The following is a 53,569-nucleotide window of genomic DNA, read 5'->3' as shown; positions in this document are numbered from 1 at the left end:
GGCGAAACCGAAGACGCCACCATCGCCGACCTGGCCGTGGCGACCAACTGTGGTCAGATCAAGACCGGCTCGCTGTCGCGTTCCGACCGTCTGGCGAAATACAACCAGCTGATCCGTATTGAGGAAATGCTGGGTGAAACCGCTGAATATGCGGGGCGAGGAATTCTGAAATGAAGAAAACAGTCGTTGGAAACTGGAAAATGAATGGGTCCGGTTCATTGCTAAGCGAACTGGCGAAGCTATCTGGAGAGAGGCGCACACAAGACGTGGATGTCGTTGTATGCCCGCCTAGCGTGTACCTGAAGGACGCGGCGGCCCAGGTGGGGGAAATCTTGGTCGGCGGCCAGGATTGCTCAGAAGAAGTATCTGGAGCGTTTACGGGCGACATTTCAGCAAAGATGATCAGGGACTGCGGCGCGATGTATGTTCTCGCAGGGCATTCAGAACGCCGTATGAACCATAGTGAAACCAACGAGACCGTTGCCCGCAAGGTTGCAGCGGCTCAGGCTGAGGGTCTCACGCCGATTTTGTGTATCGGTGAAACCAAAGAGGAAAGATTGGTCGGTGCTACACTGGCCGTCCTTCACGACCAGTTGGCACCGTGTCTTGATGCCGACGTAGATTTGGAAGATCTGATCATAGCTTATGAACCCATCTGGTCTATTGGGACAGGTAATGCAGCAAGTGTTCAAGACATTTTCGAGATTATGTCTTGGATAAAGGACTGGCTGTGCAAGCAAGGTCAGATGGATCAAACAACCTGCCTGTACGGGGGGTCCGTTAAGGCATCTAATGCCTTTGAAGTGCTCTCTCTGTCGGTGGTTGACGGTGTTCTAGTCGGTGGAGCGTCACTAAATCCAATCGAGTTTGCGGTAATTGTCGACGAAGCCGGGCGGGCGTCTGGTGCGTTCGAGAGAAAGCAAGAAAGACAACATTGATATCTCTGGAATTCTGATCTTTCTTACTGTTTCGTCGCTAGACTTCATCGGGTTGGTATCTTAAATCGCCGTGGTAAGGCCCTCGATCGGATCTGCACCAGCCGCCTTAGATGCTGCTCGCCCAGCCACGTAAGGTTTCTCCGTAGACCTACTAGGTGACGCTAATGGCCAGTCTTCGCCGCAATTCTGGCTCGTACCGACAGCCTGTCTACCAGGTTCTTAGATTTATGATGGCCCGGCCTCTCAGAACTTCCCTTAGCTTGCAATAGTTGTGCTCTCGATCCAGGCGCGCCGTATCAGATCAGTCTGTTGCATTTCTTGTAATCTTTTTTTAACTCAAGCCATTCGTAGGAGTCGCCGTATCGCACTTGGGACACGCGACACATGATCTGGCGTCAAACTCGCCTACGCGATCGAACTAAAGCGAGCTTCGCTGGACCTGACCTGCTCCCAATTGAGTCCGCTAATTTAGGTTAGCTCTGTTCAGGCTTTGGTCTTCCTTTGACCGATTAGCATATTCCACTGGTATCAGACTAGCGAGACTTGTGTGCCGGCGATGATGGTTAAAGTCGTTGCGCCACACTTTGATCAGACTGCGGGCATGCCGCAGGTTGTCGAACAGGTTTTCGTTCAGACACTCATCCCGCATCCTGCCGTTGAAGCTTTCCACAAAACCGTTTTTCATGGGCTTCCCCGGTGCGATGTAATGCCAGTCAACCTTGCGGTCGTCCTGCCACTACAGATTCCCATTCGAGGTCAGTTTTGTGCCTTTGTCGCTGACCACCATGCAGGAATAGTCACGTATCTCAGCGACACCATCCAGCTCAGGTGCCACACGTTCACCCGACACGGAAGTGTCGACCACAGCAGCAAAACATTCATGGCTGAAGTCGTCGATCACGTTCAAGATGCGGAACCTGCTGACGCCGGACAGACTGTCAGACGCGAAGTCGAACGACCACCGCTGGTTTGGCCCTTGCGGGATCGCCATAGGGGCACTCGTGCCCACTGCGCGCTTGCTTCCGCCGCGTTTGCGGACGGTTAACCTTTCTTCGCGGTAGATCCGGTACGGCCTCTTCCAATTCACATGCCAGCCCTCCCGCTCGAGCAGGGTATGCAGTCAGCGATATCCATAGCGACTCCGTTCTGACGACATCTCCTTCAAACGATCTCTCAAATCAGTATCTGCAAGCCACTTCGACACACGCCGCTAGACACGCGGATCAATGCCCGCTAACGCACGAGCCCGCCTCTGATTTATCGTTTCTCAGTCATGGCCCAGTCCACAGCACATCGCCTTGAACCGGGCCTCAAAAGTTTTTTCCCAGCATCTCCTTAAGTGTCCACGCGTCCATCATATGCTCGGCAAGGAATTTCTTCCGCTTGGCGTTCTTAGCCTCAAGCGCTTTCAGCTTCCTGGCATCGGACACTTCCATGCCACCGTACTTCGATCACCATTTGTAAAACGTCGCATCGCTTACGCCATACTTGCGGCACAGACCTTTCGCACCAAGCCCAGCCTGATACTCCTTCAGTATCCCGATAACCTGTTCTTCGCTGAAACGGCTTCTCTTCATCGTCTGTCTCCTCTGTTGGAGAGCAGGCTAACTCAAAACACCGTACTTTTCTGGGGAGCAGGCCATGGTCTGGAGACTTTAGAGAGCGACACTGCTCGCAGATGTTGATCAGGAGTGTCGCTTAGATTTGATTGTGCCGCCTTTTTTCCTGAAGTAGGCCGCAATTAAGCTTCCTCGAACAGCTTCGAGATTGATGTGCCCCGATGCATTCTCAAGCTCTTGTGAAAGGTACCTCGAACTATACCATAGAATCTGAATATATCGGCTGTCTTCACGTCAGCCTCCCATCCTCGATTTTTTGGATATCTGAGGGTCAGTCAATCTCGCCTTAATCGGTCGGTCTTCGGTGGTGCAGACCAATCACAAAGTTGATGGAGCTTCGGAGAGTTAGGTCAAACTCAGATTCGAATGCTAAGAATGCGTGGTTAACTGAGCTTGTTAAGAGCAGAGCGGGCTTGCATCTAGGAGCAGCGAATCACACTCTAGCATCAGTGCGTGCTAGCAGAGGTGGTTTAAAAGGTGGCTTGAAGCGAGTCCATCCAATCAACTCGTTGAAAAGCTACAATAATTAAAGTTGATTGGTGCCCAGGAGAGGACTCGAACCTCCACGTCCATACGGACACTAGCACCTGAAGCTAGCGCGTCTACCAATTCCGCCACCTGGGCAGGTGTCGTGGAGGCGGGATTTAAAGCTGGCGGGGGGTGGGGTCAAGGGCCATTCGCAAGAAAAGTGAAGAAATGCAATTTGCTTGTCCCGGCGCGCGCTGAGAGGTATCTGAGAGGGGCTAAGATCGGTATGGAGGCCTTTCTCATGTCCCAGCTTGTAACCATCTACGGTGGATCCGGATTTGTCGGGCGTTATATCGCGCAGCGCATGGCGCATCAGGGCTGGCGTGTTCGCGTGGCCGTGCGACGCCCGAATGAGGCTCTTCATGTAAAACCTTATGGTGCTGTGGGTCAGGTCGAACCTGTGCTGTGCAACGTGCGCGACGATGCATCTGTACGGGCCGCGGCAGAGGGCGCTGATGCGGTGGTCAACTGCGTTGGCATTCTGCTGGAGCAAGGCAAAAACAAGTTTGACGCCGTGCAGCACGAAGGCGCCGAACGTATCGCCCGGATCGCTGCCGAAGAAGGTGTTCGCCAGCTGGTACATATTTCGGCCATCGGCGCGGATGCCGACAGCGAAAGCGACTATCAGCAATCCAAGGCTGAGGGCGAAGCCGGTGTGCTTCAGCATTTCCCGAGCGCGATGATCCTGCGCCCCTCGGTGATTTTCGGGGTCGAGGATCAGTTCTTTAACCGCTTCGCCTCGATGACACGGTTTGGGCCGGTGATGGCGCTGGTGGGCGGCGATACCAAGTTTCAACCAGTGTACGTAGACGATGTGGCCCGCGCTGCGGTGGCGGGGATCACCGGCTCTGCGGCTCCGGGCGTTTATGAGCTGGGCGGGCCAGATATCATGTCGCTACGCGAGGCTGTGCAGCTGATCCTGAAAGTCGTGTTGCGCCGTCGGTTGATCGTGAACCTGCCATTTTCGATTGGTGGCGTGATGGCGTTTGGATTTGACGCGCTGCAGTGGCTCAGCGGCGGTTTGATCTCGAACGGTGTGCTGACGCGCGATCAGTTGAAAAACCTGCGCCATGACAATGTGGTGGGCGACGGCGCCAAAGGCTTTGAAGCGCTGGGCATCACCCCCGTCGCGGCCGAGGCGATTTTGCCGGAATATCTGTATCGCTATCGTCCGCAGGGGCAGTATGACGCGATCACCGGTTCCGCCAAAAACCTGAAAACCTAAGCTTGCGCTTAGCGCGCGCCCAGCATCGCAAGGCGGATCAGGGTGCGCTCCATCACGGCCATGGTTGGGGCTTGACTGCTGGAACGCAGGGTAAGGTCAGTGTCCAACAGAATATCCAGCGCGGTTTCCAGTCGGCGCATCCCCCATTTTTGCGCCTGACGCGACATCCGATCGCGACGCGGGCCAAAGATAGGCGGACGCATTTTGGCGATGCCTGAACTGACCCCGCCGGGGTCAGATGCGGCCATGTGAAGGCTGCGGAAATGGCGTGTCGCGCCGATGCACAGGGTAACCGGCAATACGCCTTGGCTTTCCAGTTTGCGCATCACCGGGCCGATGTCACCACTGCGACTCTCGGCAACAGCATTCAGCACATCATCCAGATCGGCCTCGGTTGAAACCGGGGCGCAGGCCTCAAGATCGGTGCTGGTTGCCGGGGTGTCATGGCCAAGCATGTACAGTGACAGCTTTTCGATGGTCTGGCGGAAATCCCCTGGGTCAATCTCGCGCGACAGGGCGGTCAGATCCGTCATCGCGTCGCGGTCCAGTTGCAGATTGGCCTTTTTCAGTTCGGTTTCGATTTCTTCGCGCGACGGCGGATCATCATAAATACCAGCGGCATAGGAATTACTGTGGCCTTCAAAAACCTTGCGCAGGGCTGAACGAGCGTTCAGCTGCTTGGCGGTCACGACAATCTGCGCGTCGCCCTCTTGCCAGTCATCCAGCGCTGTTTTGATGGCCGGGGCATTGCCGTCCGTCGCATCTTCGACAAACGCCACGCGTGGGCCGGGAAAGAACCCTTGTTCTTTGATTGCGTCCAGCAGCAGTGATTTGTCAGACCTCAGGTCAGCACCTGACATCCGCGTCAGCCGCATTTCTTCTTCGCCTTGCGGGCCGATCAGCGCTTTGATGACCTCTTGCCGCTTAAGGGCCACGCGCATCGCATCCGCACCAAAGATCAATAGACCGCTGCGCCCCGGTTCAGGCTTAGAGAAATACCGGTTCGCGGCCGCCCCTGCGAGCTTCACAGATCAAGCGTCCCGGCGCTGCCGATCAGCTTGGTGGCCAATTGGTCGGCCAGAATCACCATCAAACGCGCCTGTGCGTCTTGTTGCGCCGTGCGTGTCGAGACAGTGGTCCCGGTGGCCGAATAACCGGTGAAGCTGTTGACCTCGCCGGTCATAAGCGCCGCCCCGGTCCTGCGATCAGTCAGGGTAAAGGTGACGCTGCCAACAATATTGAAACGCGTAGTTTCCTGCGTGTTGGTGATTGCCAGCCCTTGCTCGGACGTCTTGATCATATAGGCCAGATCGAAAGAGGGCGCTTCAGCTTGCCCTAACCGTTGTTCAAACCGGTTCACAAACCGATATCCGTTCTCATCCGTCGGATCGGTGACGTAGATGCGCCCATAAAGCGGGCCTGCGACGCCACCGGGCGCCAACGCCGGAGCATAGCCACAGCCTGCCAGCGTCAAAGCCGACAGGCCAAAGGTCAAAAATGCACGGCGGTCAGATGACGACATTGATAATACGGCCCGGCACAACGATCAGTTTCTTGGGCTGACCACCGGCCAGCGCCTTGACCACAGCATCATTTGCCAGCGCCAGCTTTTCAACCTCTTCCTTGGGCAGGTCCTTGGCCACGCTGATTTCCGCCTTGCGTTTGCCGTTGATCTGGATCGGCAGGGTCACGGTGTCTTCAACCAACATCTTCGGATCGGCCTTGGGCCATGGCGCGTCGATCACCAGACCTTCGCCCCCCAGCATCGACCAGATCTCTTCCGACAGATGCGGGGTCATCGGCGACATCAGCTGCGCCAAAACCTTCATCGCGTCGCGGCGCGCATCAGCGCCCGCTTTGGATTTCTGGATCGCATTGGCCAGACCATAGAGCTTGGCCACAGCAGCATTAAAGCCAAAGCTTTCAATGCCCATGGTCACGTCATGGATGGCCTTATGCACGGTGCGGGTCAGCTCTTCGTCGCCTTTGCCGGCACCTTCTTGCGTGGCGATATCGCCCGCGACACGCCAAACGCGACCAAGGTGCTTATAGGCCGCTTCCGCGCCCGAGGCGGTCCATTCCACATCACGTTCCGGCGGGCTGTCGGACAGTACGAACCAGCGCGCGGTGTCAGCGCCAAAGGCCTGAATGATGTTGACCGGGTCCACCACGTTCTTTTTAGACTTTGACATCTTGGCCGAAGGGATTGTCTCGACTTCGTATCCATCAAACAGTCCTTGGCGGCTAGCTTCAGTCAATACATCCGCTGAGACTGTCTTTGGGTCCATATTTGCGCGTGTTACGCCAAGTTTTAGTACTGCCTTTTTCTTACCGTCTACATTTGAAGTATATTCCAAGATTGTCTCGGGCAGGTGATAGACCGGACGGCCGTTTTCATCACGGGTCAGGTAAATCTCGTGCGTCACCATGCCTTGGGTGAACAAGGCGTCGAACGGTTCCACCGCCTTCTTCGGTAGATGGCCGGTGATCTGCATCGCGCGGGCGAAAAAGCGCGAGTACAGCAGGTGCAGAATCGCGTGTTCAATACCGCCGATATACTGGTCGACATTCATCCAGTATTCCGCATCCTCGGCATTGGTGGGCGTCTCGGCCCGCGGTGCGGTGAAGCGCGCGTAATACCACGAGCTGTCGACAAACGTATCCATCGTGTCGGTCTCACGCTTCGCCGGTTTGCCGCAAGACGGGCAGGCGCAATCGCGCCAGGTCGGATGACGGTCCAGCGGGTTGCCGGGCACCGCGAAGTCGATGGGTTCGTTGCCATTATCATAAGGCAGCTCAACCGGCAGGTTCTCTTTCTTTTCGGGCACCACGCCGCAATCTTCGCAATGCACCACCGGGATCGGGCAACCCCAATAGCGCTGGCGACTCAGCCCCCAGTCGCGCAGGCGGAATTTGGTCACGCCGTGGCCGACGCCGTTCTCTTCGCAGAAATCAATCGCGGAGTTCACGCCCGCTTCGCCGGTTTGCACCTGCTCACCGGCAAAGCCGCGCACATAGCGGACGGTTTCCGATTTCAGCGGTACAAAGGCCTCGGTCAGGCCCGAGGCGCCATCGGTGGGTTCAAACACCGGGGTGATCGGCAGATCGTATTTGGTGGCGAATTCAAAATCGCGCTGGTCGTGGGCGGGGCAGCCAAAGATCGCGCCGGTGCCGTAGTCCATCAGGATAAAGTTGGCGATGTAAACCGGCAGCTCCCAGCTGGTATCAAAAGGGTGGCGAACTTTGATACCGGTGTCATAGCCCAGCTTTTCAGCGGTTTCGATTGCCTCCTCGGTCGTGCCGCCCTTGCGGCACTCGGCGCAGAACGCGGCAACCTTATCGTCGTGCGATTCCAGTTGCTTGGCCAGCGGGTGATCGGGCGAGATGCCAACGAAAGACGCCCCCATCAGCGTGTCGGGGCGGGTGGTATAGACCTCGATCCGGTCGAAACCTTCGGGTGCATCGACGGTGCCAAAGGCAAATTCCAGACCGCGCGACTTGCCGATCCAGTTGCGCTGCATCAGCTTGACCTTCTCGGGCCAGTTATCCAGCCCGTCCAGCGCGCTCAGCAGCTCTTCGGAGAAGTCCGAGATTTTAAAGAACCATTGCGTCAGTTCACGCCGTTCGACCAAAGCACCCGAGCGCCAGCCGCGGCCGTCCTCGACCTGTTCGTTGGCAAGAACGGTCATATCGACCGGGTCCCAGTTGACGATGGCGTTTTTGCGATAAACCAGCCCGGCGTGCAGCATGTCGATGAACATCGCCTGCTGCTGGCCATAATATTCGGGGTCGCAGGTGGCAAATTCACGCGACCAGTCAATCGACAGGCCCAGCGGTTTCATCTGATCGCGCATGTCGGCGATGTTGCCATAGGTCCAGTCTTTTGGATGGCCGCCCCGCTCCATTGCGGCGTTTTCCGCGGGCATACCAAAAGCGTCCCAGCCCATCGGGTGCAGCACAGAAAACCCGCAAGACATCTTATAGCGCGCGATCACATCCCCCATGGTGTAGTTGCGCACGTGGCCCATATGGATTCGGCCCGACGGATAGGGGAACATCTCGAGGACATAGTATTTGTCCTTGGCCGGGTCGCGCGTGGCGGTAAAGGTCCCCGCCTGTTCCCAGGCGGTCTGCCATTTGGATTCTATGGTCGAGGGCTCAAAACGGGACATGTGTATCTGGGTCCTTGTCAGTCAAACGCCGGGCGCGATGGCCCGGCGTCGTGATAATCTTGTGCTGCGCGCGCGTCCAGCCTTGCAGGTTACAGATTGCCGTCGCGGATGCGCAATTGGCGGGCGCGGGTCAATATAGCGTCTTCAACGGCGCGGACGGTCGATGTTGAAACCGGGCCCGAGCGCGTGGCCAGCGCCACTTTCAATGAACGCGCGTCCAGAGCGGGATCCTGCACCAGAATCGTCGCGCGATAAGCGCGTCCGCCGCCCGGTGGGGTGCCATAACCGGTGACAATCACGCCTGAAAACGGGTCAACCGATTGAATAGGCAGGAAATTCAGAACCTCTAGCGAGGCGTTCCAAAGGTACTTATTGACCTCAACCGTCACATTGGGGTCATCGACATTGCCGAAAAGGTCCCAGATCGTGGATTGAGTTTTCTGCTCTTCTTGCAAGGTGGCTTCGCGCGCGTCCCGCTGACGTTGGATGTTTTCGTCCGAGCTTTGCCCGGTGCGTTCAAACAGTCCGCTATCCCCACTGCCGATACCACCGCATCCAGCTAAGCCCAAAAGTGCAGCAGCCGCAGCGGCACGCAAACAGTTCGAGAAGGTCATCGTGGTCCTGCCCCAATTAATCCTTTGTGATCTCTAGCCGAGCTATCAAAGAGGGACAAGGTTTTTCCAGAACAGCACCATTCCGGGCAAATCCCTGCAGGAGCGGTATTTCACAGCGTCAAATGTGGGTGTGGCAAAGCTGCATCATTTGCGACCCCAGTGTTTTGGTGGGCGGCGGTTTTGTTGCAATTGAACCGGCAAAGAGCGACACAGCGGCATACCCAGTCTACAAATGGGCTGGGGTCACCTTTTAATGAATGAGGGAAAACCATGAAAAAGGTTCTCTTCGCGACCACCGCACTGGTTGCATCGGCTGGCTTCGCCGCCGCAGAAGTAACTCTGTCGGGTTCGGCAGAAATGGGTGTTGCTGATAACGGCACCTTCACCGGCTTCCACCACGATCTGGACGTTGTGTTCACGCTGGAAGGCGAAACTGACAACGGCCTGTCGTTTGGTGCAACCATCGATCTGGACGAAGTTGGCGACGACATTTGCGCTACAACTGGTGGTTTGACCGGCGGCATCGTTTCGCAGCCTACCAACAGTGGCGCTGCCCTGGTTGGCAGCTGCACAGCTGAACACTCGGTTTACATCTCGGGCGGCTTCGGCACCCTGACCATGGGCGACACCGACGGTGCGTTCGACTGGGCATACGGCGAAGTTAACGTTGTAGGCGGCTCGATCGCTGACGACGAAACCGGCCACGCTGGCTTCTTTGATGGCACTGGCCTGGACGGTGGCCACGACGGTCAAGTTCTGCGTTACGACTATTCGTTCGGCGACTTCGCTGTTGCTGCTTCGGTTGAGTTGGCTGACCTCGGCACCGCAGATGATATCTACGGCTTGGGTCTGACTTATGGTGCAGACTTCGGCGGCATTGCTGTTGACTTTGGCCTGGGCTACCAGTCCAACGGCACCAACGACGTTGTTGGTCTGACTGCTGCTGCTGACTTCGGCAACGGCTTCCAAGCCGCTCTGGGTTACGTTGACTTCGACGGCTTCTCGTCGCTGGACAGCCACTGGGGCATCGGCCTGGGCTACACCATGGACGCCCTGTCGATCGGCATCAACTACGGTGAGTACGAAGCAACCGGTGGCACCACCACCGACGGTTTCGGTCTGGCCATCGGCTACGACCTGGGCGGTGCTGAAGTACTGTTCGGTTACGGCGACTCCGGCGCAGCTGGCGACACCTGGTCGCTGGGTGTTGCAATGTCGTTCTAATTCAGAACAACATTCTGTTTAGGGAAGAGCGGGCTTTTTGCCCGCTCTTTTCTTTTGTGGACCACTGTTAGACAAAGACTTTGCACCGTGATAGCCAGACGAAAATCATCGTTTGAGGAATGTGCAGATGCTTCCGCTGAATAACTCTCAGATTCAGGCCAACTTTAATCAAGCCGTTCAGCTTATTGGCCAGCGAAAGCTAGATGAAGCTGAAAACCGATTGAGAATTGTTCTGTCGAACATGCCAAAATCCGCCGGCGCTCATTTTCACATGGCCCGCATTCAAATGATGCGCGCCGATGCCGAGAAAGCAATTCAGCATCTGGAAATTGCGCGCGCTACGAAACCGGATGGCGAAAACATTTGGCGTGCCTATGCCGAGGTATTGGCCAACCTTGATGACGCGGATCGAACCGAAGCATTTTTGAATGAAGCGAAGGCCGCACGCCTGCCTGCGCCATTGATGATTGCGCTGCAAGATCGTTTGAAAAAACAACCAGCGCCGCGCAAAGGCCCGTCCATCGGGGATGCGAGCCCAGCAGATATTCAGCGCGGCATCGACTTGGTTTCGCAAGGCAAAGCCCAAGAGGCGGAAAGCCTGGCGCGTGGTTTGCGCCGCCAGCATCCCGACGTTGGGATCATCGCGTTGATTTTGGCAAATGCTTTAGGAATGCAGAACAAATATGCCGAAGCGCGCAAAGAATACGAAGCTGCCGTCAGGCTGGCACCCGACTATCCCGAGGCCCGCAATACTTTCGGTAACTTCCTAGTAGAAACGGGAGATTACGAGCAGGCCGAAAAGGAATTTCAGGCGGCTCTGAAGCTTCGCAAGGATATGCCGCAGGCATTGCTGAACTCGGCATCGTTGTTGGGCCGTATGGGGCGCTATCCGCTGGCAATCGAGTATGCCAAGCGCGCATTGAAAGTGCAGCCGGATCTTTTGGATGCCTACATGTTGTTGAACCGGCTCTATTCTATCGTTGCCAAGGAAGATGAGGCGATCAATGTGCTGAATGAGGCGCTGGAGAAGGGTATGAAGAATGCCCTGATCCATGCGCGACTGGGCAACTCCTACGGCAAGCAGGGGCGTGAAAAAGACGCGATGGCTGCGTTCGATAAGGCCATCGAACTGGATGAAAACCTATCTATCGCCTATAGCTTCCGGGCGCTTTATCTACAGTCGCTGGCCCGTTTCGAGGAAGCAGAAGCAGATTTCCGTAAGGCATTGGCGCTTCAGCCCGAAGGCGGTGAAATCTATCGTAGCTTCTTTACCAGTCACAAGCTGAAGCTGGATGATCCGGTGATTTTGCAGCTTGAAGATCAGATCGAAAACACGCGCACCACCGATGGCAACAAGATGCAAATGTATTTTGCTATGGCCAAAGCGGTGGAGCAAAACAAAGCCTATGATCGCGTGTTCGACTATCTGAACCCGGCAAATGACCTTGTTCGCAAGTTGTTTCCCTATGATATCTCGACGCGCCGGAAAGAGATCGACAAAGTCAAAGCCGCTTTTGCGGATGTCGACTTTTCGCAGGTCAAACCGATCGAAGGCGCCAGCGACTTTGCACCGATCTTTGTCACAGGCATGCCGCGTTCGGGAACAACCTTGGTTGAACAAATCCTGTCCAGCCACAGTCGCGTGGATGGCGCAGGTGAGAACGGGGCTTTCATCGGAAACCTGACAGCGATGATGAATCAGGGAACCCCGAACTATCGTCCGCTGGACATTATTGGCGTCGACGAATTGCGCGGCGTTGGTGAGATCGCCGAAAAGAGCCTGCAAGATGCCTGCCCGGGGGCCGAACGTGTGGTCGACAAGGCGATTCAGACTTACATGGCGATGGGTGTGGTCAAGATGATCTTTCCGAAGGCGCATATCGTGTTGGTACGTCGCGATCCGCGCGATTGCCTGCTGTCGATCTATAAGAACGTCTTCCCCGAGGGCACGCATCGCTACGCGTACAACCAGACTGATTTGGGCAAATACTACCGAATGTTTGTCGAAATGGTGGAGTTCTGGCGTGAAAAACTGCCCGGCGGCTTCCATGAGATTCAGTATGAAGATCTGATCGACTCCCCCGAGGAAGAAACCCGCAAGTTGCTGGAGGCGTGCGATCTGGAGTGGGAAGACGCCTGCCTGAGCTTCCACGAAAACAAACGTCGCGTCGCCACGTTGAGCGTCGCACAGGTGCGTCAGCCGATCTATAAAAGCTCGCAAGCGGCCTGGAAGCGTCACGAAGATGATCTGGCCGAGATGATCGAAGCGTTGGGTGATGTGATTTAAGCCATGCCGTTGCAAGAAATTGCACAAAAGGTCGAGAAGGCCGAAGCAACTGCCGGGCGCCCTAAGGGGGCAACGCAGTTGATTGCAGTATCCAAGGTTCAGCCCGATGAGCGGGTTGAGGCGGTTTTAGAGCAGGGGCATCGTGTCTTTGGTGAAAACCGCGTGCAGGAAGCACAGGGACGTTGGCCTCAGTTTCTGGAGCGGTTCGACGGGATCGAGCTGCATTTGATCGGCCCCTTGCAAAGCAACAAGGTGCGCGCTGCGATAGAACTGTTTGATGCGATTCACACGGTCGACAGCGAGAAACTGGCGCGTCGGATTGCGATGATCGGCGCGGATCTGGGCAAAATGCCGGATGTGTTCATTCAGGTAAACACCGGGGACGAGCCGCAAAAAGCGGGTGTCGCTTTGGATGATGTCGACGGTCTGGTTGCTCTGTGTCGTGAACTGAATCTGCCGCTGAAGGGGCTGATGTGTATCCCGCCGGCGGATGAAGAGCCCAGCCTGCATTTTGCTTTGCTGGCCAAGATCGCCAAACGTAACGGGCTTGAAGGTTTAAGCATGGGCATGAGCAGCGATTTTGAACGCGCCATTGCACAGGGTGCGACCCATGTGCGGGTCGGCTCGGCGATTTTTGGGGATCGCGCCTACGCCTAGGGCCGCACGATCAGCCGCGATTGGGCCGTCAGGTTCTGGGTAATCCACAGCAGGTGCGCGGGCGCGAAGGCCACGCATCCTTCGGTGGGATAGCCAGGGCGGCGCCAACGGTGGATAAAAATGGCCGAACCGCGCCCGGGCTGTGCATCGGGCCAGTTCCAATCTGTCATCAGAAACAGATCATACAGCCGGTCACAGCGGAACAGCCGTTCATGGCTATAGGGGTGACTGGACGCGTTCAGGGCGCGGTTATAGGCGGGGTCGGCAACATCGTCAGACCAGATGTCGTCCAGTCGCACCGCCCGCATCAAAAAGGGGCCGCGCTTGCCGCCAAACGGGTGGGCCAACCGATCCCGTCGATACCCCGCGCCGATGATTCGGTGGGTGCCGGCGGGTGTCGCGCCATCGCCCTCGCGCTTGTCAGTGGTGATGCCCCCGCGCCCGATCGTACAGGGAAAGACCTGCCCCATGAACCGGCAGCCGGTTGGGGTGACAACCAGATCTTGCGGAGTCACAACAGGTGCCCTGATTTTCGGGCCTTGGTGGCCAGATAGCCTTCGTTATGGCGGGTCAGGCCGACCTTAAGCGGTACACGTTCGGTCACGGTGATGCCGCTGTGTTCCAGCATCTTGATCTTGTTGGGGTTGTTGGTCAGCAACCGGGCCTGATCAAACCCCATCTCGCGCAGGATCGCAGCGCCGATTTCGAAATCACGTTCGTCATCCTCAAACCCCAGTCGATGGTTGGCCTCGACGGTATCAAAGCCCTGATCCTGCAACGAGTAGGCACGCATCTTGTTGGCCAGACCGATGCCGCGTCCCTCTTGGTTGAGGTACAGCAAGACGCCAGAGCCTTCCTCGGCCATCTGGGCCAAAGCGGCGTTCAGCTGTGGTCCACAATCGCACTTCAGGCTGCCCAGTATATCGCCGGTAAAACAGGCCGAGTGCAGCCGCGCCAGCACCGGTTTGTCGCGCGCGGGCTGGCCGATCTCAACGGCGTAATGTTCGACGCTGCCGTCTTCGGGGCGGAAGATGTGCAGGCGCCCGGCCTCGGACACGGTCATGGGCAGCCGTGCATGTACGACCTCGGCCATGGCAGGCGAGGCATGAAGCAGGTCTGCCGCCTGATCGACATCAATTGCCGTCAGATCATGGTCGGAAGCGAATTTGGCGGCGCCTACGATCCGCACAACCAGAATGGCAGGCAAAACCTGCGCTTGCTTGGCCAGAGTCAGGGCGGCGCGGTGCAGATCAGCATTGCCCCCCCGGGCGCAATGCAGCGGGCCCTTCATCGGGTGCATCAGATCATCGGCAGGATCGGCCAGCGCGCGCACCCATCTGCGATCCACATCCGAGGGCACCCGCACCCGCGCTAAATCCCCGTCATAGGCGCGCGCCTTAAGAGTTTGCGCCCGTCGTGCCGTCAGTGCCAGTTCAAGCGTGCCCAGCGCGCGCAGGTCATTCAGGCGGGTGTTATCCACGACCTCGGCCGCGATTGCCACGACAGCATCGCCCCCGCCTGACAAAACCACCCCCAGCCCAAGACGAAGGTCCGCGCGGGCGCGGGCAAGTTTTTCGGTCAGTGTGGGCAGAAGGCTCATGGATTTTTCCGACAATCTTGTTTCAACGGTTTACCCTGCATTGTGCAAATATGAAACAAACAGAGTGATTGCCACACGGTTGCGTGAGAATTTGCAGCAATACTTGCACGGGTGGCCACAGTGACCCAAGTCTGTCGAAAGTCACGTGGAGGTAACGATGGGTAACCTGAAAAAGATACTGCTGGTCGACGATGATGACGACCTGCGCGAAGCGCTTAGTGAACAGCTGGTAATGACCGAAGACTTTGATGTTTTCGAAGCTGACAGTGGCGCGACCGCGATGGAGAAGGCCAAAGAGGCGATTTATGATCTGGTGATTCTGGATGTAGGTTTGCCCGATACGGATGGACGAGAGCTATGTCGTTTGCTGCGTAAGCAGGGTGTGAAGTGCCCGATCCTGATGCTGACCGGCCACGACAGCGATGCTGATACGATCCTTGGCCTTGATGCCGGCGCCAATGACTATGTGACCAAGCCCTTCAAGTTTCCGGTGCTTCTGGCGCGTATTCGCGCTCAGCTGCGCCAGCATGAACAGTCAGAAGACGCGGTATTCCAGCTTGGGCCGTATACGTTTAAGCCCGCCACCAAGATGCTCGTGACCGAGGATGATCGTAAAATCCGCCTGACCGAGAAAGAGACAAATATCCTCAAGTTCCTCTATCGTGCCTCGGAAGGTGTGGTCGCCCGTGATGTGCTGCTGCACGAGGTTTGGGGTTACAACGCCGGTGTCACCACACACACGCTGGAGACCCATATCTATCGTCTGCGCCAGAAGATTGAGCCTGATCCCTCGAACGCGCGGTTGCTGGTGACGGAAAGCGGCGGCTACCGGCTGGTGGCGTAAACAGCCTTATTGTTGCCCACATATTATGTAATAGTGGGCGTTAACGCAGATTGTTGCACAAACAGTTTCCTGCCGCCTTGGGTTAAAGACGGACCTCCCTGTTGGACTGGCCCGGGCTTCGCGCCCGGGCTTTTTTTTGCCCAATCAGTTAAAAAACTGGTTAACAACTGGGCGTGATATAACTCCTTAAGGGTTGGCCACGGATTTACCGAGGTTACAGCAAGGGCGCGTGCAATGGTTTCGGACCAACCTAGGACCGGACCAAAGGCAGCCCTTGATGGAGCTACGATTTTTCGAAATCTATCGTAACCCGGACTACCTTTTGCTGTTGCTGGAAGGGGTCGGGGTCAGTGCCTTTGTGACCTTGGCAGGGGCTGCGTTAGGATTTGTTATGGGTGTGGGCCTATCGGCCGCGCGGCACGAGAAAATCCCGGTTCTACGGTACCTGGCGGCTGGTTATGTTGATTTCATCCGTAACACGCCGTTGATTGTTCAACTGTTCTTTGTGGCTTTCGGCCTGCCGTTGTTGTTGGGCTATGTGTGGCCGTTCTGGGCCCATGCGGTGCTGGCTCTGACGCTGAATTTCTCGGCCTATTTCGCCGAGATTTTGCGGGCTGGCTACAGTTCGGCGGATGATGGTCAACTAGACGCCGCAAAGGCGCTGGGCCTGCCGCGATATGTGCGGTTCCTGAAAATCGTTTTGCCGCAGTCCATCGCGCAGATGTTTGCCTCGCTGAATTCGCAGTTCATTTTCCTCTTTCTGACCACCGGTGTGATTTCCGAAATCGGGGTGCGCGATCTGACCTTTGCCGGGCTGTTCATCGACAGCCGCACCTTTCGCTCGTTCGAGGTCTTCCTGACCCTTACGGTGCTCTACATCCTGATTTCTCTGGCGTTCAAAGGCTTGATGCAACTGATCGAACGCCGGGCCTTTGCATGGAAATATACGCGATGAAGGACCTGTTCATCACGGTGCTGGGCAAGCCCGACGGGATCATCCTGTTTCAGCTGATCGAGGCGACGCAGTACACGATTTACCTGTCGTTGATCGCATTTGCGGGTGGGGGCATTCTTGGTGCACTGATCACGCTGATGCGGATCGTGCCGCGCAAAACGCCGCGACGGGTGGCCGTCAGCTATATCTGGTTGTTTCAATCCACGCCGCTTCTGATGCTGTTGTTCCTGACCGGGCTGGGCGTGCCGCGCCTGATCGGGGCAGACATAAACCCATGGGTTGCGGCGATCGTGTCATTGACGGTCTATGCGTCGGCGTACCTGTCAGACGTCTGGCGCGGGGCGATTGAATCGGTCCCGCAGGGCCAATGGGAAGGGTCGCGCGCGCTGGGTCTTGGCTTTGTGCCGACGCTGCGCACCGTGATCCTGCCACAGGCGTTTCGCATCGCCCTGGCCCCAACCGTGGGCTTCATGGTGCAGATCATCAAGGGTACGTCGCTGGCCTATATCATCGGCTTCAGCGACCTGATGACCATCGGCAAGCGCTGGGCCAACGCCCCGGTGCCCGGGTCCGAACCCTTCATCATCTTCCCGCTCATGGCGGTCATTTATTTCGCCCTTTGCTACCCGCTGACGCTTTGGTCGCGCCGGTTGGAGCGCAAGTTGGGAAATGTATCGAAAGAGGCCGCGCAGGCGGCATGAACTAACCAAAGGAGACGCAACATGTTCACTAAAACCCTGAAAGTGGCCGCTGCCGCGCTGGCGCTTGCCCTGCCATTTTCGGCTCCGGCGCAGGCCGACTTGGCCGATATTCTTGAATCCGGTGTGGTCAAAATCGCCGTGCCCGAAAACTTTCCACCCTTTGGCGCGCTGGGCCCCGAAGGCGAACACGTGGGCTATGATGTATCCGTTGCCAAGCTGATCGCCGAAGATCTGGGAGTCGAGCTAGAACTGGTGCCGGTGGTGTCCAAACAGCGTATCCCGTTTCTGGAAACCGACCGGGTTGATCTGGTGATCTCGACCATGGGCGCGAACCCGTCGCGCGCCAAGTCAATCTGGTTCTCGGCCGCATATGCACCGTTCTATTCGGGTGCCTTTGCCGCGGCGGACAAGCCGATTTCCAGTGCCGCTGATCTGGGTGGGATGAAAGTTGGCCTGACCGGCGGGACGCTGGAAGATCTGGAGCTTACCAAAGTCGCCCCCGAAGGAACCGAGATCATCCGCTTCGGGGACAATGCCGCCACGCAAGCCGCGTTTGTGTCGGGTCAGGTGGATGTGCTGGTTGCAGGCAACACGCTGGCCGCCGCCATTGCCGAATCCAACCCGGACATGAGCGTCGCACGTAAGTTCATCATCAAAGACAGCCCTGCATTTATCGGCGTGAAAAAGGGCAACTATGACCTGCTGCAGTGGGTCAATGTCTTTATCCTTCACAAAAAACTGGGCGGTGATCTGAACGAGATTTCTCTGGAATGGCTGGGCCAGCCCCTACCGCCGCTTCCGACCTTCTGATCGACCGATCATGATCCGACAAAAGCCCGGTGCATCTCGCCGGGCTTTTGCGCTTGTTTCGGGTGGCCAACTGCGGGCTGCGTGGCTAGGGTCGGCGCCAGTTTAAGCCGGAGAAACGCGATGCCTTTTACCCTTGCGACTTGGAACATCAACTCTGTCCGGTTGCGCGAGCCGATCGTGCTGAAGCTGTTGCAAGAGGAAGCGCCGGACATTCTGTGCTTGCAGGAGTGCAAATCACCGGTCGAGAAAATCCCGACCGAGGGCTTTGCCGCACTGGGCTACCGCCACATGGTGGCGCGTGGGCAGAAGGGCTATAACGGCGTCGCGATCCTGTCGAAACTGCCGCTGACCGATGTGGGCGACAAGGATTTCGCCAGCCTGGGGCATGCCCGCCACGTGGCTGCGCGTCTGGAAGATGGCACAACCATTCACAATTTCTATGTGCCGGCTGGGGGTGACAAACCGGACCGCGAGGTGAACGAGAAGTTTGGTCAGAAACTGGATTACCTGACCGAGATGCGGGATTGGTTCCACGCTGACAAACCGCAAAAGTCGATCCTTGTGGGCGATCTGAACATCGCCCCGCGTGAAGATGACGTCTGGAACCACAAGCAACTGACCAAGATCGTCAGCCACACGCCGATTGAGATCGAACATCTGGCCCAAACACAGGATGCAGGTGGCTTTGTGGACGTTACCCGGAAAGATATCCCAGACGGACAGTTGTACAGTTGGTGGAGCTACCGCGCCCGTGACTGGGATACGGCCGACAAAGGCCGCCGCTTGGATCACATCTGGGCCACGCCCGATATTTCAAACGCGACGCATTCCAGCCGCGTCCTGCGCGAGGCACGGGGCTGGGAAAAGCCCAGCGATCACGCCCCGGTATTCGCGACGTTTGATTTGTAACGCATCCACCCGGCATAGGTTGGATCGGCGTCTTTCATCCGGTCGTATAGCTGCGCCATGCGGTCCACGAACCACGTCTTGGCGCCCATGGACATCACCAATCCGGTGATCGTCCAAGCGATGTCTAACTGCCACAGCCCCCAGACAAGGGGCAGCAACCCCAGACCTGATGCAATCGACAGACCATAGCCCCACCGAACATATTCAGCTGGAATAGAGACTGTTTTGCGGTTCAGAAAGACCCGTTCCCCAAAGGTGCCGCGCGCGGCCCAGCTTTCGGTGTGTGCCGGCGGCGAGAACAGGCGCGGGTTCAGCCAGATCCAAAGAACGGTCAATAACAGCGGCACAAGCGCCCACCAGCCCAGCCAGACGCGGCTCCAGACCGCCAAACACAGCAAGGGCAGTGCGGTAAACCGGGTATAGACACTCCACGGGTTGGCGTGGCGCGCCCATGTGCGCTTGTCCATACCCATCAGGCGTTCGGATCGTTCAAACAGGTCCATTGTTAAGAGTTGGCGCCAATTGGGCGCATCTGCAAGGGTTGGCACCGCGCCTTTGCCACGCCATATAAGGCACAACACGATATTTGGGATGGATAGACAGATGCTGGAACTTGGCGGAAATACGGGCGCGGCAGCGGAGAACCTGATCAAGGACACGACCGACGCCACCTTTATGGTAGATGTGGTTGAGGCCTCGAAAGAGGTGCCGGTAATTGTCGACTTCTGGGCGCCGTGGTGTGGCCCGTGCAAAACGCTGGGACCGGCGCTTGAAGCCGCCGTGACCGAGGCCGGTGGCAAGGTCCGTATGGTCAAGATCAATGTCGATGAGAACCAGCAGGCTGCCGGGCAGATGCGGGTGCAGTCGATCCCGACGGTCTATGCCTTTGTCGATGGCCAGCCGGTGGACGGCTTTCAGGGCGCTTTGCCGGGGTCCGAGATCAAAGCCTTTATCGACCGTGTGGCCGAAGCCGGTGGTTCGGATGGGGGTCTGGCCGAGGCTGTTGAGGTTGCCGAGACCATGCTGGCCGAAGGCGAAGCCGTGGATGCCGCGCAAACCTTTGCGGCAATTCTGGGCGAAGACCCGGCCAATGCCGCCGCCTATGGCGGTTTGATCCGCGCCCATCTGGCGATGGACGAGGTCGATCAGGCCGAAGAGCTGCTGAATACTGCCGAAGATGATCTGAAAGTCTCGCCCGAGGTTGAAGCCGCCGCCGCGCAGCTAGAGTTGGCCCGTCAGGCAGAAAACGCCGGCCCCGTGGCCGAGCTGCGCGCCGCGGTAACAGCGGATCCCGACAACCATCAGGCCCGTTTGGATCTGGCGCAGGCCTTGCATGCCAATGGTGACGTGCAAGAAGCTGTTGATGAGCTGCTGGAGCTGTTCCGGCGTGACCGCGAATGGAACGATGGCGCTGCCAAGGCGCAGCTGTTTACGATTTTCGATGCGCTCAAGCCCGAAGATCCGGTTGTTTTGAACGGCCGTCGCAAGCTGTCGTCGATGATCTTTGCCTAAGGCCCGCTTTGATCTAGGTTGAAGTCTATGTTCTCAGCCTCTGATCTTGCCCAGACGATCCCGCTGTTCCCGCTGCCTGGCGCGCTGTTGCTGCCACGCGGGCGCTTGCCTTTGCATATTTTCGAGCCGCGGTATCTGGCGATGCTGGATGACGCGCTGAAGGATTCGGGGCGTCTGATCGGGATGGTGCAACCGCAGCCCGGCGACGAAAACACGCTGCATCAGATCGGATGCGCAGGAAGGGTTACCGCGTTTTCCGAAACCGAGGATCGCCGCTATATGATCACCCTTACGGGCGTGTCTCGGTTCCGTATTCAGCGCCAGATCGAGGGGTTCACACCCTATATCCGCGCTGAAGTCGACTGGAACGGGTTCGAGCCTGACCTGGGCGCGGTGGAAAAGGACGCCGATTTTAAACGCGCGGCGTTCTTTGATCTGTTGGGGAGGTACTTTGAGCACAAAGAACTCTCGACCGATTGGGACAGCCTGAAAGAGGCCGAGGGCGAGATGTTGATCAATGCGCTGGCCATGTTGTGCCCGTTTGATCCCGAAGACAAACAGGCGCTGCTTGAGGCCCCAACCCTGCAAGACCGGCGAGAAGTGCTGGTTACGCTAATGGAATTCGCCCTGTTGGGCGGCAATAATGAAGAGACGATGCAATGAGTGATAACACCAAAGTCGACCGCAAGATGCTCGAAGCGCTGGTGTGCCCGGTCACCCACGCGGTGCTGAGCTATGATGCCGAAAAGCAGGAATTGGTGTCAAAAGCCGCGCATCTGGCTTTTCCGATCCGTAACGGGATTCCGATCATGCTGGTCGATGAGGCCCGCAAGCTGGATTAAAGCGGCTGGCCCTTCATGAGCTTCGGCAGCTCGCCGTTCAGGCCTGCGGCCTCGCGGATGAACCGTCGGCGTGCGCCCGGCAAGGCATTGACCAAACCAAGCCCCAGATCGCGCACCCCGCGCAGCAGCGGATTGTCGTTTGAAAAAATCTTGTTCACGCCATCCATGCCCAGCGCCAGCGTCGTTGCATCCCAACGCCGCCAGGTTTGATAGCGTTCCAGCACGTCAATTGCGCCGATCTCTTCGCCACGACGGGTGGCATTGATCAGCACTTCGGCCAAAGCCCCCACATCGCGCATTCCAAGGTTCAGGCCTTGCCCGGCAATCGGGTGCACGCCGTGCGCCGCATCACCCACCAGCGCGATACGCGGCGCGACGAACTCATTCGCCAGCGTCAGGTTCAGCGGATAGGTAAAGCGCGCACCAGTAAGGTGGATGTCGCCCAGAAAATCGCCGAAAACGGGGCGCAGGGCCTCCATGTAGGCGTCGTCGTCAAGCGCAGCGATCTGTTCGGCGCGGGCGCGCTCTTCGCTCCAGACAATAGAACACTTGTTGTCGGGCAAGGGCAGGATCGCCAACGGACCGCCGGGCATAAAGAACTGATGCGCAATGCCGTTGTGGGGCTTTTCGTGGCCCACTGCGCAGACCAACGCGGTTTGGCCATAGTCCCAGCCGCTGCGCTTGATCTTGGCGCGTTCGGCGACGCCGGATTTACGGCCATCGCACCCGGCGATCAGCTTGGCGGTCAGGGTTTTGCCCGACCCAAGCGTGACCGTGACGCCAGCCGAAGTCACCTCCTGCGCGACGACAGTCTCGCCGTGCAACTGTGTAATGGCGCTTTCCGCATCCAGCGCGTCGGCCAGAGCGCGGCTCAGAAACCGGTCCTCGACCATGAACCCCATTGGGCCTTCTTCAATCTCGGCATGATCGAATTCAAGCACAAACGGCGACGGGCCGCGCTCGGCGTCGCCATCTGTGACTTTGATCTCCAGGATCGGCTGGGCATTGTCAGCCACACGCGGCCAGACGTTCAGCGCCGCCAGCAGTTTTTGCGACGCCAACGCCAGCGCATAGCCGCGCCCATCGAAGCCTTCGTTGCCGCGCGCGCCTTTGGGCTGCGCGTCGACCACCGTCACTGAAAGGCCGCCTTGGGCCAGTGCCAGTGCCAATGCCGGGCCATTCAGCCCACCGCCTACAATCACAACATCGGAATCATGTTTCATACTGCTCAATATGCGTGCCGATGCGGGATTGTCCATGCGCCTTGCTGCCGCTACCGTGCTGGCAATTTACAGGAGGGCGCGATGGGCGACGCATGGCTGACACAGAGTGCCGCCGATCTCGGGCGCGGGATCGGGGCAGGCAAGATCGACCCGGTTGCCCTGACTGAGGCGTTTTTAGGTGCAATAGAGACACATTCCAGCGCAAACCGCATTTATGCCCGCACCACACCGACCCGCGCAATCAACGAGGCCCTTGCCGCCCGTGCCCGTGCTGCAACGGGCAATCGGTTGGGCCCTTTGGATGGGGTGCCTGTATCGTGGAAAGACCTGTTTGATACGGCAGGTACAGCGACCGAGGCGGGGTCGGCGCTGTTGCAGGGGCGTGTGCCGCGCCGGGATGCACGTGTTTTGCGCCATGCAAGTGCGGCAGGTTTGGTCTGTCTGGGTAAAACCCACATGTCGGAACTGGCCTTTTCCGGGCTTGGCCTTAACCCGATCACCGCTTCGCCGCCCTGCGTCAACGATCCGGCCGCGGTTTCGGGCGGGTCTTCCTCGGGGGCGGCTGCATCGGTGGCGTTCAACCTTGCGCCGGTTGCAGTGGGCTCGGATACCGGCGGATCGGTGCGTATCCCGTCAGCCTGGAACGATCTGGTGGGGCTTAAGACGACCTCAGGAAGGCTGTCTTTGGCCGGAACAGTGCCACTTTGCGAGAGTTTTGACACGGTTGGGCCGATGGCGCGCACGGTCGAGGATGCCGCGCTGATGCTGGGAGCGCTCGAAGGCACAAAGGCGCCTGATCTGCGCGGTGCGTCGCTTCGCGGGGCGCGGTTCCTGGTGTGCCGCTCCGTTGCGATGCAGGATTTGCGCGCCGCGCCACGTGATGGGTTCGAAAGCGCGGTGGTGCGCCTGCAGAACGCAGGGGCTTTGGTGGATCGTCGGGAAATCCCGGTGGTGGCCGATGCAATGGACCTGTCAGCGATATTGTTCACGACCGAGGCCTACGCGACATGGCGGGACACGATCGAGGCCGCGCCAGACAAAATGTACCCCGAGATTCTGGCGCGGTTCCGCTCGGGCGCGGATCACAAAGGCGCGGACTTTGTTGCGGCTTGGCAAAAGCTACGCCGCCTGCGCCGCGAATTTGGACGGGCGACCGCGGGGTATGATGCGGTGATCTTGCCCACGGCGCCGATTCTACCCCCCAATCATGATCGTCTGCTGTCGGATCATGACTATTACATCACCGAGAACCTGCTGGCGTTGCGCAACACCCGGATTGGCAACCTGATGGGCGGGGCCGCGCTGACGCTCCCAACGGGGGTGCCCTCCACCGGCATCATGTTCCTGACCCCGCCACATAGTGAAGAACGTCTGTTGCGCCTGGGGGCTGCCGCCGAACGAGCACTGGCCTAAATCCCACGCAAAGGTCGAAAATTTCAGGCTTATTCTGGACCAAACCCTGTGTTGCGGGTATTCTAGCTTTCAAACGGGGCGCAATGACCCCGACCCTGAGGCAGAAAAGTTTGGTCCCATGACCTATCCGGAGCGGTTTTCGAACCTTCCAGAATATGCATTTCCGCGTTTGCGGACGCTTCTCGACGCACATGCGCCGGGCGGTGACGTGATTCATATGACCATCGGCGAGCCAAAACATGCGTTCCCGGACTGGATCACGGATATCATCGTCGAAAACGCGGAGGGTTTCGCGAATTACCCTCCGAATGAAGGTGCGCCCGAGCTGCGCATGGCGATCAGCGATTGGATCAAGCGCCGGTACGGTGCCTCGATGGACCCGGAAACGCAGATCATGGCGCTGAACGGGACGCGAGAAGGGCTGTACAATGCCGTGATGGCACTTTGCCCTGAAAAGGTGCGCGGCCAGACACCTATCGTGCTGACACCCAACCCGTTTTATCAGGTCTATGCCGTGGCAGCGCTGTCCATTGGTGCGGAGCCCTATTTTGTAGCCGCGACGCCTGAAAACGGGTTCTTGCCCAACTATGATGAGCTCCCGCCCGAGGTTTTGAACCGCGTGGCAGCAGCCTATATTTGCTCACCGTCGAACCCGCAGGGGTCGGTCGCGACGGCAGAGTATTGGCGCCGGTTGATCACCTTGGCCGAAAAGTACGATTTCGTGATCTTCGCGGACGAGTGTTATTCCGAGATTTATCGCCACGCCCCGCCTGTTGGCGCGATTGAGGTCGCGCAGGAAATGGGTGCAGACCCCGAACGTCTGGTGATTTTCCATTCGCTGTCAAAACGGTCGAACATGCCGGGGCTGCGCTCGGGTTTTGTGGCCACTGGCCCTGAAAACATGCGTCGGATGCGCCAGCTGCGCTCCTATGCCGGATCGCCATTGCCGCTGCCTTTGCAACGTGTGGCGCAAAAGGTCTGGGCGGATGAAGAGCACGTGATCGAAAACCGCGCCCTCTATGCTGAAAAATTCGAAATCGCCGATGAGATTCTGGCTGATGTACCGGGCTACACTTCGCCTGAGGCCGGTTTCTTTCTGTGGCTGCCTATAAACGACGGCGAAGAAGCCACTTTGAAACTGTGGACACAGACCGGCGTGCGGGTACTGCCCGGTGCCTATCTGGCGCGGGACGTGGATGGGTTGAACCCTGGAAAAGGGTTTATTCGGGTCGCTTTGGTGGCCCCAAAAGAAGAAATGCAGCGCGGGCTGATCACGCTTCGCGACTGTCTTTACAGGTAAGGGTTCAGGCATGGCATCGTATCAGATGAAACAACGCGATCCGCTTTTTGACACCAACATGCAGGCAGCGATTACCCGACGTGGGCATGAATTGTTGGGCATCGGTTTGCTGGTGCTCGGGGTGTTGGTGGCGATGATGCTTGGCTCTTATGTGCCGGATGATCCCAGCTGGCTCGTGGCCACGGATGAACCCGCTCAGAACTGGTTAGGTCGACCCGGGGCACTGATTGCTTCGCCCCTGATTGTGATCATGGGTCTGGGCGCTTGGGGTCTGGCCGTGGTTTTGGCGGCATGGGGTTTGCGTTTTGTATTGCATCGGGGTGAAGAGCGGTGCGTGGGGCGTATCGTCTTTGCCCCGATCGCGATTGCGATGATCGCGATTTATGCCGCCACCCTGACGCCGGGCAGTGACTGGCTGGCGGATTATGGGCTTGGCGGACGGTTTGGGGATACCGTGCTGGGGGCTGTGCTGAACATCGTGCCCGTTTCAACCGTGTTCGGGCTGAAACTGATTGCCTTTGCGACGTTCTTTGTGGCCATTGCGCTGACTTTCTTTGTGACCGGGTTTGATCGTCGGGAAATGGGCCAGTTGGGCCGTTTCCTGCTGGTTGGGCTGATCATGGCATATGCGCAGCTTATGGTTCTGATGGGCCGCGGGGCGAGCGGCGCGGTGCAGGGCGTGCGCCAAATGCAGGCGCGCCAACAGACCCGCAAGGAAGAGGCCAATGTGGCGCAGGCCGCCCACGTGCGCGAACCTTTGGTGCATCGGGCCGAAGCCCCTGTGGCAGAAGAGCCGATTATCGAAGAACCCCGCCCCTCAATTTTGTCGCGCATGCCATCCTTGCTGAACCGCACGCCTGAGCCCGAGCTGATCGAGCCGACTTTGCCAGAAAACGCGCTTGAGGCCGATGCCCCGACAGACGAACGGATCAAAGCCCGCATCGCGGATGTCGTGCGCAACCGGGCCCGCACACCTGCGCCGGGATTTTCCGGCCGGGCCGAACCGCCTTTGCAGGCCAATGTGGGGCCGGAACCCGAAGCTTCAGCGATTGCCGCTGCCATCGCCAAGCGTCGCGGACCAGATCCCCTGATCGCAGCTAAGCAAGAGCCGCGTATGGCGCCGCCGCCCCAACCGTTGGATGCGGAACCCGAAGTGTTGGAACTGTCCCCCGATCAGGAAATTGCTCCGTTGATCGACGAAGAACCGCCGCAGGCCCCAAAGCCGATGTTCCAACATCGCTCGGTGGTGCAGCATTCAAAAGCAAAGAAAATTCTGCAGCCCTCGCGGCGTGCACAGCAAGAGGCCCAGCCCGCGCTGCAGTTCGAAGAAACTCCGCAGGTTTATGAAAACCCGCCGCTTTCCCTGCTGACCAACCACGTCAGCATCGAGCGCCACCATCTGTCGGATGAGGCGTTGGAGGAAAACGCGCGGATGCTTGAAACCGTTCTGGATGACTATGGCATCAAGGGCGAGATCGTCAGCGTCCGCCCCGGCCCCGTGGTCACGATGTATGAATTGGAACCGGCCCCCGGCCTGAAAGCCAGCCGTGTCATCGGCTTGGCTGATGATATCGCACGCTCCATGTCGGCGCTGTCGGCGCGTGTTTCGACCGTGCCGGGCCGCAGTGTGATCGGGATCGAACTGCCCAATGCCAACCGTGAAAAGGTTGTTCTGCGCGAGATCCTTGCATCCAGCGCTTTCGGTGACAACAACATGCGCCTGCCGCTGGCTTTGGGCAAAGACATTGGCGGTGATCCGATTGTCGCGAACCTTGCCAAGATGCCTCACTTGTTGATTGCGGGTACGACCGGTTCGGGTAAGTCGGTGGCGATCAACACGATGATCCTGTCGTTGTTGTATCGTCTGACACCCGAGGAATGCCGGGTGATCATGATCGACCCGAAAATGCTGGAATTGTCAGTGTATGACGGCATTCCCCATCTGCTGTCCCCGGTTGTGACTGACCCGAAAAAGGCGGTTGTTGCCCTGAAGTGGGTCGTCGGCGAGATGGAAGAGCGCTATCGCAAGATGTCCAAGATGGGCGTGCGCAACATCGAGGGTTATAACGGCCGTGTGCGCGATGCCATCGCAAAGGGGGAAATGTTCAGCCGCACCGTTCAGACCGGCTTTGACGAGGATACCGGCGAGCCGATTTTCGAAACCGAAGAGTTCGCCCCCGAAGCGATCCCCTATATCGTGGTGATCGTCGATGAAATGGCCGACCTGATGATGGTGGCGGGCAAGGAAATCGAGGCCTGTATCCAGCGTTTGGCGCAGATGGCACGGGCCTCGGGTATCCACTTGATTATGGCGACACAGCGCCCCTCGGTCGACGTCATCACCGGTACGATCAAGGCCAACTTCCCCACCCGGATTTCGTTCCAGGTCACCAGCAAAATCGACAGCCGCACCATTCTGGGCGAACAGGGTGCTGAGCAGCTGTTGGGCATGGGCGACATGCTGTACATGGCTGGCGGCGCTAAGATCACCCGCGTCCACGGCCCGTTCGTCAGTGACGAAGAGGTCGAAGAAATCGTGAACTATCTCAAGGCTTTTGGCCCGCCGGAATACATGAGCGGTGTGGTCGACGGCCCCGACAGCGAGAAAGAGAGCGACATCGACGCCGTGCTGGGCCTTGGCGGCAACACCGATGCCGAAGATGCGCTTTATGACACCGCCGTCGCGATTGTTCTGAAGGACCGCAAGTGTTCCACCAGCTACATTCAACGCAAGCTGGCGATTGGCTATAACAAGGCCGCGCGTCTGGTCGAGCAGATGGAAGAAAACCACGTTGTCAGCCCGGCTAACCATGTCGGTAAACGTGAAATTCTTGTGCCCGAGCAGTAATCCGCCGCTCACACCCTCGTGATGCAGGGGCGGGTTTTATCGGCCCTGCAAAGCCATAGGTTAAAAGTATGAAACAGATTCGTACCGCAGTTCTGGCGCTTGCCGCCAGTGTTCTGACCGCCGTGCCGGCCTTGGCTGACAAAATCCCTTTGTCGCAGATTTCGAGCTATTTCAACGGGTTTAAAACGGCGCAGGCCGATTTCACCCAGATCAACGCGGATGGCACAATCTCGACGGGGACGCTTTTCATCAAGCGACCTGGCCGCGTGCGGTTTGAGTATAATCCGCCTGAAAACGCGTTGGTTTTGGCCAGTGGTGGGCAGCTTGCAATCTATGATCCCAAGTCGAACCAGCCACCAGAGCAATACCCGCTGCGCCGCACACCGCTGAACCTTATCCTGGCCAAGAATGTTGATCTGAACCGCGCCAAGATGGTTGTGGGTCACACATCGGATGACACGTCGACCACCGTCGTCGCGCAAGACCCCGAACATCCTGAATATGGCGCGATCAGCTTGGTCTTTACCGACAGTCCCGTGCAGTTGCGCCAGTGGATCATCACCGATGACGCCGGGGGCGCTACGACCGTTGTGCTGGGCGATCTCGAGATGGGGAACGACTATGGGCCCAGTCTCTTCAGCATTGTCCGAGAGACTGAGCGCCGCGTAGGTCGTGATGATTAACGGCAGCGTCTAAGCTGCTGTTCATAGGTGTTGGCGCGGGCCGCCACCGAATTGGCCACATCAATCAGCCACCCCTTGGATTTATACGAACCACGCGCATAGCCGGTCTGGCCTTCGTGATAGGCCAGATACTGATTGCGCGCATCCCGCTTGGAAATGCCAAGGCGGTCGGTGGTGTTGTTCATGTACCAACCCATGAAATCTGTGGCGTCCGCGATGTCGTCGCGATCAGCACCGCGGTTGCCGGTGGAACTGCGATACTCATCCCAGGTGCCGTCCAGCGCCTGCGCATACCCAAACGCCGAACTTTGCCGCCCCATGGGGATCACGCCCAGCAAGAACCTGTACGGCGTACGGGCGTCGCCATCGAACTTACTTTCCTGATAGATCGTCGCCATTTGCACATGCACCGGAACACCCCACTTGCGCTCCGTCTTTTTCATGGCGCGCAAATATTTAGGGCGCTGATCCACAATGGAACACGCGTTGTCCAAGTTGCGCGGTGGCGAAGAACTACTTCCACCACAGCCGGTCAGTGCGACCAGGCCCACAAATGTTGCGACGCGAAGAAACCTGCTCATCTGCCTCACTCGCTATGTTTTGGTTTTTTTCAAGGATACGCCAAAGCCGGGCGCGGAGCAAACCTCAGCGAAGGCAGATCAGATCAAAAATGCGAGTGTAAGAGGAATCGTGCCGACGGATATCAGGGTAGAGATCACCACCAGACCCGCGACGGCATCTGAATCCGCACCGTACTTCTCGGCCAAAAGATAGGATGTGACGGGAACCGGGGTGGCAATCTGTACCACCAGCACGGCAAAGGCTTCGGCCGGAAGGTTCATGGCACGCCCTACGCCCCAGGCTGCTCCGGTACAGACAGCCAGCTTGACGATGGATATCCAAACAGCTTTGCCCACATGGTTGGGTTTTAGCCTGGCAACGGCGACGCCAAGTGTAATCAGCATCATCGGGATCGCCATTTGACCGATCAATTCCAGTGAATTGGTTAACGCGCTCGGCGTGCTCCAGCCCTGTGACAAGAACAGCCCGCCCAAAATGGTGGCACCGACCAAGGGCTCTTTGATGACCTTCAGCAAAGAACCGCCGCCCGATACCAACCAAACACCAACAGAAAACGACAGCACTGCCATCACGGCAAACACGACAACCGCATATGACAAACCGGCCTGACCAAATGCGAACAAGGCCAAGGGCAGACCCATATTCCCGGTGTTGCCAAAGATCAGCGGGTTCAAATAGGTGCGCACGTTCAGTTTTGCCAATCGGCACAGCCCGAAAAATATAACCGCAACAATGGCATAGGCGGAGAATGCCGCCAGTGTAAGAGCCGTCAGCGCGTTCGGGTCAATCTGCGCTTTCATCAAGGCGACGAACACCAGACACGGCACCGCCAGTGTCATGGCAAAGCGTGTGATGAACTCTATGCGATACTCAAAACCCAGCTTGACCCAGGCAAACCCAACAGCGGCCAATGCGAAAACCGGCGTGACGATTTCAAGCACTGTAAGGACAAGGTTCACAGACTGTTTCCTGAATTCTGGGCCGCCGCGCATGGACAAATCCCCTGCGCAGGCATTACTAACGATAGCGTAGGGGTTGCAACAATATGCTTAAGACGAACGCGAAATACCATCTTGGCCAAGTGCTGCAGCATCGCAAACATCCGTTTCGCGGCGTGGTGTTTGATGTGGATGCGATGTTTTCGAACACCGATGAATGGTATGATGCCATCCCCGAAGATAGCCGCCCAGCCAAGGACCAGCCTTTTTACCATCTGCTGGCCGAGAATGATCAGAGCTATTACGTCGCCTATGTCTCGGAACAGAATCTGATGCCGGATGAAACTGGCAAACCGGTTGAACATCCCGATCTGGAAGACCTGTTTGGCGAGTTTGAAGATGGCCATTATCCGCTTCAGTTTCAGCTGAATTAATAGCCCAACGCGCAGCCATCCTTGCGTGGGTCTGAGGCTCCAATCAAAACTCCATTATCATCGTCGATCCAGATGGCCTGCGCGCCGCCAATCGGGGTGCGCGGGGTCGTAACATCGTGCCCCATAGCGGCCAATTCGGCGCGCACGCTGTCGGCATAGCCACGTTCCAGCTGTAGGGCGCCATCGTTGGCAAAACTGCGCGGGGCATCAAGGGCAGCTTGAAGCTCCATGTCATAGTCCACCAGATTCGTCAGAACGCGCGCGTGACCGTTGGGTTGGTAAGGCCCCCCCATGACCCCGAACGGCATCACCACGCGACCTTCGCGTTTCAACATGGCGGGAATGATGGTGTGCATCGGGCGCTTGCCGCCGCCGGCTTCGTTCGGGTGGCCTTCTTGTAATGAGAACCCGGCGCCACGGTTCTGGAAGTTAATCCCAAACTTCGAGGAGGCCAGCCCCGACCCGAACCCGTGAAAGACCGAATAGATCATTGAAACCGCCATACGGTCGCGATCGACGACTGTCAGGTATATGGTCTCCCGGTGAACCTCTTCGCTGATTTTCGTCGCGTTTGGCATGGCGCGGGCCGGGTCGATTAGCGCCGCCAGTCTTGCGGCGGTATCCGGGCTAAGCATGTGATCCAGCCGCGACATGTGGTCTGCGTCGCTCAAGAATCTGTTGCGGGTGTCATAGGCCAGCTTTGCGGCCTCGGCTTCCAAATGGACGCGCTGGGCGCCCAGCGGGTTCAGCGCCGCCAAGTCGAAATTGGCCAGAATGTTCGCCATCAAAATCGCCGTCGCACCCTGACCGTTTGGCGGGTGTTCGACAAGCTCTACGCCTTTGTACGTGCCGCTGATTGGGGTGACGTAGTCGCATTTGGTAGCGGCGAAATCTTCCAGCGTGTGCACACCATCCATAGCGCGCAAAGAGGTGACCATGTCTTCGGCCACCTCGCCCTCGTAAAATCCGGCCCGCCCATGTTCACAGATCTGACGCAGCACCTGTGCCTGTTGCGGGGCGCGGAAGATTTGGCCGGGTTTGGGCGCTTGCCCATTCAGCAAATAGAAATCCCGCGCTGACCCTTGCAGGGTTTGGGCGTCTTCGGCCCAGTCAAAGGCGGTACGCGGCGCCACTGGGACACCCTGTTCGGCGTAATGGATGGCGGGGGCAAGTGCAGCTTTCAGTCCGATCCGGCCCCAGTCTTTGGACAGCTGGCAAAAGGCATCAACTGCGCCGGGAATGGTGACAGCTTCGGGCGCGTGGATGGGGACGGTCGCATGCCCTTGTGCCCGCATCTTGGCAGCCGACAGCCCAGCAGGCGCACGACCCGATCCATTCAGCGCCACGACATCTTCTTTGCCTGCGGGTTTGATGAGCACAAAACAGTCACCGCCAAGCCCGGTCATTTGAGGCTCGCAAATTCCAAGCAGAACGGCGGCGGCGATGGCCGCGTCGGCGGCATTTCCGCCAGCCTCAAGCATCTGAACAGCAACCTTCGCCGCAAGAGGATGTGACGTTGCACAGAGGCCGTTTTGAGCAAATACCGTGGACCGCCCGGGCAGGTGAAAATCGCGCATGAGATGTCCTTTCTGTTGCCAGATAGGTTAGGCGCGTTCCTGCGGGACTTGCAATCTGAAAGAAGGGAAGATGCCTCGGCGCCGCGTTCTGGGTGGGGGCAAGTTACACGGCGCCGAGGGAAGCTATATGCAGCTACCCGAACGTTATCTCAGGGGATTCGGGCGCCGGTGCGGAGCAATTGCGGCGTCTTTGCGGCGCGCGCGATGGATCACCCTCCGTTGCCAAGGGTCAACGACAGGCTTAACCGATTGGTTGCACCTTCGCGGTGATAGCTGATGTCCTGGGTAAGCTGCTGGATCAAAAACCAGCCAAATCCGCCTTCGGCAAGTTCCCTGGGGTCGGGGCTTTCAATTGTCGATTGGAGCTTGGGATACAGGCTCTTGGGCATGGCGCGGCCTTCATCAGCGATCATCAAAAGCAATTCTTGCCCTTGTTGAACGACGGTTACCTCTACGTCGCCTACAGCGTCTTCGCCATAGCTGTGTTCCGAAATGTTGTTCAGCGCCTCTGCCAGCACTATTTCGGCGTTTCCGCGATCTGGCTCCTCGACGCCGCAACGCTGTAGCCAGCGGTCTATCTGTTTGATCGCCCCGCGCACGCCAAGCGGCGCGCTGGAAAAACGGACTGTCAAGCCATCACCGCTTGTGTCGGTCTGTGGTACCTGTTCCATCTGCATGCGTCTGCTCCCCTTCACGCGGCGTCGACTCCTGACTTGAAGGCTTGTGAAAGATCATCATGGATCGTGAAGACCGTATCCATTCGGGTCAGGCGGAACACCTTGGCCACAGTCGGGGAAAGGCCGGCGAGTTCAAGTTTCCGGTTTGGCCCCAGTTGCTTCATCGCTGCGACAACCGCACCCAGCCCGCTGCTGTCCAGAAAGTCGATCCGGGACATATCCATGACCACGCGTTGATGCGGGGTCGCGGTGACCTCGCGCATTGTGTCCTTGAACTGGATAGCCACAGCGGCGTCCACCCGTTCGTCCAGAACCGAGACCAGCAACGCACCGTCGCGTTCTTCGGACTTGAGTTCCATTCAATTCTCCTTTGCCAGCTTGGCTAAAGGCTAGGACGCAATCCTTACCATTCGGTATCCATTTGTCAGATTCGCACCTGGGCCCATTTCAGGTGAAAGGCTTGGCTTTGGCGCGCCTGTCCGCATAGTTTCGCGGTGAACAAAGGATCCGATTCATGGACACGCTGAATTACCAGACCCTGTTAACAACCATTCTTGCCCTAACCGAAAGCGAGACGGATGAAATTGCCCTGATGGCGACGGTGGCCTGCGAGCTTCACCATGCTGACGATCGGTTCGACTGGACCGGGTTTTACCGCGTGACAGAGCCTGAGCTGCTGAAAATCGGGCCTTATCAGGGCGGGCATGGTTGCTTGATGATCCCGTTTTCACGCGGGGTTTGCGGGGCGGCGGCGCGGACCGGGCAGGTGCAACTGGTCGATGATGTAGAGGCGTTCCCCGGACACATTGCCTGCGCCAGCTCCACCCGTTCCGAGATTGTTTTACCCGTAAAGAACCGGGCCGGCGATCTGCTGGGCGTCCTTGATATCGACAGCAATCAGCCAGCGGCGTTTACCCCGGCTGACGCGGCAGGTTTAGAGACAATTTTGAGCCGGGTGTTTGGTCAGCTGTAAGCAATGAAAAGCAGGGCCGCACCCAGAATCACCCGATAGATCACGTAGGGCGTAAAGCTGACAGAGCGTAACAGGCGCATCATCAGGGTCAGCGCCAGCAAGGCAGATGCAAAAGCAAACAGAGCGGCAATCGCTCCGTCACGGGCGGCCTGCGCATCGGCAGTCATCGCCACCTCGGCCCCCAGCAACACCCCCGAAGCGATGATTGTGGGAATGGACATCAGCATTGCAAGTTTCGCGGCGCCTTCGCGCCCATATCCAAGCGCGCGCGCACCGGTGATCGTAATGCCCGAGCGCGACGTCCCCGGGATCAGCGCAATGGCCTGCCACAGACCCATGATAATAGCATGCTTCAGCGACCAATCCGGCGCAGTCAAAGTGTCCGCACCTTTTTGGTCGAACCAGTAAAGCACCAGACCAAAGCCAAGCATGGTCCAGCCGATCACGGCTATTGAGCGCAGCATGTCATCCAGACCGGTGACTTTGAGGAACAATCCAAAGATTACGACGGGGATGGTTGCGATGATCAGCAAAAAGGCCAGTTTTGCGCCCGGCGTATCCATCTTTCCGCGTATCAGCCGTCCGAGCCCAAAGAATGCCTGCATCACGTCGGTGCGAAAGTAGAGGATGACCGCCAGCAGCGTGCCCACATGAACGGCCACATCTATCACCTGACCTTGGTCCTCATGCCCGCTCAGCGCCGGCAAAAGAATCAGGTGACCTGACGAAGAGATCGGCAAAAACTCGGTTACACCCTGAATTATCGCAACAATCAGAAGATAATATAGCGACATGGCCCCTCGCACGCGGAAAATTTCCGCAATCCTAGCGGTTTGATTTCAAAAGAAAAGCTGGAAAATAGGTCAGCATAAGTTATATACTTTTTCCGCAGCGCGGCGATTTTGGCGTGATTTTTCCCACCTTACGGGCTAAATAGGTCAGCACAAATGACTTTTATTTTGAATCATTCCTCCGTAATACACGCCCTGACCAAGTTTGAGAGAGCTAGCGATGACCAAAGAGCCAATGCTTCAGTTCGTGGACGTGCAGCGTTCGATGCCCCAAAAGCGGGAGGCCGACGCGCGCAACAAGGATTTCCACGAAATCTATGCTGAATACGCGGATGAAAAAGCAAAAGAGCAATCCTCGCGGTGTAGCCAATGTGGCGTGCCCTATTGCCAGGCCCATTGTCCGCTGCACAACAACATCCCGGACTGGCTGCGTTTGACTGCCACAGGGCGGTTGCAGGAAGCCTATGAGATCAGCCAATCCACCAATACCTTCCCGGAAATCTGTGGCCGCATCTGCCCGCAGGACCGTCTGTGCGAAGGCAACTGTGTGATCGAACAGTCCGGCCATGGCACTGTGACGATTGGTTCGGTCGAGAAATATATTACCGACACGGCTTGGGAAGAAGGCTGGGTGAAGCCTGTTGTTCCCAGCGTCGAGCGTGAAGAAAGCGTTGGCATCATCGGGGCTGGCCCCGGCGGTCTGGCCGCGGCCGACCGTCTGCGTCGCGCCGGTGTTCAGGTCACGGTGTATGACCGCTATGACCGCGCTGGTGGCCTGCTGACCTATGGCATCCCCGGTTTCAAACTGGAAAAAGACGTGGTCATGCGCCGCATCGAACAGCTGGAAAAGTCGGGCGTATCGTTCGTTCTGAACTGCAACGTCGGCGAAGACATCAGCTTTGACGATATGCGCGCCAAACACGATAAGCTTTTGATCGCGACCGGTGTTTACAAGACCCGCGACCTTCAGGGGCCCGGCTCGGGTGCTGATGGTATCGTGCGGGCGATTGACTACCTGACGTGTTCAAACAAGCTGAGCTTTGGCGACACGGTGCCCGAGTTTGAAAGCGGCGAGTTGAGTGCCGAGGGCAAGAAGGTGGTCGTGATCGGCGGCGGGGATACCGCGATGGACTGTGTCCGTACCGCGATCCGTCAGGGCGCTGAAAGCGTGAAATGCCTGTATCGCCGCGACCGCGCCAACATGCCCGGTTCACAGCGCGAAGTGCAAAACGCCGAGGAAGAAGGCGTGGAGTTCGTCTGGCTGGCCGCGCCCAAGGCGTTTAGCGGTGAACCTGTTTCGGGCGTGATGGTGCAAAAGATGCGTCTGGGCCTGCCTGATGCTTCGGGCCGTCAGTCGCCGGAGGTGATCGAAGGCGCGGATTACGTCGAGGAGGCCGATCTGGTCATCAAAGCGCTGGGCTTTGAACCCGAAGACATCCCGACCCTTTGGAACAAGCCCGAACTGGAAGTGACCCGTTGGGGCACCATCAAGGCCGATTTCCGCACCCACGAGACCAACCTTGAAGGTGTCTATGCGGTGGGGGACATCGTGCGCGGTGCCAGCCTGGTTGTCTGGGCGATCCGTGACGGGCGCGAAGCCGCCGACGCGATTGTCGAGAAGCTGAACGCCACCGCGAAAGTGGCCGCCGAGTAAGCCAAAACCCGGCATGCACAAGTGATGCACATCCTATGCACAATTTATGCATACGGTGTGCAGCCACCACGCCGGGCAGGAAAGTGAATAGGGCAGCCTTGCTGCCAGAAACGAAGAGCTGATTGAATGAACCTGACGCCTATGCCCTTTGCCCACTCGCAGCGCCCTTTGGCGTGCGGCGTGGCGTTGGCGGCGATTTCGGCTCTTGCCCATGCATCCCAGGCCGGCGGGCACGCCCCGCGCCCAGGCCCTGTTTAAAGGAGAGAACCCATGACCAAGTATGATGAACAGTGGGTGGCACAGGAACAGGCGAAACGCGCCTATATGGCCGAGCACGGCCTGTACCGCGAAGACGATGAGCATTCGTCCTGTGGCGTTGGCCTTGTTGTCGCGGTTGACGGCAAGCCCTCGCGGAAGGTTGTTGAAAACGGCATCAACGCGCTGAAGGCGATCTGGCACCGCGGTGCTGTGGACGCTGACGGCAAGACCGGTGATGGCGCTGGTATTCACGTGCAGATCCCGGTTCCGTTCTTCTATGACCAGATCCGTCGCAACGGCCACGAGCCGGACATGGACAAGCTGATCGCTGTTGGTCAGGTATTCCTGCCGCGCACTGATTTCGGTGCACAGGAAACCTGCCGGACGATCGTGGAATCCGAAGTTCTGCGCATGGGCTATTACATTTATGGCTGGCGTCATGTGCCGGTCGACACTTCGTGCCTGGGTGATAAGGCGAACGCGACCCGCCCTGAGATTGAGCAGATCATTATCTCGAACTCGAAGGGTGTCGATGAAGAGACCTTTGAGCGCGAACTGTATGTGATCCGCCGCCGCATCGAAAAAGCCGCTGCCGCCGCTGGAATCAGCGAGCTGTACCTGTGCTCGCTGTCGTGCCGCTCGATCATCTACAAAGGCATGATGCTGGCCGAGCAGGTCGCCGAGTTTTACCCGGACCTGAAGGACGAGCGCTTTGAATCGACCTTCGCGATTTATCACCAGCGCTATTCGACCAACACGTTCCCGCAGTGGTGGCTGGCGCAGCCTTTCCGCATGTTGGCCCATAACGGTGAAATCAACACGCTGAAGGGCAACCTGAACTGGATGAAGAGCCACGAGATTCGCATGGCGAGCTCGTTCTTTGGGGACCTGGCCGAGGATATCAAACCGATCGTTGCCGGTGGCGCGTCGGACTCGGCTGCGTTGGATTCGGTGTTCGAGGTTTTGGTGCGTGCTGGCCGTTCGGCCCCCATGGCCAAGACCATGCTGGTGCCGGAATCGTGGTCTAAGCAGGCGGTTGAGCTGCCCGAGGCTTGGCGCGACATGTACAGCTATTGCAACTCGGTCATGGAGCCGTGGGACGGCCCCGCCGCTTTGGCCATGACCGACGGTCGCTGGGTCTGTGCCGGTCTGGACCGCAACGGTCTGCGCCCGATGCGTTACGTGGTGACGGGTGACGGTATGCTAATTGCTGGCTCGGAAGCGGGCATGGTGCCGATTGACGAAGCCACTGTTGTCGAAAAAGGCGCGCTTGGCCCGGGGCAGATCATCGCCGTGGACACCGCCGAGGGCAAATTGTTCCACGACACCGAAATCAAAGACAAGCTGGCCGCCAGCCAACCGTTCGGCGAATGGGTCGGCAAAATCCACGAGCTGGACGATCAGCTGGCCGCTGTGACCGAAGCCCCGATGTTCAAGGGCGAAGAGCTGCGCCAGCGTCAGATCGCTGCGGGTTTCAGCATCGAAGAGGTCGAGCAGATTCTGCTGCCGATGGCGGATGATGGCAAAGAGGCGATTGCCTCGATGGGGGATGACACGCCGTCGGCTGTGCTGTCGAAAAAGTACCGCCCGCTGAGCCACTTCTTCCGTCAGAACTTCAGTCAGGTCACCAACCCGCCGATCGACAGCCTACGTGAATATCGCGTGATGTCGTTGAAGACACGGTTCGGCAATCTGAAAAACGTGCTGGACGAAGATGGCAGCCAGACCGAAATTCTGGTTCTGGAAAGCCCGTTCGTGGGCAATGCACAGTTCGATGAGATGGTCAGCGCGTTCAAATCGCCGATGACCGAAATCGACTGTACGTTCCCGGCTGGCTCCGATGACAATGCCCTGCGTGAAGCGCTGGCGCGTATCCGGGCCGAGGCCGAGGATGCGGTGCGTTCAGGCGCGGGCCATCTTGTTTTGACCGATCAGTATCAAGACGCCGACAAGGTTGCGATGCCGATGATCCTGGCCACCAGCGCCGTGCATTCGTGGCTGACACGCAAGGGGCTGCGGACTTTCTGTTCGGTGAACGTGCGGTCGGCGGAATGTATCGACCCGCATTACTTTGCCGTGCTGATCGGCTGTGGTGCGACCACGGTGAACGCCTATCTGGCCGAAGACAGCCTTGCCGACCGTATTGAGCGCGGCTTGCTGGACCTGCCGCTGACAAAGGCGGTTGCGAACTATCGCAAGGCGGTGGATCTGGGTCTGTTGAAGATCATGTCGAAGATGGGGATCTCGGTGATCTCGTCCTATCGCGGTGGTCTGAACTTCGAAGCCGTCGGGCTGAGCCGCGCCATGGTGGCGGAATATTTCCCCGGCATGCACAGCCGGATTTCCGGCATTGGTGTGCACGGCATTCAGCTGAAGCTGGAAGAGGTGCACGCCAAGGGCTTTATCGGCGCCGATCAGGTTCTGCCCATCGGGGGGTTCTACAAAGCCCGCCACAGCGGCGAAAAGCACGCTTGGGAAGCTCAGACCATGCATATGCTGCAATCGGCCTGTGACCGTGGCAGCTTTGAGATGTGGAAGCGGTACTCGGCTGCGATGCAGGCGAACCCGCCGATCCATCTGCGTGACCTGCTGGACATCAAGCCTATCGGTAAGCCGATTCCGATCGAAGAGGTCGAATCGATCACCTCGATCCGCAAGCGTTTCGTGACGCCGGGCATGTCGCTGGGGGCGCTGTCGCCCGAGGCACACAAAACCCTTAACGTCGCGATGAACCGTATCGGCGCCAAATCGGATTCGGGTGAGGGCGGCGAAGATCCGGCGCATTTCGTGCCGGAACCCAATGGTGACAACCCGTCGGCCAAGGTCAAACAGGTGGCATCAGGCCGTTTCGGCGTGACCGCCGAATATCTGAACCACTGTGAAGAGCTGGAAATCAAAGTCGCGCAGGGCGCCAAGCCCGGCGAGGGCGGTCAGCTGCCCGGTATGAAGGTCACGGACCTGATTGCGCGCCTGCGTCACTCGACCAAAGGTGTGACGCTGATTTCACCGCCGCCGCACCACGATATTTACAGTATCGAGGACTTGGCGCAGCTGATCTATGACCTCAAACAGATCAACCCGCGTTGTAAGGTGACCGTGAAACTGGTGGCATCGAGCGGCGTTGGGACGATTGCTGCGGGTGTGGCCAAGGCCAAGGCGGATATCATCCTGATCTCGGGCCACAATGGGGGCACGGGCGCGTCGCCTGCGACCTCGATCAAATATGCCGGTCTGCCATGGGAGATGGGCCTGACCGAGGCACATCAGGTTCTGGCAATGAACAAGCTGCGCGGTCGCGTGACTTTGCGGACCGATGGGGGTCTTCGCACGGGTCGTGACATCGTTATGGCCGCAATGCTGGGCGCCGAGGAATACGGTATCGGCACCGCCGCGCTGATCGCGATGGGCTGTATCATGGTGCGTCAGTGCCAGAGCAACACCTGCCCGGTTGGCGTCTGTACCCAAGACGAACGCCTGCGCGGCAAATTCACCGGCAATGCCGACAAGGTCGTGAACCTGATCACCTTCTACGCGCAGGAAGTGCGCGAGATTCTGGCCTCGATTGGCGCGCGCACTTTGGACGAGGTCATTGGCCGTGCCGATCTACTGGCGCAGGTCAGCCGTGGTTCGGCGCATCTGGATGATCTGGACCTGAACCCGCTGCTGCTGACTGTGGATGGGGCTGCGGACATCGTTTACGACCGCAACAAGCCGCGCAACGTGGTGCCCGATACGCTGGACGCCCAAATCGTGCGTGATGCGCATCGGTTCCTGGAAGACGGCGAAAAGATGCAGCTGTCTTATGCCACGCAGAACACTGACCGGACGGTTGGTACCCGCGTGTCCAGCCACATCGTGCAGAACTTCGGCATGCGCAACTCGCTGCAGCCCGATCATCTGACCGTCAAGCTGACCGGTTCGGCCGGTCAGTCGCTGGGGGCCTTTGCGGCACCAGGTCTGAAGATCGAAGTGTCGGGCGACGCCAACGACTATGTCGGTAAAGGTCTGTCGGGCGGTACTGTGGTGGTACGTCCGCCGCAGGTCAGCCCGCTGGTGGCCGCTGATAACACCATCGTGGGCAACACGGTGCTGTATGGTGCGACCGATGGTTACCTGTTTGCCTCGGGCCGCGCGGGCGAGCGTTTCGCGGTGCGGAACTCGGGCGCGAAAGTGGTGATCGAAGGTTGTGGTGCCTGTGGCTGTGAATACATGACCGGCGGTACGGCTGTCATTCTGGGCACTATCGGCGCGAACTTTGGCGCCGGTATGACCGGTGGCATGGCCTATCTGTATGACCCCGAAGGCGCGAGCGCGGACATGATGAACATGGAAACGCTGGTGACCTGCCCGGTTGCAGACCCCCATTGGGAAGAGCAGCTGAAAGGCCTGATCGAACGCCACGTGGCCGAGACCGGGTCTTTGAAAGCGGCAGACATCCTGCAGCACTGGGATCTTGAGCGCGGCAACTTTGTTCAGGTCTGCCCGAAAGAGATGCTGGACAAGCTGCCCCACCCGCTGGGCATCGAAGAGACCGCCATCCCTGCGGAGTAATCGACACATACATTGCGCAAAGGGCCGGGACATGTTCCCGGCCCTTTGTGGTTTCGGGAAGTCGTGCTAACTGCGCTGCGTGGCAAAGAAAACCGGCAAGAAGAAAACCGAATCGAAGCTGTCTTGGCGCAGGGCGATCCCGCCTTTGCGCAAGCTGGTGTGGCGTGGTGTGCGGGTGGCCTCGGTTCTGTTTTTGGCTCTGGCTTTTGCGGTGGTGGCCTATCGGGTCATCAACCCGCCGATTACCCACACCATCTGGGCCGAACAGCGCCGTTTGGGCGAGGTTCAGCGTCAGTGGATCCCGCTGGAGGAAATCCCCCCGGTTCTGGCGCGTTCTGTCGTCGCGGCCGAGGACGCCAATTTCTGTGCTCACTGGGGCTTTGATATGGCCGCGATCCGCGCGGCGCTGCGCGAGGGGGCACGGCGGGGGGGCTCGACCCTGACCCAGCAGACGGTCAAGAACGTCTTCTTGTGGCAAAACCGCAGTTGGCTGCGCAAAGCGCTTGAGGCATTCATCACGCCCATGGTCGAAGCCGCCTGGCCCAAGCATCGGATCATCGAGATTTATCTGAACGTGGCCGAGTTCGACGAAGGTGTTTTCGGCGTAGAGGCCGCCGCTTGGCATTACTTCCGCAAGATGCCCGCCGATCTGACTGCCAAACAGGCGGCGCGTCTGGCTGTGGTGTTGCCCAACCCCAAGGGGCGCAATGCTGCCGACCTGCCGCCAGACCTGCTGCGCCGGGTCTCGCGGGTGATGGATGGCGCTGCCACGATACAGGCGGATGGCCGCGCATCCTGTCTGGGTGGTTGAAAATCCCGCCCGCGCACGGCAAGAGGGTGGATATTCTTCTCTAAGTGCTGGGTCGCGCCATGAATCGCATGTTCCATGTTCCTCTGTCTCCGTTTTGTCGCAAGGTGCGCTTGGTGATGGCGGAGAAAAAGATCGAACTGGAGCTGATCGAAGAAAAGTACTGGGAACAATCGCCCGAGTTCATGCGCCGCAATCCTGCGGGCAAAATTCCGGTGGTGCGCATGGATGGGCGTACCCTGTCAGAAAGCACGCCGATTTGTGAGTATATCGAGGAAACGCATCCCACCCCGTCGCTGATGCCCAACGACCCCGCTGCACGGTATGAAGTGCGCCGTTTGGTGGCGTGGTTTGACGATAAGTTCCACAACGAGGTGACGTCGAAGCTGCTCTATGAGCGGGTCAATAAAAAGGTCATGGGGCAGGGTTACCCGGACAGCAAGAACGTCAAAGCGGGCGCGCAGAAGATCAAGTATCATCTGGACTACATGACCTGGTTGCTGGATCAACGCCGGTGGCTGGCCGGGGATGTGATGACGCTGGCTGATTTTGCGGCGGCTGCGCACCTGTCCTGTTTGGATTATATTTCCGATGTCGACTGGAACCGGAGCGCCAATGTCAAAGACTGGTACGCCAAGATCAAATCGCGCCCGGCGTTTCGCGGGCTGCTGGCTGATCAGGTGTCCGGATTTCCGCCGCCGGCCCATTATGCTGATCTGGATTTTTGATCCGTCAGGCGGTTGCCCGTGCTGAAACAGGCTTTGATTTCGCGCGCGCTTGAGGAAGGCTTTGCCAAGTGTCGCATTATGCGGCCCGATGCGGTGCCGGAGCTGCCTGATCGTTTGGCCGCCTTTGTTGAACAGGGCTATCACGGCCAGATGGGCTGGATGGCCGAGCGGATGCAGTGGCGCGGCAACCCGGCGGCCCTGTGGCCCCAGGCCAAGTCCGTGATCATGCTGGCCGAACCCTATACGCCCGACGAAGACCCGATGGAGGTGATCGCCCAACCCGACCGCGCGGCGATTTCGGTTTATGCCCGCAATCGTGACTACCACGATGTCGCCAAGAAGCGGCTTAAGCGGCTGGGGCGTTGGTTGCTGGAACAAGCGCCGGGCGAGGAAATCAAGGTTTTTGTCGACACGGCCCCGGTGATGGAAAAGCCTTTGGCGCAGGCTGCGGGCCTTGGCTGGCAGGGCAAGCACACCAACCTGCTGGGGCGAGATCTGGGCAGTTGGTTCTTTCTGGGCGCGCTGTTCACCACCGTGGAATTCGAGCCTGATACACCCGAAATCAACCATTGTGGCAATTGTACCGCCTGCCTTGAGGCCTGCCCGACGGATGCTTTTCCGGCGCCCTATCAGATAGACGCGCGGCGCTGCATTTCTTATCTGACGATTGAACACCATGGCCCCGTCGACGAAAAGCTGCGGGCTAAGATGGGCAACCGGATATATGGCTGTGACGATTGTCTGGCGGCCTGCCCGTGGAACAAGTTCGCGGTCGAGGCGTCCGAGATGAAATACGCCGCGCGCGACGATCTGATCGCGCCAAAGCTGGCCGATCTGGCTTTGCTGGATGACGCTGGGTTTCGCGCGCATTTTTCTGGCTCTCCGATCAAGCGGATTGGGCGCAACCGTTTTGTACGCAATGTGCTCTATGCGATCGGAAACTCGGGGGATGCGTCTCTATTGCACCCTGCACAGGCTCTTTTGGATGACCCGGATGATACCGTTGCGGACGCGGCGCGCTGGGCGGTGGCGCGGCTATCGAAAAAGTGAGGACACCGAGCAGTTTGCCGGTGTAGCCTGATGCTATGAAACATTTGATCGCTTTACTGCTGCTGGCGGCGCCTGCCTGGGCGCAGGTCGCGCAAGACCCGCCGAACGTTCCGCATTTCAAACCCGCTTTTGAGGGGCAGACCCGTGCGCCCGAAGCCATTTCAGGTGCGTTAGAGACTGAAATTCTGGCCGAAGGCATGGAACACCCATGGGGCATCGCGCCCTTGCCGGGCGGGGACTACCTGTTGAGCGACCGTGAAGGCACGCTGCATGTTTTGGCGACCCAGGGCGGGCTTTCGGCGCCGATCATGGGGATGCCTAAGATCGCGGTAAGGGCGCAGGGCGGTTTGTTGGATGTGGCGATCAGCCCGGGTTTTGCCACGGATCGTCTGGTCTATTGGAGCTATGCTAAACCGGTTGGGGCAGGGCGCACGTCTTTGGCGGTCGGACAAGGTGAGTTGAGCGCCGACAGAGCCGAATTGCGCAATGTTAGAGACGTTTTTGTGCAGCCCAATCCCAGCCTAAGTCCGTTGCATTATGGCTCGCGGCTGGTGTTTGCGCCGGATGGGGCACTGTTTGTGACCACCGGCGAGCGCTTCACGGACCGGGATCTGGCGCAGGATCCCAAGTCTACCTATGGCAAAGTGCTGCGGATCAAGGAGGGCCAAACCACGATCTGGAGCATGGGGCACCGCAACATTCAGGGCGCGGCGTTGGATGCGACGGGGCAATTGTGGACGGTCGAACATGGCCCGCAAGGTGGCGATGAGCTGAACGTCATCAAACGCGGCGCCAACTATGGCTGGCCGGTGATTTCGTATGGTGAGAACTACAACGGCACCCGCGTGGGCAAGGGCATCACGCAGGCAGAAGGCATGGAACAGCCGATCTATTATTGGGATCCGGTGATCGCCCCCGGTGGGATGTTGTTTTACGACGGGCCGATGTTTGCCAAGGGCGACGTTTACATCGCGTCGCTCAATCCCGGTGGGTTGGTGCGGCTGCGGCTGAAAGAGGGGCGTGTCGCAACCGAAGAGCGTCTGTTTCCCGGCTATCGCATCCGCGACGTAGAACAAGCCCCGGACGGCGCGTTGATCGTGCTGGTGGATGGCACCGGCGAGGTGTGGCGCGTGACGCCGAAATAGGCTCTATTGCGCCGGAATCTGGAACGTGAGCGCGGCCCAGTGGCTTTCCCAGACTGGGCCGGCTTTGACATCATCATTGCCGGTATCCAGCAACACCACCGCATCCAGCAGATAGGCGTATCCTGTCTTTACCGGTATCTGCGCAACACCGTCAGCATCGGTTCGGGTCAGAGAGACTTCGACCGCGCCGTCCGGGGCCATCTCAAACACTTCGACTTGCGCGTTGGGGCGGGGCTGGCCTTCGAAAAATACCTGTACGGGAAGATCCCCGGAGAACGGCAGATAGGGGTTGGCCAGCGCTACAATCTCAGCCCTTAGGCCAATCTGGCGATCCATCCCCGTGCCACTGCCCACGGCGATCAGGCTTTTGACATGCCGGGTATAGCTTTCGCGGAACTTTGTCTGCGGCAGGCCGCGATCCAGATGTGCCTGGGGCAGGCCGGGGAAATCTTTGTGGCTGACAAAGTTCAGAAATTTCTGCCATTCGGAATAGGTCAGGAAGTTTCCGGCGGTCACGTGCACCAGCGTCACAAGGCCGCGCTTGGGCGCGACGGTTTGTATGGCGGGTTTGTCCCCCAGGCGCGGGGTCAGATCAGTCTCTGTTTCACCTGAAATCATGGACAAACGCGAGACCTGGGCTGGAAAGTACGACAGCGCGATACCCTTGAAATTTTCCCCCACGCGGATGTCTGCGATGATGGCGTCGCCAGAGCCAACGCGATAAGATTGGGGTTGAAGCCAGGATTCATGGGCAAGCGCGACAGGCGCACTAAGTAAAGCGAACAGAAGAAACAGGGGCAGACGCATGGGACAGGCCATCCATATGTTTATTGGCAACTTGATGCGTGGGGTGATCATGTCAACCCTGTTGGCTTTTTCGGTTAGCGCGCACGAGGTTCAACCCGCCGTCGGCGACGTGACGGTAAACGCGCAGGAAGCTCGGGTTGAATTGCGATTGGCGCTGGAAGGAATTGTCGCCGGGGTCGATTTGAATGGGCTTGAAGATACGAATGATTCCCCGCTGTCTGGATTTTATGATCGGTTGCGCGCGCAAGAGCCAGCCGAGTTTCGCGCGGCGTTTGACAGGGCCTGGCCGCGCATCGCCAGTGACATTCGCATTGAGGTCGAAGGCACCCGGATCACGCCCGAGCTGGTCGATTTACGCATTCCCGAGGTCGGCGATGTTCAACTGCCCCGCGAATCGGTGCTGATTTTGCGCGCGGCTTTGCCCGAAGGCACCGCGCCCGTCAGCATTGGCTGGAATCCCGGTTATGGTGCGTTGGTTCTGCGGCAGCAGGGTGCGGGGGATGACCTATATACCGGCTATCTGAGTGCAGGCACGATGAGCGACCCGCTGCCGCGTGAGGGCATTGCCCAGAAGTCCGCCTTGCGTGAGTTCGGCGAATTCATCGTGATCGGGTTTGAACATATCCTGCCCAAAGGGCTGGATCATATCCTGTTCGTGCTGGGCATCTTTTTCTTTTCGGCCAAGCTGGGGCCACTGTTGTGGCAGGTCACTGCCTTTACCTTGGCGCATACGGTGACATTGGCGCTTGCGACCCTGAAAATCGTCACTGTTTCACCTGAAATCGTTGAACCTCTTATCGCGGCATCGATCGTGTTCATCGCGTTCGAAAACCTGCGTGGCGGTCAGATCGGGCCGCTTCGGCTGGGGCTGGTTTTCGGCTTTGGGCTGCTGCACGGGCTGGGTTTTGCCAGCGTGCTGGGGGATGTCGGGCTGAACCCATCGCGGTTTGTCGCGGATTTGATCGGGTTCAATATTGGTGTTGAGATCGGTCAGCTGACGGTGATCGCGATTGCCTATATCGCCGTGGCCAGTTGGGCGCGCCATAAGCCGTGGTATCGCCCGGTTGTCGCAATGCCGATTTCGGTGGCCATCGGTCTGGTCGGGGCTTGGTGGGTGGTTGAGCGCACTTTGCTGTGAATTTGTGTTATGGTGGTCCTCCATCAAGGAGGAGCCCATGAAACGTCTGAAGCTTGACCGCAACAAAACGCGAGGCGCCCAGCGTGCGCTGAACTTCTTAAGAATTGAGCGCCAGAGCGGCCCGCACCCATCTGCCGTGATGCTTGGGCGTCGTCCGGTGCAGATGCCCTCGGATAACCGATTGGCACGCTATGCCCGGATTGAGCGCCAGAGCTGACGCCTAGGCGACCAGCCAAGACCAGCAGACCAAAGGCGGGCCATTTCGGCCCGCTTTCGCTTTGTTAAGGCAGGTTGGCAAAATCAGTTGAGCGCAGCCAGCAGCCAGAGGTAGTAGAAGGCCATAGATTTCATTCCGAGGATTCAATGGCGGTCTTGTTTTGGTATTTTCTGGGCGTCAACCTTTTGACCTATGTCCTGTTCTTTTGGGACAAGCTGATGGCCATGCGCGGCGGGTGGCGGGTGCCGGAAAAGACGTTGTTGATGTGGGCATTTTTGGGCGGCAGCCCATTGGCGAAAGTGGCGCAACGACTGATGCGGCACAAAACCCGTAAAGAGCCATTCAGATCAAATCTGAACCGGATCATTGTGGTGCAATGCCTATTGGCGACGTTGCTGTGCATACCAGATGTGCGGCATGTCATTCTGGCCGAACTGTCGCAAGTTCTGGGCCTGAGTTGAACGGGGCGGCCCCAAAAGGCCACCCCGGATATGTTAGCTGCGCACCAACTTTTCGTAGGATTCGGCAATGTCGCGCGTCAGCGCGCCGACTTCGAAAGTGTAGTCGCCGATCTGGCCCACCGGTGTGACTTCGGCGGCGGACCCTGTCAGCCAGCACTGTTCAAACTCGGCCAGCTCCTCGGGCATGATATGGCGTTCATGCACGGTGATGCCGCGATCTTTGAGCATGCCGATCACGGTCTGACGGGTCAGCCCGTTCAGGATCGCGTCGGGCAGCGGCGTGTGGACCTCGCCGTCTTTCACGAAAAAGACGTTGGCGCCGGTCGCTTCGGCCACATAGCCGCGATAATCCATGAACAGTGCATCCGAACAGCCTTTGGCCTCGGCCGCGTGTTTGGACATGGTGCAGATCATGTACAGGCCAGCCGCCTTGGCCGCTGTAGGGATGGTTTCGGGCGAGGGGCGTTTCCACTTGGCGATGTCCAGCTTGGCGCCTTTCATCTTGGCGTCGCCGTAATAGTCGCCCCATTCCCAGGCAGCGACCGCAACGCGCACCGGGTTCTTGGCGGAACTGACACCCATGTCTTCGCCCGCGCCGCGCCAGGCGATGACGCGCACATAGGCGTTGTGCAGGTTGTTGACCTTGATGACCTCTTCTTTGGCGGCCTCAAGTTCATCAACCGAATAGGGGATCGGCATATCCATCATCTCGCCTGAACGATGCAGGCGCTCGGAATGCTTGCGCGAGAGGAAGATCTTGCCCTCATAGCAGCGCTCGCCCTCAAACACGGAACTGGCGTAATGCAGCGCATGAGTCAGAATGTGGACGTTGGCATCGCGCCAATCAGTCAGCTTACCATCCATCCAGATCTTGCCGTCGCGGTCGTCATATCCGGCCATATCCTTCATCCTTTCTTTCTGGCCCTGCAGGGGCGATTTTGCAAATGTTGCGCAAATTAGGTCCGCATCGGACATTATGTTGCGCGATTTCGCAGGATCGCTACCAATTGATTCTTGGAAAGTCAACAAGACTGACATAAAATCCCCAAAACAGACACGAAAAGTGAATGGAAGGGGGCGCGCATGTCAGACACAGGCGCGGGTTCGGGGGGAAGCGGCGAAAGCCTGCTCTTTCTGACGGATGAACAGCTGCGCAAGGGCATCGAGGCGATGTTCTTTGCTTATCGCGGATTCACCGCAGACCCGGATCGGATTTTACAAAAACATGGCTATGGCCGCGCGCATCATCGTGCGGTTCATTTTATTCATCGCACGCCCGGGACGACAGTGAACAACCTGTTGTCGGTTCTGGGCGTGACCAAGCAATCGTTGAACCGTGTGCTGCGCACCCTGATCGAGGATGGTCTGGTTGAAAGCCGGGTTGGGCAGCGCGACAAGCGTGAACGCCACCTGTATCTGACACTGGCCGGAGAAGCGCTTGAACAGGCGTTGTCAGATGCGCAGCGTGCGCGGATGCGCGCGGCTTATCGTACCGCCGGGCCGCAGGCCGTGTCCGGGTTTCGCCAGGTTTTGGAGGCAATGATGGATCCGGAAATGCGCAGACATTTCGCAGCAACGCGGGACGGTGACCAATGAGCGGTGACATTCATCTGTTGATCGTAGATGACGATGAACGCATTCGCGGGCTGTTAAAACAGTTCCTGATGCGCAGTGGTTTCATTGTCACGGCAGCCCGCGATGGCAAGCACGCCCGCAGCCTGTTGGCCGGGCTAGAGTTCGACATGATCGTGCTGGACGTCATGATGCCCGATGTCGATGGCATCACCCTGACAAAAGAGCTGCGCGAAACCCTTGCCACGCCGATCCTGTTGCTGACGGCGCGCGGCGAAACCAGTGATCGTATCTCGGGGCTGGAAGCGGGGGCCGATGATTATCTGACCAAACCGTTCGAGCCCAAAGAGCTGCTATTGCGGATAAATGCGATCCTGCGTCGCATGCCGCAGGTGCCCTCGGAATCCGCTGGGCCCAAGGTGCTGCATTTGGGGCCAGTGCGCTATGACATCGACCGTGGAGAGATGTGGCGCGGCGATGATCTGGTGCGTCTGACGGCAACAGAAAGTCAGCTGATGCGGATTTTCTCGGCCCATCCGGGTGAGGCTCTTAGCCGATCGCGGCTGGTCGAGGATCTGGGCCGGGATCGCGGCCAAGCGCAGGAACGTGCGGTTGATGTTCAGATCACCCGCCTGCGCCGCAAGATCGAAGATGACCCCAAGCAACCGCGCTTTCTGCAAACTGTGCGGGGCGAAGGGTATCTGTTGGCGCCGGACTAAGACCATGACCACCGCTTACTTTAGCCATCCCGATTGTCTGAACCACGTTACCCCGCCCGGGCACCCGGAACAGGTCGCGCGGCTGGAAGCCATCGCACAGCGACTGGCGATGCCGCAGTTTGCTGATCTGCTGCGGTTGGATGCGCCGCTGGCCGAAGAGGCCGAGATCGCGCGGTGTCACCCGCCCCAGTACGCGGACGCAATCAAAGCTGCGGTGCCTGAAAGCGGCTATGTGTCTTTGGATGCAGACACGCATATGTCGCCGGGGTCTTACGCCGCGGCCTTGCGTGCGGTCGGGGGCAACCTGAAGGCCGTGAATATGGTTCTGAGCGGGCAGGCACAAAATGCCTTTGTTGGCTGTCGCCCGCCCGGGCATCACGCCGAACAGGCCAAGCCAATGGGGTTTTGCCTGTTTGGAAATGTTGCGATTGCTGCGAAATACGCGCTGGATCATCACGGGCTGGAACGTGTTGCGGTGGTCGACTTTGACGTGCACCACGGCAATGGCACGCAGGCGCTGTTGTGGGATGAACCGCGGGTGCGGTTTGTTTCAACCCATCAATCGCCCCTATGGCCGGGCACCGGTGAACGCGCCGAGCGCGGTGCCCATGGCAATGTCATGAACCTGCCGCTGGCGCCGCACTCTGGCGGGGCTGACCTGCGCCGCGCGATGGAGCAGTATGCGCTGCCGATGCTGGATGAATTCGCGCCCGAACTGGTGTTGGTTTCGGCCGGGTTTGACGCCCATATGGCTGACCCTTTGGCGCAGTTGAACTGGACCACCGATGATTTCACATGGGTCACGCGCATCTTATGCGATCTGGCCGACGACCATGCGGGGGGCAGGCTGGTCTCGACACTTGAGGGTGGATATGATCTTGAGGCACTGGCCGCCAGCGTGGCGGCCCATGTGCAGGTTTTGATGGAGCGCGGATCGTGAGCGAAAAACCCGTAACCGAGATGAGTTTCGAAGAGGCCATGCGCGAGCTGGAGCAGGTCGTGGGCCAATTGGAGCGCGGCGATGTTCCGCTGGAACAGTCCATTCAGCTGTATGAACGCGGGGCGCAGCTGAAAGCGCGCTGCGAGGAAAAGCTGAAAGAGGCCGAAGAAAAGGTCGCGGCGATTACGCTGGACGCCAATGGTGCGCCCACTGGCACGACCCCGGTCGAAGGCCAGTAAATGTTTCAAACTCGGCTGAACGACGTTGCCGCTGAAGTTGGCGCGCATCTGGACGATGTGTTGGCTGGTTATCCCGATCAGCAGGTGATCCATGCGATGCGTTATGCCGTTTCTGGCGGCAAGCGTTTGCGCGCGTTTCTGGTGGTGGAAAGCGCGGCTCTGTTCGGCGCGGGCGGCGCGATGAATGCGGCCGCAGCGGTAGAGGCTTTGCATGCCTACAGCCTTGTCCACGATGATCTGCCCTGCATGGACGATGACGACCTGCGCCGGGGGCAGCCCACGGTGCATGTAAAATGGGATCAGGCCACCGCCGTTTTGGCCGGGGATGCGTTGCAGACCCTGTGTTTTAGCCTGTTGGCCGCCCCGGAGACGCATGCCGATGGTGCGGTGCGGGCCGATCTGGTGGCCTCGATGGCCGCTGCGTCTGGTGCGCGCGGGATGGTTTATGGCCAGGCGCTGGATATCGCTGCCGAAACCGCCGCGCAGCCGTTGAACCTTGATCAGATCATCGAGCTGCAGGCCGGCAAAACCGGCGCGTTGATCCAATGGTCAGCCGAGGCCGGCGCGCGTCTGGCGGGCGAAGATATTGCGCCCTTGGGCGCTTACGCCAAAGCGCTGGGTCTGGCGTTTCAGATCGCTGACGACATTCTGGATGTCGAAGGTGACGCGGCCAAGGCGGGCAAGCGTTTGCAAAAGGATGCCGAGGCCGGAAAGGCGACTTTCGTGTCGCTGTTGGGGTTGGATGGCGCTAAGGCGCGCGCAGCCGAATTGGTCGAACAGGCGGAGGCGGCGCTGGACATTTACGGCTCGCAGGCACAAACGTTGCGGGATGCGGCCAGGTTCGTCATCACCCGCGATATGTAACAGCGCGAGGCCAAAATGCGCGACACGCCCCTTCTGGACACGGTTCACAGCCCCGCCGATCTGCGCGGGCTGGGCGATGACGCGCTGTCGATTTTGGCCGATGAGCTGCGCGCGGAAACCATCAATGTGGTGTCGAAAACCGGCGGCCATCTGGGCGCGGGGCTGGGGGTGGTTGAACTGACCGTCGCGATCCACGCGGTATTCGATACCCCGCGTGACAAGTTGATCTGGGATGTTTCGCATCAATCCTATCCGCATAAAATCCTGACCGGGCGGCGCGGCCAGATGCAGACGCTGCGCCAACAGGGCGGGCTGAGCGGGTTCACGAAACGCTCGGAATCGGAATTTGACCCGTTTGGCACCGGGCATTCGTCGACGTCGATCTCGGCTGGGCTGGGCTTTGCCGTGGCGCGCGATCTGGCGGACGCCAAGGGTGATGTGATCGCCGTGATTGGGGATGGCGCCATGAGCGGCGGCATGGCCTTTGAGGCGATGAATAACGCGGGTCATCTGGGCAAGCGTCTTGTGGTGATTTTGAACGACAATGATATGTCGATTTCACCTCCCGTGGGGGCGATGTCCAGCTATCTGGCAAGGCTCTATTCCAGCGGAACATGGCTGAAATCGGCGCAAGATGCCCCCGATGAGATGCTGGAACAGGTCAGCTATCATGGAACGCTGTTCGAGGCGCTGGGCTTTACCTATGTCGGGCCAATTGACGGGCATGACATGGGGCAGCTTTTGGGCGTGTTGCGCACGGTGCGCGACCACGCCGAGGGGCCGGTGCTGATCCATACGATCACCCAAAAGGGTAAGGGGTATGGCCCTGCCGAACGCGCGGCGGATAAGGGCCACGCCACCGCAAAGTTTGATGTGGCCACCGGCACGCAGGAAAAGGCGTTGCCCAACGCACCCAGCTATACATCTGTGTTTTCGCAAGCCCTGATTGAGGAGGCCGCGCGCGATGACAAAATCGTCGCCGTCACGGCGGCGATGGAGGAAGGCACCGGGCTGAAAGCCTTCGCGGCGCGCTTCCCGAACCGGTGTTTCGACGTGGGCATTGCTGAACAACATGCGGTGACATTCTGTGCCGGGATGGCAGCGGCAGGCTTAAAACCGTTCTGTACGATTTATTCCACCTTCCTGCAGCGCGGCTACGATCAGGTGGTGCATGACGTTGCCATTCAGGGCCTGCCGGTGCGTTTTGCAATTGATCGCGCTGGGCTGGTCGGGGCCGATGGCGCGACCCACGCCGGGGCGTTTGATGTGGCCTATCTGGCCAACCTGCCGGGCATGGTGGTGATGGCGGCAGCGGACGAGGCCGAGCTGGTCGACATGGTCGCCACTGCCGCGGCCTATGACGATGGCCCGATCGCGTTTCGATACCCGCGCGGCGAGGCAACGGGCACGGAACTGCCCGAGGGCGGCTCGCCGTTGCAGATCGGCAAGGGGCGGATTATCCGTGATGGTACGCAGGTGGCGATCCTGTCGTTTGGGACGCGGCTGCAAGAGGTTCAGGCCGCTTGTGAGCTGCTGGCCAAT

General features: G+C 58.6%; 50 protein-coding genes, 1 tRNA gene and 2 pseudogenes (1 of these 53 only partly in view). 35 read left to right on the top strand and 18 right to left on the bottom strand.

Annotation, left to right across the window (positions count from 1 at the left end; all coding sequences use genetic code 11):
* Both eno and tpiA read left to right on the top strand, forming a co-directional pair.
* A pseudogene (gene eno, locus ATO10_RS16180) lies at positions 1 to 174 on the top strand (phosphopyruvate hydratase); the annotation flags it as partial.
* On the top strand, positions 171 to 938 hold the full coding sequence (gene tpiA, locus ATO10_RS08585) for a triose-phosphate isomerase (protein ID WP_035250388.1): 768 nt from the start codon (positions 171 to 173) through the stop codon (positions 936 to 938). The pseudogene eno and the gene tpiA, both read left to right, overlap by 4 nt.
* Positions 939 to 1,401: 463 nt before the next feature.
* Here tpiA and ATO10_RS08580 read toward each other — a convergent pair.
* Both ATO10_RS08580 and ATO10_RS08570 read right to left on the bottom strand, forming a co-directional pair.
* Positions 1,402 to 2,515: pseudogene (locus tag ATO10_RS08580) on the bottom strand (IS3 family transposase).
* A 579-nt stretch (positions 2,516 to 3,094) separates the two neighbouring features.
* Positions 3,095 to 3,181 (bottom strand) — tRNA-Leu (locus tag ATO10_RS08570).
* Between the two features lie 145 nt (positions 3,182 to 3,326).
* Here ATO10_RS08570 and ATO10_RS08565 point away from each other — a divergent pair.
* Positions 3,327 to 4,310, top strand: coding sequence for a complex I NDUFA9 subunit family protein (locus ATO10_RS08565; protein WP_035250386.1), 984 nt, complete (start codon positions 3,327 to 3,329; stop codon positions 4,308 to 4,310).
* Positions 4,311 to 4,318: 8 nt separating this feature from the next.
* On the opposite strand, the gene holA is transcribed toward ATO10_RS08565, so the two are convergent.
* From holA to ATO10_RS08545, 4 genes are all read right to left on the bottom strand, one after another.
* Positions 4,319 to 5,338 carry a DNA polymerase III subunit delta gene (holA, locus tag ATO10_RS08560; RefSeq protein ID WP_035250383.1) on the bottom strand — a complete coding sequence of 340 codons (1,020 nt, stop codon included), beginning with the start codon at positions 5,336 to 5,338 and terminating at the stop codon, positions 4,319 to 4,321.
* Positions 5,335 to 5,832, bottom strand: a complete 498-nt coding sequence (gene lptE / locus ATO10_RS08555; protein WP_035250382.1) for an LPS assembly lipoprotein LptE — start codon at positions 5,830 to 5,832, stop codon at positions 5,335 to 5,337. The genes holA and lptE overlap by 4 nt, the downstream gene beginning before the upstream one ends.
* Positions 5,819 to 8,482: a leucine--tRNA ligase gene (gene leuS, locus ATO10_RS08550; RefSeq protein ID WP_035250380.1), complete on the bottom strand. Its 2,664-nt coding sequence runs from the start codon at positions 8,480 to 8,482 to the stop codon at positions 5,819 to 5,821. The genes lptE and leuS overlap by 14 nt, the downstream gene beginning before the upstream one ends.
* 89 nt (positions 8,483 to 8,571) lie before the next feature.
* Positions 8,572 to 9,096: a DUF3576 domain-containing protein gene (locus tag ATO10_RS08545; RefSeq protein ID WP_035250377.1), complete on the bottom strand. Its 525-nt coding sequence runs from the start codon at positions 9,094 to 9,096 to the stop codon at positions 8,572 to 8,574.
* A gap of 270 nt (positions 9,097 to 9,366) precedes the next feature.
* Here ATO10_RS08545 and ATO10_RS08540 point away from each other — a divergent pair, with 270 nt between their 5' ends.
* The 3 genes from ATO10_RS08540 (at position 9,367) to ATO10_RS08530 (ending at position 13,264) form a co-directional block, all read left to right on the top strand.
* Positions 9,367 to 10,320 (top strand): porin, encoded by a 954-nt coding sequence (locus ATO10_RS08540; RefSeq protein WP_035250374.1) that lies wholly within the window; start codon positions 9,367 to 9,369, stop codon positions 10,318 to 10,320.
* A gap of 127 nt (positions 10,321 to 10,447) precedes the next feature.
* Positions 10,448 to 12,607: a tetratricopeptide repeat-containing sulfotransferase family protein gene (locus ATO10_RS08535; RefSeq protein ID WP_035250371.1), complete on the top strand. Its 2,160-nt coding sequence runs from the start codon at positions 10,448 to 10,450 to the stop codon at positions 12,605 to 12,607.
* 3 nt (positions 12,608 to 12,610) lie between these two features.
* Entirely contained in the window at positions 12,611 to 13,264 is a 654-nt protein-coding gene (locus ATO10_RS08530; RefSeq protein WP_035250368.1) for a YggS family pyridoxal phosphate-dependent enzyme, read from the top strand.
* Here the strand turns inward: ATO10_RS08530 and ATO10_RS08525 are convergent.
* Together ATO10_RS08525 and ribA are read right to left on the bottom strand one after the other, a co-directional pair.
* On the bottom strand, positions 13,261 to 13,779 hold the full coding sequence (locus ATO10_RS08525) for a L,D-transpeptidase family protein (protein WP_035250365.1): 519 nt from the start codon (positions 13,777 to 13,779) through the stop codon (positions 13,261 to 13,263). The genes ATO10_RS08530 and ATO10_RS08525 overlap by 4 nt on opposite strands.
* Positions 13,776 to 14,864: a GTP cyclohydrolase II gene (gene ribA, locus ATO10_RS08520; RefSeq protein ID WP_035250363.1), complete on the bottom strand. Its 1,089-nt coding sequence runs from the start codon at positions 14,862 to 14,864 to the stop codon at positions 13,776 to 13,778. The genes ATO10_RS08525 and ribA overlap by 4 nt, the downstream gene beginning before the upstream one ends.
* 157 nt (positions 14,865 to 15,021) lie before the next feature.
* Here ribA and ATO10_RS08515 point away from each other — a divergent pair, with 157 nt between their 5' ends.
* From ATO10_RS08515 to xth, 5 genes are all read left to right on the top strand, one after another.
* On the top strand, positions 15,022 to 15,708 hold the full coding sequence (locus ATO10_RS08515) for a response regulator transcription factor (RefSeq protein ID WP_035250361.1): 687 nt from the start codon (positions 15,022 to 15,024) through the stop codon (positions 15,706 to 15,708).
* A gap of 277 nt (positions 15,709 to 15,985) precedes the next feature.
* Positions 15,986 to 16,663 carry an amino acid ABC transporter permease gene (locus tag ATO10_RS08510; protein WP_035250358.1) on the top strand — a complete coding sequence of 226 codons (678 nt, stop codon included), beginning with the start codon at positions 15,986 to 15,988 and terminating at the stop codon, positions 16,661 to 16,663.
* Positions 16,660 to 17,364: an amino acid ABC transporter permease gene (locus ATO10_RS08505; RefSeq protein WP_051598041.1), complete on the top strand. Its 705-nt coding sequence runs from the start codon at positions 16,660 to 16,662 to the stop codon at positions 17,362 to 17,364. Before ATO10_RS08510 ends, ATO10_RS08505 begins: the two co-directional genes overlap by 4 nt.
* A gap of 21 nt (positions 17,365 to 17,385) precedes the next feature.
* Positions 17,386 to 18,174 (top strand): transporter substrate-binding domain-containing protein, encoded by a 789-nt coding sequence (locus ATO10_RS08500; protein ID WP_035250355.1) that lies wholly within the window; start codon positions 17,386 to 17,388, stop codon positions 18,172 to 18,174.
* Positions 18,175 to 18,294: 120 nt separating this feature from the next.
* The gene (xth, locus tag ATO10_RS08495; RefSeq protein WP_035250352.1) at positions 18,295 to 19,083 is read left to right on the top strand and encodes an exodeoxyribonuclease III; all 789 of its coding nucleotides are present in this window, start codon (positions 18,295 to 18,297) and stop codon (positions 19,081 to 19,083) included.
* Here the strand turns inward: xth and ATO10_RS08490 are convergent.
* Entirely contained in the window at positions 19,050 to 19,586 is a 537-nt protein-coding gene (locus ATO10_RS08490; protein ID WP_035250349.1) for a DUF6653 family protein, read from the bottom strand. The genes xth and ATO10_RS08490 overlap by 34 nt on opposite strands.
* Before the next feature lie 100 nt (positions 19,587 to 19,686).
* Here ATO10_RS08490 and trxA point away from each other — a divergent pair, with 100 nt between their 5' ends.
* From trxA to ATO10_RS08475, 3 genes are read left to right on the top strand one after another with little or no spacing between them, the layout of a single operon-like run.
* The gene (gene trxA / locus ATO10_RS08485; RefSeq protein WP_035250346.1) at positions 19,687 to 20,595 is read left to right on the top strand and encodes a thioredoxin; all 909 of its coding nucleotides are present in this window, start codon (positions 19,687 to 19,689) and stop codon (positions 20,593 to 20,595) included.
* A gap of 27 nt (positions 20,596 to 20,622) precedes the next feature.
* Positions 20,623 to 21,258 carry an LON peptidase substrate-binding domain-containing protein gene (locus ATO10_RS08480; RefSeq protein WP_035250344.1) on the top strand — a complete coding sequence of 212 codons (636 nt, stop codon included), beginning with the start codon at positions 20,623 to 20,625 and terminating at the stop codon, positions 21,256 to 21,258.
* Positions 21,255 to 21,437, top strand: coding sequence for a Trm112 family protein (locus ATO10_RS08475; protein ID WP_035250341.1), 183 nt, complete (start codon positions 21,255 to 21,257; stop codon positions 21,435 to 21,437). The genes ATO10_RS08480 and ATO10_RS08475 overlap by 4 nt, the downstream gene beginning before the upstream one ends.
* On the opposite strand, the gene ATO10_RS08470 is transcribed toward ATO10_RS08475, so the two are convergent.
* The gene (locus ATO10_RS08470) at positions 21,434 to 22,696 is read right to left on the bottom strand and encodes a UbiH/UbiF/VisC/COQ6 family ubiquinone biosynthesis hydroxylase (protein WP_081806473.1); all 1,263 of its coding nucleotides are present in this window, start codon (positions 22,694 to 22,696) and stop codon (positions 21,434 to 21,436) included. The genes ATO10_RS08475 and ATO10_RS08470 overlap by 4 nt on opposite strands.
* 45 nt (positions 22,697 to 22,741) lie before the next feature.
* Here ATO10_RS08470 and ATO10_RS08465 point away from each other — a divergent pair, with 45 nt between their 5' ends.
* The 4 genes from ATO10_RS08465 (at position 22,742) to ATO10_RS08450 (ending at position 28,904) form a co-directional block, all read left to right on the top strand.
* Positions 22,742 to 24,073 carry an amidase gene (locus ATO10_RS08465; RefSeq protein WP_035250336.1) on the top strand — a complete coding sequence of 444 codons (1,332 nt, stop codon included), beginning with the start codon at positions 22,742 to 22,744 and terminating at the stop codon, positions 24,071 to 24,073.
* Between the two features lie 118 nt (positions 24,074 to 24,191).
* The gene (locus ATO10_RS08460; RefSeq protein WP_035250333.1) at positions 24,192 to 25,373 is read left to right on the top strand and encodes an aminotransferase class I/II-fold pyridoxal phosphate-dependent enzyme; all 1,182 of its coding nucleotides are present in this window, start codon (positions 24,192 to 24,194) and stop codon (positions 25,371 to 25,373) included.
* Positions 25,374 to 25,383: 10 nt separating this feature from the next.
* The gene (locus tag ATO10_RS08455) at positions 25,384 to 28,221 is read left to right on the top strand and encodes a DNA translocase FtsK (RefSeq protein WP_035250331.1); all 2,838 of its coding nucleotides are present in this window, start codon (positions 25,384 to 25,386) and stop codon (positions 28,219 to 28,221) included.
* Positions 28,222 to 28,289: 68 nt separating this feature from the next.
* Positions 28,290 to 28,904 carry a LolA family protein gene (locus tag ATO10_RS08450; RefSeq protein ID WP_035250329.1) on the top strand — a complete coding sequence of 205 codons (615 nt, stop codon included), beginning with the start codon at positions 28,290 to 28,292 and terminating at the stop codon, positions 28,902 to 28,904.
* Here the strand turns inward: ATO10_RS08450 and ATO10_RS08445 are convergent.
* Together ATO10_RS08445 and ATO10_RS08440 are read right to left on the bottom strand one after the other, a co-directional pair.
* Positions 28,901 to 29,485, bottom strand: a complete 585-nt coding sequence (locus ATO10_RS08445) for a transglycosylase SLT domain-containing protein (protein WP_035250326.1) — start codon at positions 29,483 to 29,485, stop codon at positions 28,901 to 28,903. The genes ATO10_RS08450 and ATO10_RS08445 overlap by 4 nt on opposite strands.
* Before the next feature lie 78 nt (positions 29,486 to 29,563).
* Positions 29,564 to 30,445 carry an AEC family transporter gene (locus ATO10_RS08440; protein WP_035250481.1) on the bottom strand — a complete coding sequence of 294 codons (882 nt, stop codon included), beginning with the start codon at positions 30,443 to 30,445 and terminating at the stop codon, positions 29,564 to 29,566.
* 86 nt (positions 30,446 to 30,531) lie between these two features.
* On the opposite strand from ATO10_RS08440, the gene hspQ reads away from it, so the two are divergent.
* Complete coding sequence (hspQ, locus tag ATO10_RS08435) at positions 30,532 to 30,858, top strand: heat shock protein HspQ (protein ID WP_035250323.1); 327 nt, start codon at positions 30,532 to 30,534, stop codon at positions 30,856 to 30,858.
* Here hspQ and ATO10_RS08430 read toward each other — a convergent pair.
* From ATO10_RS08430 to ATO10_RS08420, 3 genes are all read right to left on the bottom strand, one after another.
* Positions 30,855 to 32,435: a gamma-glutamyltransferase family protein gene (locus tag ATO10_RS08430; protein ID WP_035250320.1), complete on the bottom strand. Its 1,581-nt coding sequence runs from the start codon at positions 32,433 to 32,435 to the stop codon at positions 30,855 to 30,857. The two genes, hspQ and ATO10_RS08430, sit on opposite strands and share 4 nt — an antisense overlap.
* 209 nt (positions 32,436 to 32,644) lie before the next feature.
* A complete protein-coding gene (locus ATO10_RS08425) occupies positions 32,645 to 33,112 on the bottom strand; it encodes an ATP-binding protein (protein WP_051598040.1) in 468 nt (155 codons plus the stop codon).
* Positions 33,113 to 33,126: 14 nt separating this feature from the next.
* Entirely contained in the window at positions 33,127 to 33,471 is a 345-nt protein-coding gene (locus ATO10_RS08420) for an STAS domain-containing protein (RefSeq protein ID WP_035250318.1), read from the bottom strand.
* Between the two features lie 155 nt (positions 33,472 to 33,626).
* Between ATO10_RS08420 and ATO10_RS08415 the strand changes: the two genes are divergently transcribed.
* Positions 33,627 to 34,085 carry a GAF domain-containing protein gene (locus tag ATO10_RS08415; RefSeq protein WP_035250316.1) on the top strand — a complete coding sequence of 153 codons (459 nt, stop codon included), beginning with the start codon at positions 33,627 to 33,629 and terminating at the stop codon, positions 34,083 to 34,085.
* On the opposite strand, the gene ATO10_RS08410 is transcribed toward ATO10_RS08415, so the two are convergent.
* On the bottom strand, positions 34,076 to 34,879 hold the full coding sequence (locus ATO10_RS08410) for an undecaprenyl-diphosphate phosphatase (protein ID WP_035250314.1): 804 nt from the start codon (positions 34,877 to 34,879) through the stop codon (positions 34,076 to 34,078). The genes ATO10_RS08415 and ATO10_RS08410 overlap by 10 nt on opposite strands.
* Before the next feature lie 217 nt (positions 34,880 to 35,096).
* On the opposite strand from ATO10_RS08410, the gene ATO10_RS08405 reads away from it, so the two are divergent.
* The 6 genes from ATO10_RS08405 to ATO10_RS08380 all read left to right on the top strand — a co-directional run bounded on the left by ATO10_RS08405 (position 35,097) and on the right by ATO10_RS08380 (position 45,070).
* Positions 35,097 to 36,530: an NAD(P)-dependent oxidoreductase gene (locus tag ATO10_RS08405; RefSeq protein ID WP_035250312.1), complete on the top strand. Its 1,434-nt coding sequence runs from the start codon at positions 35,097 to 35,099 to the stop codon at positions 36,528 to 36,530.
* A 270-nt stretch (positions 36,531 to 36,800) separates the two neighbouring features.
* The gene (gene gltB, locus ATO10_RS08400) at positions 36,801 to 41,339 is read left to right on the top strand and encodes a glutamate synthase large subunit (protein ID WP_035250310.1); all 4,539 of its coding nucleotides are present in this window, start codon (positions 36,801 to 36,803) and stop codon (positions 41,337 to 41,339) included.
* Between the two features lie 79 nt (positions 41,340 to 41,418).
* On the top strand, positions 41,419 to 42,150 hold the full coding sequence (mtgA, locus tag ATO10_RS08395; protein ID WP_035250308.1) for a monofunctional biosynthetic peptidoglycan transglycosylase: 732 nt from the start codon (positions 41,419 to 41,421) through the stop codon (positions 42,148 to 42,150).
* A gap of 59 nt (positions 42,151 to 42,209) precedes the next feature.
* Positions 42,210 to 42,875, top strand: a complete 666-nt coding sequence (gene fzlA, locus ATO10_RS08390; RefSeq protein ID WP_035250307.1) for an FtsZ-binding protein FzlA — start codon at positions 42,210 to 42,212, stop codon at positions 42,873 to 42,875.
* Positions 42,876 to 42,893: 18 nt separating this feature from the next.
* A complete protein-coding gene (gene queG, locus ATO10_RS08385) occupies positions 42,894 to 43,925 on the top strand; it encodes a tRNA epoxyqueuosine(34) reductase QueG (protein ID WP_420313635.1) in 1,032 nt (343 codons plus the stop codon).
* Positions 43,926 to 43,960: 35 nt separating this feature from the next.
* On the top strand, positions 43,961 to 45,070 hold the full coding sequence (locus ATO10_RS08380) for a PQQ-dependent sugar dehydrogenase (protein WP_035250303.1): 1,110 nt from the start codon (positions 43,961 to 43,963) through the stop codon (positions 45,068 to 45,070).
* Between the two features lie 3 nt (positions 45,071 to 45,073).
* Here ATO10_RS08380 and ATO10_RS08375 read toward each other — a convergent pair whose 3' ends face one another.
* Entirely contained in the window at positions 45,074 to 45,877 is an 804-nt protein-coding gene (locus ATO10_RS08375; RefSeq protein WP_035250301.1) for a DUF4198 domain-containing protein, read from the bottom strand.
* Between the two features lie 16 nt (positions 45,878 to 45,893).
* Between ATO10_RS08375 and ATO10_RS08370 the strand changes: the two genes are divergently transcribed.
* The 3 genes from ATO10_RS08370 (at position 45,894) to ATO10_RS08360 (ending at position 47,693) form a co-directional block, all read left to right on the top strand.
* A complete protein-coding gene (locus ATO10_RS08370; protein ID WP_035250475.1) occupies positions 45,894 to 47,015 on the top strand; it encodes a HupE/UreJ family protein in 1,122 nt (373 codons plus the stop codon).
* Positions 47,016 to 47,052: 37 nt separating this feature from the next.
* A complete protein-coding gene (locus ATO10_RS08365; RefSeq protein WP_035250299.1) occupies positions 47,053 to 47,232 on the top strand; it encodes a hypothetical protein in 180 nt (59 codons plus the stop codon).
* A gap of 146 nt (positions 47,233 to 47,378) precedes the next feature.
* Positions 47,379 to 47,693, top strand: a complete 315-nt coding sequence (locus tag ATO10_RS08360) for a DUF1294 domain-containing protein (RefSeq protein WP_035250296.1) — start codon at positions 47,379 to 47,381, stop codon at positions 47,691 to 47,693.
* 33 nt (positions 47,694 to 47,726) lie between these two features.
* On the opposite strand, the gene ATO10_RS08355 is transcribed toward ATO10_RS08360, so the two are convergent.
* Positions 47,727 to 48,593, bottom strand: coding sequence for a branched-chain amino acid aminotransferase (locus ATO10_RS08355; RefSeq protein WP_035250472.1), 867 nt, complete (start codon positions 48,591 to 48,593; stop codon positions 47,727 to 47,729).
* A 183-nt stretch (positions 48,594 to 48,776) separates the two neighbouring features.
* Here ATO10_RS08355 and ATO10_RS08350 point away from each other — a divergent pair, with 183 nt between their 5' ends.
* The 6 genes in view from ATO10_RS08350 to dxs are tightly spaced (at most 15 nt apart) and all read left to right on the top strand, a layout consistent with a single transcriptional unit that may run on beyond the window.
* A complete protein-coding gene (locus ATO10_RS08350; RefSeq protein WP_035250295.1) occupies positions 48,777 to 49,289 on the top strand; it encodes a MarR family winged helix-turn-helix transcriptional regulator in 513 nt (170 codons plus the stop codon).
* Entirely contained in the window at positions 49,286 to 49,984 is a 699-nt protein-coding gene (locus ATO10_RS08345) for a response regulator (RefSeq protein WP_035250292.1), read from the top strand. Before ATO10_RS08350 ends, ATO10_RS08345 begins: the two co-directional genes overlap by 4 nt.
* Positions 49,985 to 49,988: 4 nt before the next feature.
* Positions 49,989 to 50,924: a histone deacetylase family protein gene (locus ATO10_RS08340; protein WP_035250291.1), complete on the top strand. Its 936-nt coding sequence runs from the start codon at positions 49,989 to 49,991 to the stop codon at positions 50,922 to 50,924.
* Positions 50,921 to 51,163: an exodeoxyribonuclease VII small subunit gene (locus ATO10_RS08335; protein ID WP_035250289.1), complete on the top strand. Its 243-nt coding sequence runs from the start codon at positions 50,921 to 50,923 to the stop codon at positions 51,161 to 51,163. The genes ATO10_RS08340 and ATO10_RS08335 overlap by 4 nt, the downstream gene beginning before the upstream one ends.
* Positions 51,164 to 52,027: a polyprenyl synthetase family protein gene (locus tag ATO10_RS08330; protein WP_035250287.1), complete on the top strand. Its 864-nt coding sequence runs from the start codon at positions 51,164 to 51,166 to the stop codon at positions 52,025 to 52,027. It begins immediately after the preceding gene.
* Positions 52,028 to 52,042: 15 nt separating this feature from the next.
* A protein-coding gene (gene dxs / locus ATO10_RS08325; protein ID WP_035250285.1) for a 1-deoxy-D-xylulose-5-phosphate synthase crosses the window boundary here: on the top strand, positions 52,043 to 53,569 show its 5' portion. 303 nt of this gene lie beyond the right edge of the window; the window shows 1,527 of its 1,830 coding nt (coding positions 1-1,527); the start codon lies at positions 52,043 to 52,045; its stop codon lies beyond the right edge, outside the window.

The organism is Actibacterium atlanticum (assembly GCF_000671395.1).
GTDB classification, from domain to species: Bacteria; Pseudomonadota; Alphaproteobacteria; order Rhodobacterales; family Rhodobacteraceae; genus Actibacterium_D; species Actibacterium_D atlanticum.
This window is presented reverse-complemented; position numbering and strand designations above follow the sequence as displayed.

Bases quoted from the DNA above. Each gene is read 5' to 3' on its own strand.
- tpiA (WP_035250388.1), top strand. From the start codon at position 171: ATGAAGAAAACAGTCGTTGGAAACTGGAAAATGAATGGGTCCGGTTCA.
- ATO10_RS08565 (WP_035250386.1), top strand. From the start codon at position 3,327: ATGTCCCAGCTTGTAACCATCTACGGTGGATCCGGATTTGTCGGGCGT.
- lptE (WP_035250382.1), bottom strand. From the start codon at position 5,832: ATGTCGTCATCTGACCGCCGTGCATTTTTGACCTTTGGCCTGTCGGCT.
- leuS (WP_035250380.1), bottom strand. From the start codon at position 8,482: ATGTCCCGTTTTGAGCCCTCGACCATAGAATCCAAATGGCAGACCGCC.
- ATO10_RS08545 (WP_035250377.1), bottom strand. From the start codon at position 9,096: ATGACCTTCTCGAACTGTTTGCGTGCCGCTGCGGCTGCTGCACTTTTG.
- ATO10_RS08540 (WP_035250374.1), top strand. From the start codon at position 9,367: ATGAAAAAGGTTCTCTTCGCGACCACCGCACTGGTTGCATCGGCTGGC.
- ATO10_RS08535 (WP_035250371.1), top strand. From the start codon at position 10,448: ATGCTTCCGCTGAATAACTCTCAGATTCAGGCCAACTTTAATCAAGCC.
- ATO10_RS08530 (WP_035250368.1), top strand. From the start codon at position 12,611: ATGCCGTTGCAAGAAATTGCACAAAAGGTCGAGAAGGCCGAAGCAACT.
- ribA (WP_035250363.1), bottom strand. From the start codon at position 14,864: ATGAGCCTTCTGCCCACACTGACCGAAAAACTTGCCCGCGCCCGCGCG.
- ATO10_RS08515 (WP_035250361.1), top strand. From the start codon at position 15,022: ATGGGTAACCTGAAAAAGATACTGCTGGTCGACGATGATGACGACCTG.
- ATO10_RS08510 (WP_035250358.1), top strand. From the start codon at position 15,986: ATGGAGCTACGATTTTTCGAAATCTATCGTAACCCGGACTACCTTTTG.
- ATO10_RS08505 (WP_051598041.1), top strand. From the start codon at position 16,660: ATGAAGGACCTGTTCATCACGGTGCTGGGCAAGCCCGACGGGATCATC.
- ATO10_RS08500 (WP_035250355.1), top strand. From the start codon at position 17,386: ATGTTCACTAAAACCCTGAAAGTGGCCGCTGCCGCGCTGGCGCTTGCC.
- xth (WP_035250352.1), top strand. From the start codon at position 18,295: ATGCCTTTTACCCTTGCGACTTGGAACATCAACTCTGTCCGGTTGCGC.
- ATO10_RS08490 (WP_035250349.1), bottom strand. From the start codon at position 19,586: ATGGACCTGTTTGAACGATCCGAACGCCTGATGGGTATGGACAAGCGC.
- trxA (WP_035250346.1), top strand. From the start codon at position 19,687: ATGCTGGAACTTGGCGGAAATACGGGCGCGGCAGCGGAGAACCTGATC.
- ATO10_RS08480 (WP_035250344.1), top strand. From the start codon at position 20,623: ATGTTCTCAGCCTCTGATCTTGCCCAGACGATCCCGCTGTTCCCGCTG.
- ATO10_RS08475 (WP_035250341.1), top strand. From the start codon at position 21,255: ATGAGTGATAACACCAAAGTCGACCGCAAGATGCTCGAAGCGCTGGTG.
- ATO10_RS08470 (WP_081806473.1), bottom strand. From the start codon at position 22,696: ATGGACAATCCCGCATCGGCACGCATATTGAGCAGTATGAAACATGAT.
- ATO10_RS08465 (WP_035250336.1), top strand. From the start codon at position 22,742: ATGGGCGACGCATGGCTGACACAGAGTGCCGCCGATCTCGGGCGCGGG.
- ATO10_RS08460 (WP_035250333.1), top strand. From the start codon at position 24,192: ATGACCTATCCGGAGCGGTTTTCGAACCTTCCAGAATATGCATTTCCG.
- ATO10_RS08455 (WP_035250331.1), top strand. From the start codon at position 25,384: ATGGCATCGTATCAGATGAAACAACGCGATCCGCTTTTTGACACCAAC.
- ATO10_RS08450 (WP_035250329.1), top strand. From the start codon at position 28,290: ATGAAACAGATTCGTACCGCAGTTCTGGCGCTTGCCGCCAGTGTTCTG.
- ATO10_RS08445 (WP_035250326.1), bottom strand. From the start codon at position 29,485: ATGAGCAGGTTTCTTCGCGTCGCAACATTTGTGGGCCTGGTCGCACTG.
- hspQ (WP_035250323.1), top strand. From the start codon at position 30,532: ATGCTTAAGACGAACGCGAAATACCATCTTGGCCAAGTGCTGCAGCAT.
- ATO10_RS08430 (WP_035250320.1), bottom strand. From the start codon at position 32,435: ATGCGCGATTTTCACCTGCCCGGGCGGTCCACGGTATTTGCTCAAAAC.
- ATO10_RS08425 (WP_051598040.1), bottom strand. From the start codon at position 33,112: ATGCAGATGGAACAGGTACCACAGACCGACACAAGCGGTGATGGCTTG.
- ATO10_RS08420 (WP_035250318.1), bottom strand. From the start codon at position 33,471: ATGGAACTCAAGTCCGAAGAACGCGACGGTGCGTTGCTGGTCTCGGTT.
- ATO10_RS08415 (WP_035250316.1), top strand. From the start codon at position 33,627: ATGGACACGCTGAATTACCAGACCCTGTTAACAACCATTCTTGCCCTA.
- ATO10_RS08410 (WP_035250314.1), bottom strand. From the start codon at position 34,879: ATGTCGCTATATTATCTTCTGATTGTTGCGATAATTCAGGGTGTAACC.
- ATO10_RS08405 (WP_035250312.1), top strand. From the start codon at position 35,097: ATGACCAAAGAGCCAATGCTTCAGTTCGTGGACGTGCAGCGTTCGATG.
- gltB (WP_035250310.1), top strand. From the start codon at position 36,801: ATGACCAAGTATGATGAACAGTGGGTGGCACAGGAACAGGCGAAACGC.
- fzlA (WP_035250307.1), top strand. From the start codon at position 42,210: ATGAATCGCATGTTCCATGTTCCTCTGTCTCCGTTTTGTCGCAAGGTG.
- ATO10_RS08380 (WP_035250303.1), top strand. From the start codon at position 43,961: ATGAAACATTTGATCGCTTTACTGCTGCTGGCGGCGCCTGCCTGGGCG.
- ATO10_RS08375 (WP_035250301.1), bottom strand. From the start codon at position 45,877: ATGCGTCTGCCCCTGTTTCTTCTGTTCGCTTTACTTAGTGCGCCTGTC.
- ATO10_RS08370 (WP_035250475.1), top strand. From the start codon at position 45,894: ATGTTTATTGGCAACTTGATGCGTGGGGTGATCATGTCAACCCTGTTG.
- ATO10_RS08365 (WP_035250299.1), top strand. From the start codon at position 47,053: ATGAAACGTCTGAAGCTTGACCGCAACAAAACGCGAGGCGCCCAGCGT.
- ATO10_RS08360 (WP_035250296.1), top strand. From the start codon at position 47,379: ATGGCGGTCTTGTTTTGGTATTTTCTGGGCGTCAACCTTTTGACCTAT.
- ATO10_RS08355 (WP_035250472.1), bottom strand. From the start codon at position 48,593: ATGGCCGGATATGACGACCGCGACGGCAAGATCTGGATGGATGGTAAG.
- ATO10_RS08350 (WP_035250295.1), top strand. From the start codon at position 48,777: ATGTCAGACACAGGCGCGGGTTCGGGGGGAAGCGGCGAAAGCCTGCTC.
- ATO10_RS08345 (WP_035250292.1), top strand. From the start codon at position 49,286: ATGAGCGGTGACATTCATCTGTTGATCGTAGATGACGATGAACGCATT.
- ATO10_RS08340 (WP_035250291.1), top strand. From the start codon at position 49,989: ATGACCACCGCTTACTTTAGCCATCCCGATTGTCTGAACCACGTTACC.
- ATO10_RS08330 (WP_035250287.1), top strand. From the start codon at position 51,164: ATGTTTCAAACTCGGCTGAACGACGTTGCCGCTGAAGTTGGCGCGCAT.